At 59.8% G+C, this 55,611-nt stretch carries 60 protein-coding genes (1 of these 60 only partly in view); 37 read left to right on the top strand and 23 right to left on the bottom strand.

Annotated features, from left to right (window positions below):
* Positions 1-16: 16 nt before the first annotated feature.
* From R6W86_RS01680 to R6W86_RS01720, 9 genes are all read right to left on the bottom strand, one after another.
* Positions 17-187, bottom strand: coding sequence for a hypothetical protein (locus tag R6W86_RS01680; RefSeq protein WP_410327663.1), 171 nt, complete (start codon positions 185-187; stop codon positions 17-19).
* Positions 188-274: 87 nt separating this feature from the next.
* A complete protein-coding gene (locus tag R6W86_RS01685) occupies positions 275-661 on the bottom strand; it encodes a DUF302 domain-containing protein (protein WP_410327664.1) in 387 nt (128 codons plus the stop codon).
* 24 nt (positions 662-685) lie between these two features.
* On the bottom strand, positions 686-3,043 hold the full coding sequence (locus R6W86_RS01690) for a heavy metal translocating P-type ATPase (protein WP_410327665.1): 2,358 nt from the start codon (positions 3,041-3,043) through the stop codon (positions 686-688).
* Complete coding sequence (locus tag R6W86_RS01695) at positions 3,036-3,278, bottom strand: hypothetical protein (protein WP_410327666.1); 243 nt, start codon at positions 3,276-3,278, stop codon at positions 3,036-3,038. The genes R6W86_RS01690 and R6W86_RS01695 overlap by 8 nt, the downstream gene beginning before the upstream one ends.
* 27 nt (positions 3,279-3,305) lie before the next feature.
* Positions 3,306-4,661, bottom strand: coding sequence for an APC family permease (locus tag R6W86_RS01700; protein WP_410327667.1), 1,356 nt, complete (start codon positions 4,659-4,661; stop codon positions 3,306-3,308).
* A gap of 23 nt (positions 4,662-4,684) precedes the next feature.
* Positions 4,685-5,041, bottom strand: coding sequence for a hypothetical protein (locus R6W86_RS01705; RefSeq protein ID WP_410327668.1), 357 nt, complete (start codon positions 5,039-5,041; stop codon positions 4,685-4,687).
* Between the two features lie 175 nt (positions 5,042-5,216).
* Positions 5,217-5,888, bottom strand: coding sequence for a copper resistance protein B (locus R6W86_RS01710; RefSeq protein WP_410327730.1), 672 nt, complete (start codon positions 5,886-5,888; stop codon positions 5,217-5,219).
* A gap of 68 nt (positions 5,889-5,956) precedes the next feature.
* Positions 5,957-7,723, bottom strand: a complete 1,767-nt coding sequence (locus tag R6W86_RS01715; protein ID WP_410327669.1) for a copper resistance system multicopper oxidase — start codon at positions 7,721-7,723, stop codon at positions 5,957-5,959.
* A 77-nt stretch (positions 7,724-7,800) separates the two neighbouring features.
* Entirely contained in the window at positions 7,801-8,358 is a 558-nt protein-coding gene (locus tag R6W86_RS01720) for a cupredoxin domain-containing protein (RefSeq protein ID WP_410327670.1), read from the bottom strand.
* Positions 8,359-8,560: 202 nt separating this feature from the next.
* On the opposite strand from R6W86_RS01720, the gene R6W86_RS01725 reads away from it, so the two are divergent.
* The 5 genes from R6W86_RS01725 (at position 8,561) to R6W86_RS01745 (ending at position 12,691) form a co-directional block, all read left to right on the top strand.
* Positions 8,561-9,226, top strand: a complete 666-nt coding sequence (locus tag R6W86_RS01725; RefSeq protein WP_410327671.1) for a response regulator transcription factor — start codon at positions 8,561-8,563, stop codon at positions 9,224-9,226.
* Positions 9,213-10,550, top strand: coding sequence for a sensor histidine kinase (locus tag R6W86_RS01730; protein WP_410327672.1), 1,338 nt, complete (start codon positions 9,213-9,215; stop codon positions 10,548-10,550). The genes R6W86_RS01725 and R6W86_RS01730 overlap by 14 nt, the downstream gene beginning before the upstream one ends.
* 30 nt (positions 10,551-10,580) lie before the next feature.
* Positions 10,581-11,474, top strand: a complete 894-nt coding sequence (locus tag R6W86_RS01735; protein ID WP_410327673.1) for a cation transporter — start codon at positions 10,581-10,583, stop codon at positions 11,472-11,474.
* 11 nt (positions 11,475-11,485) lie between these two features.
* On the top strand, positions 11,486-11,944 hold the full coding sequence (gene cadR / locus R6W86_RS01740; protein ID WP_410327674.1) for a Cd(II)/Pb(II)-responsive transcriptional regulator: 459 nt from the start codon (positions 11,486-11,488) through the stop codon (positions 11,942-11,944).
* An 87-nt stretch (positions 11,945-12,031) separates the two neighbouring features.
* Positions 12,032-12,691 (top strand): cation transporter, encoded by a 660-nt coding sequence (locus R6W86_RS01745; protein ID WP_410327675.1) that lies wholly within the window; start codon positions 12,032-12,034, stop codon positions 12,689-12,691.
* Here the strand turns inward: R6W86_RS01745 and R6W86_RS01750 are convergent.
* Positions 12,688-13,605, bottom strand: a complete 918-nt coding sequence (locus tag R6W86_RS01750; protein ID WP_410327676.1) for an AEC family transporter — start codon at positions 13,603-13,605, stop codon at positions 12,688-12,690. The two genes, R6W86_RS01745 and R6W86_RS01750, sit on opposite strands and share 4 nt — an antisense overlap.
* A gap of 187 nt (positions 13,606-13,792) precedes the next feature.
* On the opposite strand from R6W86_RS01750, the gene R6W86_RS01755 reads away from it, so the two are divergent.
* From R6W86_RS01755 to R6W86_RS01780, 6 genes are all read left to right on the top strand, one after another.
* Positions 13,793-14,242 carry a c-type cytochrome gene (locus tag R6W86_RS01755; protein WP_410327677.1) on the top strand — a complete coding sequence of 150 codons (450 nt, stop codon included), beginning with the start codon at positions 13,793-13,795 and terminating at the stop codon, positions 14,240-14,242.
* 15 nt (positions 14,243-14,257) lie between these two features.
* Positions 14,258-15,673 (top strand): cbb3-type cytochrome c oxidase subunit I, encoded by a 1,416-nt coding sequence (locus tag R6W86_RS01760; protein ID WP_410327678.1) that lies wholly within the window; start codon positions 14,258-14,260, stop codon positions 15,671-15,673.
* Between the two features lie 61 nt (positions 15,674-15,734).
* The gene (locus R6W86_RS01765; RefSeq protein ID WP_410327679.1) at positions 15,735-16,685 is read left to right on the top strand and encodes a 4Fe-4S binding protein; all 951 of its coding nucleotides are present in this window, start codon (positions 15,735-15,737) and stop codon (positions 16,683-16,685) included.
* A 13-nt stretch (positions 16,686-16,698) separates the two neighbouring features.
* Positions 16,699-18,522, top strand: coding sequence for a nitric oxide reductase activation protein NorD (locus tag R6W86_RS01770; protein WP_410327680.1), 1,824 nt, complete (start codon positions 16,699-16,701; stop codon positions 18,520-18,522).
* A gap of 2 nt (positions 18,523-18,524) precedes the next feature.
* Positions 18,525-19,100 (top strand): cytochrome c oxidase subunit 3, encoded by a 576-nt coding sequence (locus tag R6W86_RS01775; protein WP_410327681.1) that lies wholly within the window; start codon positions 18,525-18,527, stop codon positions 19,098-19,100.
* 12 nt (positions 19,101-19,112) lie between these two features.
* Positions 19,113-19,352 carry a cytochrome C oxidase subunit IV family protein gene (locus R6W86_RS01780; protein ID WP_410327682.1) on the top strand — a complete coding sequence of 80 codons (240 nt, stop codon included), beginning with the start codon at positions 19,113-19,115 and terminating at the stop codon, positions 19,350-19,352.
* 143 nt (positions 19,353-19,495) lie between these two features.
* Here the strand turns inward: R6W86_RS01780 and R6W86_RS01785 are convergent, their stop codons facing one another.
* The 5 genes from R6W86_RS01785 to R6W86_RS01805 all read right to left on the bottom strand — a co-directional run bounded on the left by R6W86_RS01785 (position 19,496) and on the right by R6W86_RS01805 (position 22,966).
* On the bottom strand, positions 19,496-19,870 hold the full coding sequence (locus R6W86_RS01785) for a hypothetical protein (RefSeq protein ID WP_410327683.1): 375 nt from the start codon (positions 19,868-19,870) through the stop codon (positions 19,496-19,498).
* Positions 19,836-20,624: a CbbQ/NirQ/NorQ/GpvN family protein gene (locus tag R6W86_RS01790; protein WP_410327684.1), complete on the bottom strand. Its 789-nt coding sequence runs from the start codon at positions 20,622-20,624 to the stop codon at positions 19,836-19,838. Before R6W86_RS01790 ends, R6W86_RS01785 begins: the two co-directional genes overlap by 35 nt.
* On the bottom strand, positions 20,621-21,424 hold the full coding sequence (locus tag R6W86_RS01795) for a PhnD/SsuA/transferrin family substrate-binding protein (protein ID WP_410327685.1): 804 nt from the start codon (positions 21,422-21,424) through the stop codon (positions 20,621-20,623). The genes R6W86_RS01790 and R6W86_RS01795 overlap by 4 nt, the downstream gene beginning before the upstream one ends.
* A complete protein-coding gene (locus R6W86_RS01800) occupies positions 21,381-22,547 on the bottom strand; it encodes a cytochrome D1 domain-containing protein (protein WP_410327731.1) in 1,167 nt (388 codons plus the stop codon). Before R6W86_RS01800 ends, R6W86_RS01795 begins: the two co-directional genes overlap by 44 nt.
* Before the next feature lie 74 nt (positions 22,548-22,621).
* Positions 22,622-22,966: a c-type cytochrome gene (locus tag R6W86_RS01805; protein WP_410327686.1), complete on the bottom strand. Its 345-nt coding sequence runs from the start codon at positions 22,964-22,966 to the stop codon at positions 22,622-22,624.
* A 222-nt stretch (positions 22,967-23,188) separates the two neighbouring features.
* Between R6W86_RS01805 and R6W86_RS01810 the strand changes: the two genes are divergently transcribed.
* The 9 genes from R6W86_RS01810 (at position 23,189) to R6W86_RS01850 (ending at position 31,451) form a co-directional block, all read left to right on the top strand.
* Positions 23,189-24,916, top strand: coding sequence for a cytochrome D1 domain-containing protein (locus R6W86_RS01810; RefSeq protein WP_410327687.1), 1,728 nt, complete (start codon positions 23,189-23,191; stop codon positions 24,914-24,916).
* 27 nt (positions 24,917-24,943) lie between these two features.
* Entirely contained in the window at positions 24,944-25,408 is a 465-nt protein-coding gene (locus R6W86_RS01815; protein WP_410327688.1) for an AsnC family transcriptional regulator, read from the top strand.
* A 53-nt stretch (positions 25,409-25,461) separates the two neighbouring features.
* The gene (locus R6W86_RS01820) at positions 25,462-25,944 is read left to right on the top strand and encodes an AsnC family protein (RefSeq protein ID WP_410327732.1); all 483 of its coding nucleotides are present in this window, start codon (positions 25,462-25,464) and stop codon (positions 25,942-25,944) included.
* Complete coding sequence (locus tag R6W86_RS01825) at positions 25,928-26,419, top strand: Lrp/AsnC family transcriptional regulator (RefSeq protein WP_410327689.1); 492 nt, start codon at positions 25,928-25,930, stop codon at positions 26,417-26,419. The genes R6W86_RS01820 and R6W86_RS01825 overlap by 17 nt, the downstream gene beginning before the upstream one ends.
* Positions 26,394-26,942 carry an Lrp/AsnC family transcriptional regulator gene (locus R6W86_RS01830; protein WP_410327690.1) on the top strand — a complete coding sequence of 183 codons (549 nt, stop codon included), beginning with the start codon at positions 26,394-26,396 and terminating at the stop codon, positions 26,940-26,942. The genes R6W86_RS01825 and R6W86_RS01830 overlap by 26 nt, the downstream gene beginning before the upstream one ends.
* The gene (gene nirJ, locus R6W86_RS01835; protein WP_410327691.1) at positions 26,930-28,126 is read left to right on the top strand and encodes a heme d1 biosynthesis radical SAM protein NirJ; all 1,197 of its coding nucleotides are present in this window, start codon (positions 26,930-26,932) and stop codon (positions 28,124-28,126) included. The genes R6W86_RS01830 and nirJ overlap by 13 nt, the downstream gene beginning before the upstream one ends.
* 11 nt (positions 28,127-28,137) lie before the next feature.
* Positions 28,138-28,974, top strand: a complete 837-nt coding sequence (gene cobA, locus R6W86_RS01840; RefSeq protein WP_410327692.1) for a uroporphyrinogen-III C-methyltransferase — start codon at positions 28,138-28,140, stop codon at positions 28,972-28,974.
* An 88-nt stretch (positions 28,975-29,062) separates the two neighbouring features.
* Positions 29,063-30,529 carry a cytochrome D1 domain-containing protein gene (locus R6W86_RS01845; protein ID WP_410327733.1) on the top strand — a complete coding sequence of 489 codons (1,467 nt, stop codon included), beginning with the start codon at positions 29,063-29,065 and terminating at the stop codon, positions 30,527-30,529.
* A gap of 211 nt (positions 30,530-30,740) precedes the next feature.
* Positions 30,741-31,451, top strand: coding sequence for a Crp/Fnr family transcriptional regulator (locus R6W86_RS01850; RefSeq protein ID WP_410327693.1), 711 nt, complete (start codon positions 30,741-30,743; stop codon positions 31,449-31,451).
* 72 nt (positions 31,452-31,523) lie between these two features.
* Here R6W86_RS01850 and wrbA read toward each other — a convergent pair whose 3' ends face one another.
* Positions 31,524-32,123 carry an NAD(P)H:quinone oxidoreductase gene (wrbA, locus tag R6W86_RS01855; protein WP_410327694.1) on the bottom strand — a complete coding sequence of 200 codons (600 nt, stop codon included), beginning with the start codon at positions 32,121-32,123 and terminating at the stop codon, positions 31,524-31,526.
* A 186-nt stretch (positions 32,124-32,309) separates the two neighbouring features.
* On the opposite strand from wrbA, the gene trhA reads away from it, so the two are divergent.
* Positions 32,310-32,975, top strand: coding sequence for a PAQR family membrane homeostasis protein TrhA (trhA, locus tag R6W86_RS01860; protein WP_410327695.1), 666 nt, complete (start codon positions 32,310-32,312; stop codon positions 32,973-32,975).
* Here trhA and R6W86_RS01865 read toward each other — a convergent pair whose 3' ends face one another.
* A complete protein-coding gene (locus R6W86_RS01865) occupies positions 32,976-33,539 on the bottom strand; it encodes a Yip1 family protein (RefSeq protein ID WP_410327696.1) in 564 nt (187 codons plus the stop codon). It abuts the gene before it with no gap.
* Between the two features lie 74 nt (positions 33,540-33,613).
* Between R6W86_RS01865 and R6W86_RS01870 the strand changes: the two genes are divergently transcribed.
* Together R6W86_RS01870 and R6W86_RS01875 are read left to right on the top strand one after the other, a co-directional pair.
* A complete protein-coding gene (locus R6W86_RS01870; protein WP_410327697.1) occupies positions 33,614-34,765 on the top strand; it encodes an NnrS family protein in 1,152 nt (383 codons plus the stop codon).
* Positions 34,766-35,020: 255 nt separating this feature from the next.
* On the top strand, positions 35,021-36,613 hold the full coding sequence (locus tag R6W86_RS01875) for an antiporter (protein ID WP_410327698.1): 1,593 nt from the start codon (positions 35,021-35,023) through the stop codon (positions 36,611-36,613).
* Positions 36,614-36,703: 90 nt separating this feature from the next.
* Here the strand turns inward: R6W86_RS01875 and R6W86_RS01880 are convergent, their stop codons facing one another.
* The 3 genes from R6W86_RS01880 to R6W86_RS01890 all read right to left on the bottom strand — a co-directional run bounded on the left by R6W86_RS01880 (position 36,704) and on the right by R6W86_RS01890 (position 39,723).
* A complete protein-coding gene (locus R6W86_RS01880; RefSeq protein ID WP_410327699.1) occupies positions 36,704-37,519 on the bottom strand; it encodes a class I SAM-dependent methyltransferase in 816 nt (271 codons plus the stop codon).
* Positions 37,520-37,710: 191 nt separating this feature from the next.
* Positions 37,711-39,216, bottom strand: coding sequence for an MFS transporter (locus R6W86_RS01885; RefSeq protein ID WP_410327700.1), 1,506 nt, complete (start codon positions 39,214-39,216; stop codon positions 37,711-37,713).
* A gap of 45 nt (positions 39,217-39,261) precedes the next feature.
* The gene (locus tag R6W86_RS01890) at positions 39,262-39,723 is read right to left on the bottom strand and encodes a universal stress protein (protein ID WP_410327701.1); all 462 of its coding nucleotides are present in this window, start codon (positions 39,721-39,723) and stop codon (positions 39,262-39,264) included.
* Between the two features lie 278 nt (positions 39,724-40,001).
* On the opposite strand from R6W86_RS01890, the gene R6W86_RS01895 reads away from it, so the two are divergent.
* From R6W86_RS01895 to R6W86_RS01905, 3 genes are all read left to right on the top strand, one after another.
* Positions 40,002-41,360, top strand: a complete 1,359-nt coding sequence (locus R6W86_RS01895; protein ID WP_410327702.1) for an MFS transporter — start codon at positions 40,002-40,004, stop codon at positions 41,358-41,360.
* Between the two features lie 100 nt (positions 41,361-41,460).
* Positions 41,461-41,916 carry an EVE domain-containing protein gene (locus R6W86_RS01900; RefSeq protein ID WP_410327703.1) on the top strand — a complete coding sequence of 152 codons (456 nt, stop codon included), beginning with the start codon at positions 41,461-41,463 and terminating at the stop codon, positions 41,914-41,916.
* Between the two features lie 89 nt (positions 41,917-42,005).
* Positions 42,006-42,827 carry an ion transporter gene (locus tag R6W86_RS01905; RefSeq protein ID WP_410327704.1) on the top strand — a complete coding sequence of 274 codons (822 nt, stop codon included), beginning with the start codon at positions 42,006-42,008 and terminating at the stop codon, positions 42,825-42,827.
* On the opposite strand, the gene R6W86_RS01910 is transcribed toward R6W86_RS01905, so the two are convergent.
* Positions 42,828-43,205, bottom strand: coding sequence for a SirB2 family protein (locus R6W86_RS01910; RefSeq protein ID WP_410327705.1), 378 nt, complete (start codon positions 43,203-43,205; stop codon positions 42,828-42,830).
* A 125-nt stretch (positions 43,206-43,330) separates the two neighbouring features.
* On the opposite strand from R6W86_RS01910, the gene R6W86_RS01915 reads away from it, so the two are divergent.
* Positions 43,331-44,515: an NnrS family protein gene (locus R6W86_RS01915; protein WP_410327706.1), complete on the top strand. Its 1,185-nt coding sequence runs from the start codon at positions 43,331-43,333 to the stop codon at positions 44,513-44,515.
* Positions 44,516-44,547: 32 nt separating this feature from the next.
* Here the strand turns inward: R6W86_RS01915 and R6W86_RS01920 are convergent, their stop codons facing one another.
* Complete coding sequence (locus R6W86_RS01920; protein WP_410327707.1) at positions 44,548-45,072, bottom strand: SRPBCC family protein; 525 nt, start codon at positions 45,070-45,072, stop codon at positions 44,548-44,550.
* Positions 45,073-45,290: 218 nt separating this feature from the next.
* Between R6W86_RS01920 and fabA the strand changes: the two genes are divergently transcribed.
* Together fabA and fabB are read left to right on the top strand one after the other, a co-directional pair.
* Positions 45,291-45,800, top strand: coding sequence for a bifunctional 3-hydroxydecanoyl-ACP dehydratase/trans-2-decenoyl-ACP isomerase (fabA, locus tag R6W86_RS01925; protein ID WP_410327708.1), 510 nt, complete (start codon positions 45,291-45,293; stop codon positions 45,798-45,800).
* Positions 45,801-45,811: 11 nt separating this feature from the next.
* The gene (fabB, locus tag R6W86_RS01930) at positions 45,812-47,023 is read left to right on the top strand and encodes a beta-ketoacyl-ACP synthase I (protein ID WP_410327709.1); all 1,212 of its coding nucleotides are present in this window, start codon (positions 45,812-45,814) and stop codon (positions 47,021-47,023) included.
* Here the strand turns inward: fabB and R6W86_RS01935 are convergent.
* Positions 47,010-47,366, bottom strand: a complete 357-nt coding sequence (locus tag R6W86_RS01935) for a helix-turn-helix transcriptional regulator (protein WP_092006579.1) — start codon at positions 47,364-47,366, stop codon at positions 47,010-47,012. The two genes, fabB and R6W86_RS01935, sit on opposite strands and share 14 nt — an antisense overlap.
* A gap of 196 nt (positions 47,367-47,562) precedes the next feature.
* Between R6W86_RS01935 and yegQ the strand changes: the two genes are divergently transcribed.
* From yegQ to R6W86_RS01975, 8 genes are all read left to right on the top strand, one after another.
* Positions 47,563-48,882, top strand: coding sequence for a tRNA 5-hydroxyuridine modification protein YegQ (gene yegQ, locus R6W86_RS01940; RefSeq protein ID WP_410327710.1), 1,320 nt, complete (start codon positions 47,563-47,565; stop codon positions 48,880-48,882).
* Positions 48,883-49,357: 475 nt separating this feature from the next.
* Complete coding sequence (sufB, locus tag R6W86_RS01945; protein ID WP_410327711.1) at positions 49,358-50,806, top strand: Fe-S cluster assembly protein SufB; 1,449 nt, start codon at positions 49,358-49,360, stop codon at positions 50,804-50,806.
* A gap of 61 nt (positions 50,807-50,867) precedes the next feature.
* The gene (gene sufC, locus R6W86_RS01950; RefSeq protein WP_410327712.1) at positions 50,868-51,641 is read left to right on the top strand and encodes a Fe-S cluster assembly ATPase SufC; all 774 of its coding nucleotides are present in this window, start codon (positions 50,868-50,870) and stop codon (positions 51,639-51,641) included.
* Positions 51,642-51,653: 12 nt separating this feature from the next.
* A complete protein-coding gene (gene sufD, locus R6W86_RS01955; RefSeq protein ID WP_410327713.1) occupies positions 51,654-52,940 on the top strand; it encodes a Fe-S cluster assembly protein SufD in 1,287 nt (428 codons plus the stop codon).
* 6 nt (positions 52,941-52,946) lie between these two features.
* The gene (locus R6W86_RS01960; RefSeq protein WP_410327714.1) at positions 52,947-54,200 is read left to right on the top strand and encodes an aminotransferase class V-fold PLP-dependent enzyme; all 1,254 of its coding nucleotides are present in this window, start codon (positions 52,947-52,949) and stop codon (positions 54,198-54,200) included.
* A 13-nt stretch (positions 54,201-54,213) separates the two neighbouring features.
* Complete coding sequence (locus R6W86_RS01965) at positions 54,214-54,570, top strand: HesB/IscA family protein (RefSeq protein WP_410327715.1); 357 nt, start codon at positions 54,214-54,216, stop codon at positions 54,568-54,570.
* A gap of 95 nt (positions 54,571-54,665) precedes the next feature.
* A complete protein-coding gene (sufT, locus tag R6W86_RS01970) occupies positions 54,666-55,208 on the top strand; it encodes a putative Fe-S cluster assembly protein SufT (protein ID WP_410327716.1) in 543 nt (180 codons plus the stop codon).
* Between the two features lie 90 nt (positions 55,209-55,298).
* Positions 55,299-55,611, top strand: partial view of a SufE family protein gene (locus R6W86_RS01975; RefSeq protein WP_410327717.1) — the 5' portion only. The gene runs 152 nt beyond the window's last position; 313 of the gene's 465 nt are visible here — the first part of the coding sequence; it begins with the start codon at positions 55,299-55,301; the stop codon falls past the right edge of the window.

The following is a 55,611-nucleotide window of genomic DNA, read 5'->3' on the forward strand; positions in this document are numbered from 1 at the left end:
GTGGTTCCAAATCGAGTCAGCGCAACGCAGCTATCAAGGCTCTCAGTGGCTCCCGAAGGGCGCGGCGCTGGGGCCCCTGACCGGTGTTGCCAGCACTTGATGTGGAACCACCACACCTGCGCACTGGCGCCTTGGCCAGGGTCCCCAGCGCCACGCAGTAGGTCAGCGAATTAACCAGACGGGACACTAGCTGATGGAAACCCTCCCGGCTTTATATGCCGGGAGGGTTTGGTAGCTTCAGATCGGTAACAGATTACTCATCGTGCTGAGTTGGTCAGATCGCCTCGACAACCTCAGACAGCATGTCACGAACTTTCCCCGCAACCTGTTTGAGCTCGTCATTATCAATAGCCGTCATGGATGCCACAGGATCGATGGCACTGACCTCCACGCCGTCCGAGACTTCCCTGAGAATCACATTACACGGCAGCATGGCCCCGACGCGAGGTTCCAGGCCGATGGCTTCCCAGGCCATACCGGGATTACAGGCCCCCAGAATCCGGTAGGCGGACATATCCTTGTCGAGCTTTTTCTTCATGGTGGCTTTGACGTCGATCTCGGTCAGCACGCCGAAGCCGTGGTCGCCCAGGGCCTGGCGCGCTCTCTGGTCCACGTCCTCAAAATCCACATTTCTGATGAGACGGTTGATCGTGTATGACATGGTTATCTCCTGTGAAGCAAAAGTTTAATGGTTCGGTTCCAGCTTGACCACTCGCAGACGCAGTGCGTTGACAATCACGCTGACTGAAGACAGCGACATCGCCGCCGCTGCGAAGATCGGCGACAACAGAATTCCCGCAAACGGATATAAAACCCCGGCGGCGATCGGGACTCCGGCAGAGTTGTAGATAAAGGCAAAAAACAGGTTCTGCCGGATGTTGCGCATGGTCGCCAAAGACAACCGGCGCGCTTCCACAATACCCATCAGATCGCCTCGCAACAATGTAATACCGGCACTCTCGATGGCGACATCGGTTCCGGTCCCCATGGCCACCCCGACATCCGCTGTGGCTAGTGCTGGCGCATCGTTCACGCCGTCCCCCGCCATCACCACAATGCGGCCTTCGTCCTTCAGGCGCTGAACAATCTTGCCCTTGTCTTCCGGAAGCACTTCCGCTTCCACTTCATCGATATGCAGTATGCGGGCAACTGCTTCGGCCGATGTGCGGTTATCGCCGGTCAGCATGACCACCCGGATGCCGTCTTTCTGCAGGGCGGAAATGGCGGCTTCAGTGGTTTCTTTAACCGGATCGGCAATGGCAAGCAGGCCGGCAACTGCACCATCCACAGCCGCGAAGATCACCGTGGCCCCATCCTTGCGAAGCTGATCCGCCTCCGTTTCAAAATCAGCAGTATCGACGTTTTCGGATTCCAGTAACAGTCGGTTGCCGATCAGTACCTGCCTTCCTTCGATCTTGCCGGTTACGCCTTTGCCATTCGGAGAATCGAAGCCCTCGGCGTCCGGCAGCTCGAGACCCATTGCGGTGGCCTTCTCGAGGATGGCGTGAGCCAGCGGATGCTCACTGCCCTTCTCCAGGCCACCGGCAAATCGCATCAATTCGTCCTCGCTGAACGTCTTGGCGGGAACCAGCCGGGTTACCTGAGGTTTGCCCTCGGTCAGGGTGCCGGTCTTATCCACCACCACGGTATCCACCTTTTCCATCCGCTCCAGCGCTTCCGCATCGCGGATCAGCACACCGGATTGGGCGCCCCGCCCGACACCAACCATGATCGACATGGGCGTTGCCAGGCCCAGAGCACAAGGGCACGCGATAATCAGCACGCTTACCGCAGCGATCAGACCGAAGGCCATGGGCGGTGTTGGCCCGAAGTACGACCACGCGATAAATGCAATTATGGCGATCAGGATCACAGCCGGCACAAAGTAACCGGCCACCTTGTCTGCCAGCCCCTGAATGGGTGCCCGACTGCGCTGGGCACTCGCTACCATCTGCACTATCTGGGACAGCATGGTATCCCGACCCACTTTATCCGCCCTCATGATAAAGCTGCCCTGCTGATTAATGCTGCCGCCGATCACCTGATCACCGGATTTCTTGCTGACCGCCAGAGGCTCACCGGTCACCATGGACTCATCCACGTTCGAACTGCCCTCAAGCACCTCGCCGTCCAGCGGCACCTTATCCCCCGGACGCACCCGCAAGCGGTCGCCAACCTTGACCTGATCCAGTGACACGTCGGACTCGCCGCCGTTATCATCCAGCTTCCTCGCCGTCGCGGGGGCCAGATCAAGCAAGGCCCTGATGGCGCCGGACGTTTTTTCCCTGGCCCGCAACTCGAGCACTTGCCCAAGCAGCACCAGTACCACAATGACCGCTGCCGCCTCGAAATACACGGCCACCGAGCCATCAGCCTGCCGAAACGCATCCGGGAAAGTCTGGGGGGCCAGAGTCGCCACCAGGCTATAGATCAAAGCCACCCCGGTACCAATAGCAATGAGCGTGAACATATTCAGGTTACGGCTGACCACGGACCTCCAGCCCCGGACAAAAAACGGCCAGCCACACCAGAGAACGACTGGCGTGGCCAGTAGCAGCTGGATCCAGTTGGAGGTCTGCGCGGCCACCATATGGTCAAGGCCGGTCAGGTGTCCGCCCATTTCCAGCACCAACACCGGCAGGGTAAGTACCAGGCCGATCCAGAACCGCCGGGTCATGTCCCGGAGCTCTTCTGACGGCCCTTCATCGAGACTCACCTGCTCGGGCTCCAGAGCCATGCCACAGATGGGACAATCCCCCGGACCTTCCTGCCGGATTTCGGGGTGCATGGGGCAGGTGTATAGGGTGCCCGGAGCTACAGGCTCCTCCCGTTTCTGCTCATCACCGAGATAACGGCCCGGCTCCTCTTCGAACTTCGACAGACAACCTTCGGAGCAGAAATACCAGGTTTTTCCGCTGTACTGACTGCGATGCTCGGCCTTGTGGGGGTCTACAGACATTCCGCAAACCGGATCCTTGGCGAGGTGCTGGCCGGTTTCTCCTTCACCCTGTTCAGCATGATGAGCGTGCTGGTGCTCAGACATCCGACCCTCCTCGTTTATCCGCGGGCCATTCAGAAAATGCAAGGAAGTAAAGCAGGAACAGATTAATTACTGGAATCAGAATCAAAAGCCCCATCCAGCCCGGATACCCGGTTCGCTGGCAAATACGCCATGCCGGTATGACGACCACGATGGCGATCACCAGCATCCACAGCCAGTGTCCTGCCCACATCGTGTTATAAAACATGGTATTACCAAACGCTCCATTTCCCATCATGGCACTGCTCTCCCGGTCGATAACGTATTACTGGCGATGATGCGCGTGGGTTCCCTCATGCTCAGGTTCCCGGGTGCGCGCGAACCTTGTCAGGAAGACCTGTTCGGCAATGGCGATCACAACCATCGTTGCCACGGCCACACCGATAACGAAGGGGTCCGTGTTCAGCTTCACCCAGACAAAACCACCCAATGCCAGCATATCCAGAACAATCGCGGTCACCGGCACCCAGGCATTTGCCTTTACATCTTCCCGCAAATAGCGAAGCACACCCCAGTGGATAGCAATGTCCATGACCAGATAGAACACGATCCCCAGGGCAGCAATACGGGAAAGGTCAAAAAAGGCCGTAAGGACCAGCCCCAGAACCACAGTGTAGACCAGCGTGTGCTTCTGGATGGTTCCCGGCATGCCGAAATGGCTGTGGGGCACCAGTTTCATCTCTGTCAGCATGGCCAACATGCGCGAGACGGCGAAAATACTGGCCAGAATGCCCCCGGCCGTGGCCATCATGGCGATGGCCACCGTGAACCAGACGCCATACTCCCCCAATGCCGGACGCGCGGCAGCGGCAAGGGAGTAGTCCCGGGTCTTAATGATTTCAGACAGTGAAAGGTTGCTGGCAACGGCAAAGCCCACCAGGGTGTAGATCACCACACAGGCTGCAATGGAAATCACGATCGCGCGCCCTACGTTTCGGTGCGGATCTTTCACCTCGGAGCCACTGTTGGTGATGGTGGTGAAGCCCTTGAAGGCCAGTATCCCGAGCGCGGTGGCGCCCAGGAAATTACCAGCCGTTCCCGCTTCTCCCGGCGTCGAGAAATCCACCGAAATGCTGTCTGCGATCCAGACCCCCACCAGCCCGAAAATCAGTATCCCGCCGATCTTGAGGATACCGATGAAAGAGGCCACGCCCTGGATCATCCGGTTTCCGAGCAGGTTGATCAGAAAAGCGACCAGGATCAGTGATACGCCAAGTACCGGTACCATGCGCCCACTTTCGTCGCCACCAAACAGCTGCATGGTGTAGGAACCGAATGTTCGGGCCAGAAAACTCTGGGCGATCACCATCGAGAAATACATCAGCAAGGCGTTGAATGCCGTCGGTAAACGGTTTCCGTAGGCCTTGTGCAGATACATCCCGATACCTCCGGCGGAAGGCCAGGCATTGGAAATCTTGATATAGGAATACGCGCTAAAGGCCACGATGACCGCAGCGGCCAGGAACGCCAGCGGGAACAGCACACCGGTCATCTGTGCCATCTGGCCGGTCAGTGCGAAGATACCGGCGCCAATCATCACACCGGTCCCCAGCATCACGGTGCCTGGAAGGGTGAGACTGCCCTCCTGATAGTAGGTGGTTCTGTCCTGTTCACTGCCCATTGAGCCTCCTGTTATTTGCGTTTCTATTTGCGCTTCATAGGAGGGATTTTTGAACAACAAAACGGCTCATGGTTGGCATTGGCCCGGACATTGTCATCGGTGAACCGGTACCAGGCCAGTTTCCTGCGCGTCCACCAACCGGGTAAAAGCCGCCCCCCGTAACCGGCGATCAGCTCCAGCAATTCATCGATCGACCAATGAGTCCCGTCATAGGCCACGGACAGACGATCGCCCGGCTTGTGCTCGGCAAAGTCCACGCAGGGGTGGTGATTCAGTTCGTGAATGAAATCCTCCCACTGACTTTCACCCAGCCCCTCAACGATCAGCTTCCTGCGGAGAAGAAAGGGGCTCTGGCTGGTTACTTTGTTAGCTTTGGTCATGGCTGTCACCTCCCGACCTGTTTGCTTTACACTCCAATCACAACATCCGAAGCTGAATTGCGGCTGAAAATCCGCGGCCCCAACCGCCCTCCATTGACCCACATCAATCGGGCAGTAACAAAAAACGGGCCGGGCGGCTACCCGCGGCCCGTTCGTTGGAGTGTCAGAGACGGACTCAGAACGAAACCCTGGCTCCGATAACGGCAAACCAGTCCTCGGTGCCTCCGCCCTCGGCTTTCGCGAAGTCGGCGGTATCGCCATACTTACGCTCGTGGACGACGCCTACATAGGGTGAGAAGGAACGGTCAACCAGGTCATAGCTCAACCTGAGCCCGGTTTCTGTGGAAACCAGCCCCTTGCCAACACCAATTTCACGGTCCTCGCTGAACGCGACCGTGGCATCCAGGGCAGCGGACAGAATCAGGTGATTGGTGAAGAGCAGCTCATACTCTGCATCGAACTCGGCCGAGGTGTCGCCCTCGTCACTCACATACAGGCTGGCATCCACTTCAAACCAGTGCGGTGCCAGGCCGGCCAGCCCCAGCACGGCGTAGGTGCGGTCCGGTCCTTCCGGGGTATCGAAGCGGACACCGGCCTTGGCATCGAAGAAATCGGAAACCGGCGCCTGAAGGAGCAGCTGGTTTTCCAGCTTCTCGTAGGCCTCTTCTTCGATGGCATACTCGCCCTTGGTCAGCCAGCGGAACTTGAGATCGTCGGTGCCGTAAAAGGCATCGCCGTTCCAGACTCCCAATTCCTCGTCATCGTCGCTGTAACGGTACTCCAGTTCCTCGAATTGAACACCCCAGAGAGCCAGCGCCTCCTTTCGGCCAGAGTTATCCTGCGGCATATCGCTGCCCAATGCGGGTAACGAAGGCAAACTCAGCGCCAGCGCCAATGCAGACAGGGTCAGAGTCCTCATGCGTCACCTCCATCCTTTACAACCTCTACCCCGGCGGTGCTGCCCTGATCCGGACCGCCTTCGACCACGACCTTACGGAACATCCCGGACGCGGCATGGTAGGAGAGGTGACAATGGAAAGCCCACTGACCCGGCGCGTCCACCTCGGTCTCCATATAAACCGTCGTGCCGGGTTGAACGCTGACAGTGTGTTTCACCGGGTTCCACTCCCCGGCCCCCACATCGAGAATCGACCACATGCCATGCAGATGCATCGGGTGCGTCATCATGGTTTCATTCACAAACTTGAACCGGACCCGCTCACCGTACTGAAGCTTCAAGGGTTCCGCGTCCTCATACTTGACGCCATCAATGCTCCAGGTATAACGCTCCATGTTACCGGTCAGACGTAACTCCACCTCCCGGGTGGGTTCGCGATCCTCGTACATTGGCTTCTGGGCCCGCAGGTCGGCGTAGGACAGAAACTTGCCGCCACTTGCCGCCACGGGGACCAGACCACTGCCTTCGGCGTAGAAGGGATCGCTGGCACCACCCTCGGCCATGATCATGGCACCGTGATCCATGCCCGAGTGATCCATGCCCGCCATCGAAGTCCCAGCGTTACCGGCCATGCCAGAATGTTCGTCCATACTGCCCTGTCCCACTGAACCCTGACTCATGTTGCCATGATCCATTTCCGCCGCACCGTCGCCGGTCACCTTTTCGCCATCGCCCATACCGTGCATGCCGCCCATATCCGCCATGGTCAGCAGCGGCGCATCCCGAAGTTGGGGAATGGGCCCTTCCATGCCTTCCTCAGGCGCCAGTGTTGCCCGGGCATACCCCGACCGGCCCATGGACTCGGCAAAGATGGTAAAGGCCTCGGCGGTCTTCGGCCGAACGATGACATCGTAGGTTTCCGCCACACCGATGCGGAACTCGTCCACAGAGACCGGCTGCACGTTATTGCCATCGGCCTGCACCACGGTCATCTCCAGACCCGGAATCCGGATATCGAAGTACGCCATGGCGGACGAATTGATGAATCGAAGGCGGATGCGTTCGCCCGGCTCGAACAGCCCTGTCCAGTTCTGTCCGGGGCCCTTGCCGTTGATCAGCCCGGTAAAGCCCTGAACGTCTTCCACATCAGCCTTCATCATGCGCATGTCGCCCCAGGCCAAACGGTCCTGGAGGGTGGTCATGAAACCGTGCTTCGAGATATCGGCAAAGAAATCCCCCACGGTCTGCTGCTGACGGTTGTAGTAATCCGGCATCATTTTCAGATTGCGCATGACCCGGTTCGCATCGTGCGGGTGTTTGTCGGTGAGTTGGACCACATACTCCCGGTCGTAACGGAACGGCTCGCGACCCTCCGGTTCAATCACGATCGCACCATAGGCGCCATTGGGCTCCTGAAAGCCGGAATGACTGTGGAACCAGTAGGTGCCGCTCTGGACAATGGGAAACTCGTAGGTAAACGTCTCGCCGGCAGGAATACCGTCGAAGCTGATGCCCGGTACCCCGTCCTGCTCGAACGGGAGAATCAGTCCGTGCCAGTGAATGGACGTGGGCTCGTCCAGATTATTGGTTACATTGATCGTTACCGTTTCACCTTCCTTGAACCTGAGTACCGGCCCGGGAGACGCACCGTTGTAGCCGATGCCTTCTTTCACAAAGTCACCGGTGTCAATCATCACGCGGTCCACGGTGATGTCGTATTCACCGGCAGCCGCCATCACGGGCATAAGGAGCCCGAGGGCCCCTGCCATAAGGGCTTTTTTCATGTGTTGGTTACTCCTGAATACTGCACCGGGAGCACCGGGAAGGTGGTGCTCCCTTCTAAACTCGGCCTCGGGCGGGATCAGTCTGCACTGGCCTGGGTGTCGGCGGGCGACTCGACGTTCACGTCACCGTACATCCCGGACTGGTAGTGGCCCGGGATATTGCAGGCGAACTCCATGCTGGTCTTGCTGCTGAACGTCCACACGATTTCCTTCTTCTGGCCCGGCTCGAGCAGCACGCTGTTGGGATCGTCATGCTTCATGCTATGGCCGTTTCCCATTTCCATATTCATCATGTCCTCATTGAGCTTGCCACCCTGAATGACACCGTGCTCGACCATCATTTTCATTTCGTCCCGATGGGCTTCGTGCGTGTCGGGGGTGCCGATATTGAACTCATGCACCAGTCTGCCCTTGTTCTCGACCACGAACCGCACGGTCTCACCACGAACTACCTCAATCGCTTCCGGCTCGTAGTAGTTGTCATACATTTGCACCTCAATGGTGCGGGAGACATCGCTGGCATGTCCGGGCTCACCAATGTCACTGCCGTGACCATCACCGTGGCTGCCCGCAGCAAACGTAGTTGCGGTCAAGGGCATGGCCACAGCGGCAACAAAAAGCTTTGATGCATTCATCCCATCTTCTCCTGTGAAATACTGTGCGTTGGAACGCGGGTCGGCTCGCTCTGAAACTTGAGCAATGCCAAGAAACGATTGATACCATCTCGCACTAACCTGAATCCTTTCTGAAAATGACTAACAATTTAGAGTTCAGGCTTGATTCAGGTGAATCAGTGACACTGACGCGGCGGTCGAGACGCCGATAAGGAACAGAACCATGCGCCTACTGCTTGTTGAAGATGACCGCTTGCTGGCCGATGGCCTGGCCCGCCAGCTTGAGAAAGCGGGCTTCAGTGTGGATACCACCTCGATGGCCCGGGAGGCTGTCATACTGGGAGAGCAAGAAGACTACCGGGCGGTGGTTCTGGATCTTGGGTTGCCCGACGGGAGCGGTCTGGATGTCTTGAGAAAGTGGCGGGCGAACCAGGTCAACATACCGGTCCTGATTCTGACTGCCCGAGGCGACTGGCAGGACAAGGTGAATGGCCTGAAAGCCGGGGCGGACGATTACCTGGCCAAGCCGTTCCAGACCGAAGAGCTGATCGCCCGCCTCAACGCCATTGTCCGGCGCAGTGAAGGCCGGGTTCACTCGGTGGTGAAAGCGGGCCGGTTCGAGCTGGACGAGAACCGCCAGAGCCTGAAACTGGCCGATGGCACCGAGCATACCCTGACCGGCACCGAGTTCCGGCTGCTCCGCTGCCTGATGAGTCGTCCCCGGCATGTCTTCTCCAAGGAACAGTTGATGGAGCAACTCTACAACCTTAACGACAGTCCCAGCGAGAATGTGATTGAGGCTTACATACGGCGCCTGAGAAAACTGGTGGGGCCGGAGACCATCGCAACACGAAGGGGCCAGGGTTATCTGTTCAATGACACTGTTTAAAAAGCCGGTGTCCGTAAAGGGCACCCTGCTCGTCCTGCTGCTACCCGCCGGCATCGGCCTGATGGCCCTTGCGTGGTTGGTGCATGGGCTATTACTGGAACGGATGGCAAGGGAATTTGTTGAAAGCCGACTGAAAGACGAAGTGGCGTTCCTGGAGCACCAGATCCGGGAATCTGGCGGTCGCATCGACACACTCCAGACCGGCGACTACTTCCAGGAAGTCTTTCACCATGCCTTTGCCATCCAGTCTCCCTACCGCACCCTCATTTCCCCGGAACCCTGGACGCCTCTGCTGATGCCCCTGCTCGAGTCCGGGTCGGACGGTTCCACTCAGGTCGATAGCAGAGGGAATGCCGACAGCCCCTCCAGTATCCTGGCCTACAGGGAGTCGTTCCGGGTTGGCGACACACCCATTGTCGTGATTGTGTCCGAAGATCTTGGCGCCCTGAAACGCAGCCAGGCCGAGCTGCATGCGTGGACCGCCATCGTCTCCATTCTTCTGATCGTGCTGCTCGTAGCGTTGATCTGGCTGGGCATCACCCTGTCCATGCGGCCCGTCGTGACCCTCAAGGCTGCTCTGAAAAGGCTTCAGGATGGTGAAATCTCCCGCATTGCCGTTCAGGCTCCGGAGGAGTTCCAGCCCCTGGTGCAACAGCTCAACCAATTGCTCGATTCCCTCGACCAGCGACTGGAACGCTCCCGGGACGCTCTGGCGAATCTCTCACACAGCATCAAAACCCCCATCGCGGCAACCCGGCAGATACTGGAAGATACCAGCCGCCCACTGAACGCCCCCCTCAGACAGGAAATGGCAGCCCGACTCGGGGATATCGACAAACAGCTTGAAGCGGAAATGCGCCGGAGCCGGTTTGCCGGCCCTCAGGTGGGGAAAAGCGCCTACCCGGTCAAGCAGGCACGGGACCTTCTCTGGATGCTGGGCAGGCTGTATCCGGAAAAGTCCTTCGAATTGTCCTCCGAGTTGATGGAGGAACGGCGTTGGCCGCTGGAGGAACACGATCTGAACGAAGTGCTCGGCAATCTGCTGGATAATGCCGGCAAGTGGTCGGAGAAGACCGTCGAGCTCTCATTACTGGAGGAAGACGGCCGCATGATAATGCGGGTCGAGGATGACGGCCCCGGCGTTCACGCCGAATCCTTGCCTTCTCTCGGTGTCCGTGGGCTTCGGCTGGATGAACAGACTCCGGGCCACGGGCTTGGCCTGGCCATCGTCAGGGAAATCACCGAACGTTACGGTGGTACACTTACCTTTGACACCGGGGCCCGGGGCGGTCTTCGCGCCCTGATCGATATTCCCTGGACGTGAACCCGAAAAAGTGGATGGGCAATTCGGTTTATGAATGAAGCCAGAAGTGGTGAATGCGGTTGTAACTCAGACAATCCCGGGAGCCAAACACCCACGGCGCCCGTAACATCCGGCGAATGGGTCAGCCTGTATCGTATTCCCAAAATGGACTGTCCATCGGAAGAACGGATGATTCGCATGGCGCTGGACGGCTGTGCGCAGATCGGTGGCCTGTCATTCGATCTGGAAATCCGCCAGCTCCGGGTGCTTCATGACGGCGACGCCCAACCCGTGACCGACAGGCTGCTGCCCCTGGGCCTGGGGGCAACCCTGCAGGAGACACGCGCGGCGGATCCCGACGCCATCGAAGCCGCCACGGCAGCGGCGACGCGTGCCGGCGAAGAATCCGGCACCCTGAAGATCCTGCTGGCCATCAACGCGGTGATGTTCGTGCTGGAACTGACCATCGGCGTGATCGCCCAGTCCACCGCCCTGATTGCGGATTCCCTCGACATGTTCGCCGACGCTGCCGTCTATGGCCTGTCACTGTATGCCGTTGCCCATAGCCTCCGGATGCAGGTGCGCGCGGCCCATGTTGCCGGCGTTCTGCAATTGATCCTGGCCCTCGGGGTACTGCTGGAAGTGGGCCGGCGTTTCCTGCTGGGCAGCGAGCCGGAATCGGCGCTGATGATGGTGATGGCTCTGATTGCCCTGGTGGCCAACAGCACCTGTCTGATCCTGATCTCCAGGCACCGGCATGGTGGCGCCCACATGAAAGCCAGCTGGATATTCTCCGCCAACGACGTGATTATCAACCTTGGGGTCATCGTTGCAGGCGCACTGGTGGCCTGGACTGGCTCCAACTATCCCGACCTCGTGGTGGGCACCATTGTGGGGCTGATCGTACTTAACGGTGCCCGGCGCATTCTGGCACTCAAATCCTGAAGGGGGGAGCCTTGAGAATCGGAGCCATTGCCAAACAGGCGAGCATTCCCGTGGAGACCGTCCGATATTACGAGAAAATCGGTCTTCTGCCCGAACCGGTCCGTGACGCCAACGGCTATCGCAGCTACCGCCAGGCCCATCTGGACCGGCTGCTGTTCATCAAACGCTGTCGCAACCTCGATATGGCCCAGGACGAGATCCGCGAATTGATCCGTCTGGCGGAACAACCCGAGGCGGACTGCAGTGATGTGGATGCTCTGCTCGCCCGTCACCTGGATCATGTGCGGGAGCGCTTGAAGGAGTTGGCAAGTCTGGAGCAAACCCTGGAAAAGCTGCAGGCCGCCTGCAGTGACGGGGGCACGGTCAGCGAATGCGGCATACTCGGAGGGCTGACCTCCGAGCTCGACAAACTGGGAATGGCCAGTGACCACAACCACGTACCTGGCACCCACGGCCAGGGCCACAACTGACGACTCTCAGAAGCACCACCTCCGGGGAGTTGACCCTGTAGCAACTACAGGGTTTTTACTACAAGTAACTCACCATAGGAGGATACCATGGCCTGCAGTTGCTCGGCTCCCGAACCAAAGTCCCCCGCCCCCGGGTTCCGCAAGGCGCTCTGGATCGCCCTGTGGGTGAACATCGGCATGTTCCTGGTGGAGGGTATTGCCAGTATCCAGTCCGGTTCGGTGTCACTAATGGCTGACGCCATCGACTTCTTTGGCGACAGCGCCAACTACATCCTTTCCCTGAGCGTACTGTCCATGGGCATGCTCTGGCGTGGCCGGGCCGCCATGATCAAGGGTCTCACCATGGCCACCTTTGGCCTCGCGGTCTGGGCGCGGGCCATCTGGGTGGCGCAGAGCGGGATCACCCCGGAACCCCTGACCATGGGCGCCGTGGGTCTTCTGGCGCTGGCTGCCAATGTCAGTGTTGCCGTCATGCTATTCCGCTTCCGCGAGGGCGACTCGGACATGCGCTCGGTATGGTTGTGCAGCCGCAATGACGCCATCAGCAATATCGCGGTCATGGGCGCAGCAGTGGGGGTCTTCGGTACCGGCACGGCCTGGCCGGACCTGATCGTTGCCGCCATCATGGGCAGCCTGGCCGTAACCGCCGGCATCAGCGTGGTTCGTCATGCCCGCCAGGATATCGCCGAGGCCAGGGCCCGAGGTGTGGCACCCACGACCGACAGCTCCTCAAGCGCCGCACACTAGAATGCCAGGGAAATCATAACCGGGATGAACGCCAGGGCGAACAGGGTGGTCAGTAGCACCGTGCCCGCCGCCTGCCTTGGCGCAGTATCCAGCAAGGTGGCAATCACTACGGTGTTGGCTGCGATCGGTGTGATAGAGATCAGGAACATGGCCTGGTGCACGGCGGTATCGTAGATGCCCAGGATGTTGGCATCCAGCCACCAGAACAAAATGGCCACCAGCGGCCAGACCACGAACTTGCCGAAGAACGCGAGACCGGTGAAACGGATATTGCCGGCCAGTCCCCGGAACGAGGTAATGCTCATACCAATGATCATCATGCCCAGGATGCTGTATGCGCCGCGCAGGTTGTCGAACAGCGGTACAAAAATATCCGGAATCCGGAACCCGGACAGGTTGAGCGCCACCGCCACCAGAAAGGCATACACCGAAGGCAATTTCACCACCCGCCACAAGGCATCCTTGAGGTCATACCGGCCACGCGCCGCCAGATAGAACCCCACCGAATTCTCAAACAGCGTGGTGCCGAGCATACACACGATATACAGCCCCAGCCCCTCTTCCCCGAACAGCAGCAGAGCCACCGGCACGCCGAAATAACCGGTATTCCCGGAGCCCACACAAAGGGGAATGATGCTGGCGCTGCCGTCAGTAACCACCCGCCTCGCCAGCTTCAATTGGGCAATGCCAAGGACTGAGGATATCGCGAAGACCAGAAACGGGAGCAGGATCACTTCTGGCGACAGCGGCGCCGCCATCACCCCGGAAAACACCACCGACGGCGTGACGATGTAGAGCATGATCCCGGCGATATGTTTGCCACTGGCTTCCAGGAAGCGACCGGCAATCCACCCCAAGGCAACCGTGACATACAGCGGGATCAGCTTCAGGAATAGTGCCAGCGCAGCGGCCATCGAGGACTCCGGACAACAGGATTGAAGTTCAGCGCGCGAAGTCTATCACCTACCCCACCGGAGGTAACTCCCCGGCGCAATAGTGTGACATTCAGTAATGCTTGATAATCATCAACAGCATTTAAGATGCACCTTTATATCCTAGTGCTGTAGTCAGGTATTCCACAACGACCAAGGAGAGAGACCGATGGCCGAGCGCTTTACCAAAAGCATGGCCAGGAACATCTACCTGGGAGGCAGTGCCTTCTTCGTATTGCTGTTCCTGGCCCTGACTTTTGACACTCAATCACGGGCCATGCCCGAACGGGATAACCGGGACCAGCTCACTGAGCAGGTTGTCCGGGGCAAACATGTCTGGGAGAACAACAACTGTGTTGGTTGTCATTCCCTGATGGGCGAAGGCGCCTACTTCGCGCCGGAACTGGCCAACGTGTTCGACCGCCGGGGCGCCAGTGACTCCGAGGTCTTCAAGGCCTACATGAACGGCTGGATGAATGCCATGCCTACTAACGTGCCGGGCCGCCGGCAGATGCCGCAATTCAATCTGACCGACCAGGAAATCGAGGATCTGGCGGCGTTCCTGGAGTGGACGTCCAAGATCGACGATAACGGCTGGCCACCTAACATTGAAGGCTGAGGGAGCAGAAACGACATGAAATACGAATCCCAACGGGTCGCCATGCCCTACTTCATCTTTGCCCTGATCCTGTTCGCCGGCCAGATCGTGTTCGGCCTGGTGTTGGGTCTGCAGTACGTGGTGGGAGACTTCCTGTTCCCGGAAATCCCCTTTAACGTTGCGCGGATGGTGCATACCAACCTGCTGATCGTCTGGCTGCTGTTCGGCTTCATGGGCGCCACCTACTACCTGGTGCCAGAAGAGGCCCAGACCGAGCTGTACAGCCCATTACTGGCCTGGATCCTGTTCTGGGTATTTGCCGTCGCCGGCACCCTGACCATCCTCGGCTACCTGTTCGTGGACTACGCCACACTGGCGGATGTCACCATGAACAAGCTATTGCCAACCATGGGCCGGGAATTCCTCGAGCAACCCACCATTACCAAGATCGGTATAGCGCTCGTGGTCGTCGGCTTTCTGTTCAATATCATGATGACTGCCCTGAAGGGCCGGAAAACCGTCGTCAACATTGTGCTGATCACCGGCCTGATCGGCCTGGCGGTGCTTTGGCTGTTCTCCTTCTACAACCCCGGCAACCTGACCCTCGATAAGTACTTCTGGTGGTTCGTGGTGCACCTGTGGGTTGAGGGCGTCTGGGAACTGATCATGGGCGCCATCCTGGCCTATGTGCTGATCAAGCTGACCGGTGTTGACCGGGAAGTCATCGAGAAATGGCTGTACGTGATCATCGCCATGGCGCTGATTACCGGCATCATCGGTACCGGGCACCACTTCTTCTGGATCGGGCCACCCGAGTACTGGCTGTGGCTGGGTTCGGTGTTCTCCGCCCTGGAACCGCTGCCATTCTTCATGATGGTGCTGTTCGCCTTCAACATGATCAACCGCCGCCGGCGGAACCACCCGAACAAGGCCGCCATGCTGTGGGCCATGGGCACGGCGGTGATGGCATTCCTCGGCGCGGGCGTATGGGGCTTCCTTCATACTCTGGCCCCGGTGAACTACTACACCCACGGAAGCCAGATTACCGCTGCCCACGGCCACATGGCCTTCTATGGCGCCTACGTGATGATCGTCCTTACCATCATCTCCTACGCCATGCCGATCATGCGCGGCCGGCCCTACGGCAACAGCAACACCGCCCAGGTGCTTGAGATGTGGGGTTTCTGGCTGATGACCATCTCCATGGTGTTCATCACCCTGTTCCTGACCGGCGCCGGCATCCTGCAGATCTGGCTGCAACGGATTCCGGAAAGCGGCGAAGCACTGTCCTTCATGGCCACCCAGGACAACATCTCGCTGTTCTACTGGATGCGCCTCGTGGCCGGCTGCTTCTTCCTGGCCGGGCTGATCGTGTACTTCGGCAGCTTCTTGATCAAGGGCCAGGCATCCCCGGCTGAAGAAGTCCGTGGCCCTGCCACCGAAGACGCGTAAACCCACCCCTGAGCGGGGTTGCCGGCCGCCCGGCAGCCCCGCCAAATTCCGGATACCGACCGTGCAAGCACCAGCCGTCAATCCCAAGGACACACTGCAGAGGAACCGGCTGATTACCCGGGTCGGTTTCTTCGCACTGTTCTTGCTTGCACCGGTCCTCAACCTGTTTCGTTACGACCTGACCGAGACCCATTTCATCCTGTTCGGGTTTCCGCTCTCGTTCAACCTGAATCTGGACTGGGTCGCACACAGTTCACCGGCGGATGTTGCCGGGCAGATCCTGTTCTGGTTCATCCTTCCCATCCTCGTACTGGTACCTCTCGTACTGTGGGTTGCGTGGAAATGGGGACGGATCTACTGCGGCTGGCTGTGCCCACATTTTTCCGTAGTGGAAACCGTCAATCATCTGATGACCCGGATCACCGGCCGCCCCACGCTGTGGGAAGCCCTGAAGAAAGGCCGTCGCGGCAAAATCATCCATTGGGCGGGACTGATCCTGGTGTGCGGGCTGATCGGGTTCTCCTGGGCACTAGCGATGCTCTCGTACCTGCTGCCGCCGATCCCGCTTTATACCGATCTCGTGACCGGCAAATTGGCGTTTTACCCCTCGGTGTTCCTGGCCGTGGCCAGCACCGTATTCACCCTGGATTTCCTGTTTGCCCGGCACCTGTTCTGCAAGTATGGCTGCGCCTTCGGTGTGGTCCAGAGCATCGCCTGGATGACCAATGGCCGGGGGCGCATGGTGACCTTCGATACCGACCGCGCCGCGGCGTGCCGGGACTGTACCAAAGCCTGTGACGAAGCCTGCCCGATGCGGTTGCCCACCCGCAGCCACAAGCGCGCCAAGTTCACCTGCACCCAGTGTCTGCAGTGCGTCAGCGCCTGCCGTGAGGTGCAGAAAGACAATCCCGAGGGCAGCCTGCTGCACTGGGAGCCGGGCGAGCGCAATCGCCAGACCGTGCTGATTCCCGTGCACCAGCTGAACAGCGAACCGGCCAGACAGCGGGGATGACAAGGAGCAAGCAATGGAAGAATGGGTTGGCTACAAATGGCATGAATACATCACTCGCCAGGCCCTGGGGGAGTTTCCAGAACATGCCGTCCATCTGAAAGACGAAGCCCTCAGCCTGGGCATCCTGTTCCGGGCCCTGGGCGGTGATCCCGCTCTGAGTCTGGTAACGGCCGAGCCCCGTCATTTTCGGCTGCGCCGGCGGTTCCTGCACAAGCTCGCCGGCACCCATCGCAAGTTCGAACTGGCCTGGCGCGATGACCAGAACCTGCGACTGCCTGAGCGCGTGGCCCTGTTTCCTTCAAAAAGCCTGAACCGCGACCTCTACCTTTGGCTGGCGGCACTGGCTGCTTCACCGCAGCCGGCGGAAGATGACTGGTTCAGCGGCAACCAGGCCATGGTCCACGACCTTCTGGTGCGCTGGCCGGGGCTGGAGCGGATCTATCAGCGTCTGGTCAGCCACTCACTGCAGTGGCGCCCTCACCCGGAAGAGCTACCGCCGGGCGAAGCGGCCCGTGAAGAAGCCATTCGGCAGGCACTGATTCATCCTGGCAGCGTAAACCGGATTCCGGTTGCCGGCACCGACCCCTGGCCAGTCATTCTGTGGCTTTACCCGTCCCTGAACCAGGGACCTGCCAACGGCCAGGTGATCGGGGATGACAACACCCAATCCAGCCCCGGCGGTCTGACCAAGAAGCGCAAGCGCCGGCAGGCGGAACGAGTCGAGGGTTTCGACCGGGACCAGGGACTGATGATCTTCCGGCTGGAGAGCCTCTTCTCCTGGACCGAATTCATCCCCGTGGACCGGGCCGGCGACGACACCGAGGAGGAAGATGCCGAGGCCGTAGCCGACGACATGGACATGATTTCCGTCTCCAACGACCGTCGCGAAACCTCTTCCTCCATCAAGTTCGACCTGGACCTGCCCTCGGAAGAAAACGACGACCTGCGCCTGGGCCCCGGCATTCATCTGCCGGAGTGGGACTGGCGCAGCCAGAGTTACCGGGAGAAATTCTGCTGCCTGCAGCCCATGCTGGCACGGGATGCCCAGCCGGCAGAGCTGCCTGAACCGCTGCGGCGACCCGCCAAGCGCCTGCAACGGCAATTCAGTGCCCTGAAACCGCTCAAACAGTGGCAGAAGCGCCAGGTGGAGGGCGAGGAACTGGATCTCGATGCCTGCCTGGAGCGGGAGGTCCAGAACCGACAGCGCCAGGGCGCCATCGACCAGAAACTGTTCCGGCGCTGCCAGCAGAGCCAACGGGACCTGGCCTGCCTGGTGCTGGCCGATGTATCCCTGTCCACCGAAACCTATATCAACAACCACCAGCGCGTGATCGACGTGGCCCGGGACGGCCTGCAACTGCTCAGCGAGGCGCTGCAGGCAAGCCGTGACCCGTTCGCCCTGTTCGCCTTCTCCTCCCGGCGCCGAGACCATGTGCGTTTTCATCACCTCAAGGGCTTCGACGAGGCCTATACCGGCACCATCCGGGGCCGCATCCAGGCCCTGGAGCCGGGTTACTACACCCGCATGGGCACGGCCATCCGCCAGGCCACCCGACTACTCCAGGCCCGCCCCGAGCATCAGAAGATCCTGCTGCTGCTCACCGATGGCAAGCCCAACGATCTGGATCTGTACGAAGGCCGTTATGGCGTGGAAGACACCCGCATGGCGGTGCAGGAAGCCCATAAGGCCGGTCTGACCCCGTTCTGTGTCACCATCGACGACGAGGCCAGCGAATACCTGCCCTATGTGTTCGGCAGCAACCACTACGTGGTCATCCGGGACCCGGCCCAGCTGCCGCTGCAACTGCCCAAACTCTACCTTAACCTGACCCGATGACCATGAACGACCTGACTGCGACCAAGGCCAGACACCTGCCCGGTGATATCGCTGTGTGGATGTTCATCTTTGCCGAACTGGCGGTATTCGGCATCCTGTTCATCGGGTTCACCGTGGCCCGCAGTCTTGATCCGGCCACCTTTCATGCCGGCCGCGAAATGCTGCATCCGTGGATTGGCCTGCTCAATACCGTGGCGCTGATCACCGCCAGCTATCTGGTAGCCACCGCAGTGCACCGGCTCCGTCACAGCGAACAAGGAAGCCGGCTGCGACTCTGGCTCGCGCTGGCAGTGTCCAGCGTCTACACCATCGGCAAACTCTGGGAATACGCCGACCTGTATGGCCAGGGCTATAACCTGGGTACCGACACCTTCTTCATGTTTTATTTCTTCCTGACCTTCTTCCACTTCATGCATGTGCTGCTGGGGCAGATCATCCTGGTCGTCCTGGCAGTGAAAGTCGGCAACGGCGACTACGACGGTACCGACATGAATGGCATGGAGTCCGGTGCCTCCTACTGGCACATGGTAGATCTGGTGTGGCTGGTGCTGTTTCCGATGGTTTATGTGCTGGCGTGAGGAGAAACTGACATGCTGACGATTTACCTGGCCCTGATGGTCTGCACCGCGTTGCCAGTCATCGCCCTGCAAACGGGGCTGGGGCCCGAGCTCCTGGCCTGGCTGGTGTTCGCGCTGATTGTCGTAAAGGCGATGTTGCTGGTGGATCACTTTATGGAAATGCGAAAAGCTCCACGAGGCTGGCGCCTCGCTGCCCAAGCCTGGGCGCCGGTGGTGGTGGCGGTGATCGCCGGGTTTCATGCGGCGAGCTAGTGTCCCATCTGGGGTGTTTCCGGCGTGAAAATGGGGTCAGATGAAGGCTTTCATCAGACCCCGGAGTAAACCCGCGAGCTGGGCGGAACCTGGGGGCGGGTAGCGGAGTTATCATAGAAGTCGCAAAGCGCCATACTCTCAGGCTACAACCACCTGGCAGGAAACAACGGCCGCTTGTCAGCCATCGCCTGCGCCAACGCCACCATCCCCCACAGTACAAACCCGGTATGCAGCACGATTGCCCACACCAAGCCAAAGCTCCAGAAGTGCCCGGTATTACCAAGAGTCAGCCAGGCCACGCCCACGCCGGAACTGATCAACACCGCACCGACCACCGACATAACCAGTGCCGCCCGGGTATGGGCCCTTCGCAGCGGATGGTCACCCTCGCCATGAAGATACAACCACACCAGCACAGCAAACCCGATCACCGGAATCGCCAAAAGATTCAGCAGATACCAGATAACCGGGACGACCGCGCCGCTAGCCGCTTTCTCCCGGCCGCCCGAATACCGCATACACCACCTCCATGAGTGCTGCCACCGTGGCTTCATCATCCGACAACGGCTCGATCATGCCAGCCCGCACCGCGTCCAGCGGTGGCAGGCCTGCCTTGATCATCATCGCCGAGTGTATCAACAGGCGCGTAGACGCCGCTTCTTCCAGATCGTGATCCTTCAGGTTCCTCAATGCCGACGCCAGACTCACCAACTGCTTGGAAAGATCCCGGTCGCAACCGGCTTCCTCGGCGACAATGGTCTGCTCTGTCTCCTCGGAGGGATACTCGAACCGCAGCGACACGAAGCGCTGCCGGGTGCTCGGCTTCATGCCCTTAAGCAGGCTCTGATACCCCGGGTTATAGGACACCACCAGCATGAATCCGGGCGCCGCCTGCAGCAGTTCACCGGTGCGTTCGATGGGTAGTTCCCTGCGGTCGTCGGCCAGCGGGTGGAGTACCACCGTGGTGTCCTTCCGGGCTTCCACCACCTCGTCCAGGTAGCAGATCCCCCCTTCCCGGACCGCCCGTGTGAGCGGGCCATCCTGCCAGTAGGTGCCATCGGGACCAATCAGATGCCGCCCCACCAGGTCTGCCGCCGTCAGGTCATCGTGACAAGCTACGGTGTACACCGGCCGATCCAGCCGCTCCGCCATATAGCGGACAAAGCGGGTTTTTCCGCAGCCGGTGGGGCCCTTGATCAATACAGGCAGGCCGTTGTCGGCCGCGGCCTGGAAAAGTTCGATCTCATTGCCAACCGGTTGATAAAACGTCATTGGGAACCTTCCTCTGAATCCAGGCGCTCAGGCCTGCTAAAACCATGAACCCATTCGGGAAAAACCGCGAAGATCTGGCGATCACCACTTCGGGTGAGCCCCGCCAGAGCATCTTCGCAAAGCAGGGCCGACATGTTCCAGCCCGCTCCCCGATACCATCCGCCCGCGGAAACGGGCCTGCCGGTCCAGGTAACAACCAGACCATTTTTCTCCAGCATCGGCTCGACAAAGCCCGCCTCCGATACCGCTGCATGGGTGTTATTGTGCAGTAACAGGCCCAGCGCCGAGCTGTAGTCGCCGGCTTCATAAAGCTGCTGCCGTGTCGGCTTCACGCCAACTTTCGCCAGGGCCGCCAGGGCCAACCGGGAACCAAGCGGATCCCGACCTGCCACTGTCGCCAGGTCTCGCCCGTCCAGCTCGGCGGTTGAACCTACCCCCGCCGTTCGCCGGGTCACCCAGACAGGCGTGGGCCGATTACCGTTCCGGTTGGTTGCCATCAGCACCGGCTCTTTGTCGGACCCGCTCTCACCGAGCCGGAACTCAAGCACGACATCCTGTTCAGACTCACCAAAACGCACGTCCGCCGAACAGCCGGCCTGCGCCAGAAAACTGGTCAGACGGTGGCGCGCAACGGCGGTCACCTCCGTGACAGACTCGATGCTGATTGCCAACGGCGACGGATTTCCCGCTGCACCAGAGCCTCCCGACACTGCCATGCCAAACACCAGTGCCAGGACAACCCGGCCCCGATGATGGTTACAGGCCAAGCGCATGGGCCCGGCTGGTAAAGAAGATGCCACTGGGCTTTTCCGCATCAAGCGTTGCCACCGGCTCCAGTGTCCGGGTGCTGTACACCGTCACCCGATTGCTGTCCCGGGCAGACACCCAGACCTCCTCGCCTCTGGGGGTGAATTCCATATGCAGTACCGCCTTGCCCGGTGCCAGCGTCCGGATAATCTTCCGGCTCTGGCTGTCGATCACCTGGATAACATCATTCTTCGGGTGCGCAAAGCTGACCCAGATCTGCCGGTTGTCGGGACTGGCCATCACAAACACCGGCTGACCCTGCACGGGAATCCGGTCCAAAAGTGACCAGTCATCCATCTTCGCCACAAGCACCTGGTGGTGCCCGACCGCCGGGAAAAACGCCCGACCATCGGCGATGGCCCAGCCCTCCAGGTGGGGCATCTTGTACACCGGCAGTTTCTGCTCGCCCTTGCCATAATCCGGCAGGATCTCGGTTACCCCCTGCTCCGGATTCCACAGATCCAGCATGGACAGTCCGTCCTCGCCGAACAGACCGGCAATGTAGTGGCGACCGTCCGGGGTAATCAGTGCATCGTAAGGGGCTTTGCCGGCATCGAACTTGCGAACCACGGGCTCGGAATCGGCCATGTCCAGGGTCCAGATTTCGCCCGCATCAAACAGGCTGAACACAAACCGGTTCCCCGGTGCATCCACCAGCCCCACGGTCTTGGATTGTACCGTCTTGCCCTCGGCGTCGGCGTAGCTGGCCGGAATATCCATCACCAGCTCCAGGGTCTCGCTGTCAAAAACCTTCACACCTCCGGGCTCGTAGTTGGAGACCGCCACGAACCGACCATCCTGCGAGATGGCGCCACCAATGCTGTTGCCGGACTGGATTACGCGGTTGACGACGGCACGGGTCAGCAAATCTACCTTGGTCAGCCCGCCATCCCGGCCGAACACATAGCCATAGCGACCATCCCGAGAGTACACCACCGAGGCGTGGGAGAGATCCCCGAGCCCCTCAATCCGCCCGAGCCTATTGTGCTGACTGGTATTGACGACCAGTACCGAGCCGGTCGCCCGCTCGATAATCAACCCCAGATCGCCAGTGCCCATCAGTTGCTGGGCGGGCGAGGCCGGCGTAAACAACTGGCATCCCGAGAGCGTTGCCATCAGTAGCACCAGCAGCAGACGCTGGAAAATGTGTCCGGGATGATGATCCATTGCTTGGTGAACCTCCACGTGGGTTATTGAGGTGAAACCAGGGTGCCTGCCTTCAGTTGCCGGCTGATCCAGTCAATCTCTTCAGGCGTCAGAAGTGGCTTCCAGGGGGGCATGGCAGTGTCCGGCACACCCTCGCGGATGATCGCCGCAATGGCTTCCGCCGGCAGTCGCTCCAGGTTCTCCGGGCGCAGTGGCGGCCCCAGCCCTCCCTTCAGGGTCATGCCATGACAGGAGCCGCAGTCCTGCAGTACCAGGTTGGTCAGGTCCGACTCGGTACGACCGCTACTCCCGGCCGCGAAGGCGGGTAACAACAGAAAGGTAAACAGCCGGACCCCCAGCGCTCCCGCCCAGCCTGTGTTTCTGCCCATTTACCCGCTCCCATTGTCACACATAGGTCAGGCCCATCGTCCCAACGGCTTACAACCTCATCCTTGATATTGATTAAAAGCGCACGCAAAGGCCAGGAATCATTGGGCATACCACCTGTTGGGTAGAGGGCTGACAAATGACATATGTCTGACTTAAATCAATGTTCATGAGGCCGAAGAGGCGAAACCTAAAGGGACTCTTAAATTCGAGGAGAAAGTCTGATGAGAGTATCGCGCATAATCTTTAAACCCCTGGCTCTGGCGGTGACCGTTGCGTCGTTTGGCGCCCTTGCTGCCACTGATGCCACGAAACATCCCGATGATTCAGCATCCACAGCCTATGAAGGCACGGCCAGTAGCGTAGAGCCCGGCTCGGCCAAGGTTGTCCGCTCCCCCGGAGCACCCGACCTGACCGATACCGATTTCGAAAAAGCCAAGGAAATCTATTTCCAGCGTTGCGCCGGTTGTCACGGCGTACTGCGCAAAGGGGCAACCGGCAAGCCCCTGACGCCGGACATCACGCAGGAGCGGGGCATCGATTATCTGAAGGCCTTTATCACCTACGGCTCCCCTGCGGGCATGCCGAACTGGGGCACTTCCGGTGATCTCACCCCGGAAGAAGTCGAGCTGATGGCCAAGTACATCATGCATGAGCCCCCCCAACCTCCCGAGTTCAGTCTGGCTGACATGAAGGAGACATGGGAAGTAATCGTTCCACCGGAGGATCGCCCGACCAAGCAGATGAACGATCTGGATCTGGAGAATATCTTCAGTGTCACCCTGCGTGACGCCGGCAAGATTGCACTGATTGATGGTGACTCCAAGGAAGTCGTTAACATCATCGACACCGGCTACGCGGTGCACATCTCCCGAATGTCTGCCTCTGGCCGTTACGTGATGGTTATCGGCCGCGATGCCCTGATCAACATGATCGACCTGTGGATGGAAGAGCCGCAAACCGTTGCCAAGATCAAGGTTGGCATGGAAGCACGTTCTGTCGAAACCTCCAAGTACAAAGGCTGGGAAGACAAGTACGCCATTGCCGGCACCTACTGGCCGCCACAGTTCGTAATCATGGATGGCGACACCCTTGAGCCGAAGAAAATCGTTGGCACCCGAGGCATGACCGTGGGAGACCAGGAATACCATCCCGAGCCGCGGGTTGCAGCCATTGTCGCTTCCCATGCGCATCCGGAGTTCATCATCAACGTCAAGGAAACCGGCAAGGTCATGCTGGCCAACTATGAAGATCTGGACAATATGACCATCACCTCCATTGATGCAGCCAAATTCCTGCACGATGGTGGCTGGGACGCCAGCATGCGCTACTTCATGTCTGCGGCCAACAACTCCAACCAGATTGCGGTTGTTGATGCCCAGGACCGTAACCTCGAAGCGCTGGTCGACGTAGGCCAGATCCCGCACCCGGGTCGTGGTGCCAACTTCGTGGATCCCGAGCATGGCCCTGTCTGGGCGACCTCTCACCTGGGTGACCATACCATCCAGATGATCGGTACCGATCCGGAAGGTCATCCGGACAAAGCCTGGAAAGTGGTTCGCACGGTTAATGGTCAGGGTGGTGGCTCACTGTTCGTGAAGACCCATCCGAAATCCGACAACCTTTGGGTAGACACCTCACTGAACCCGAACGAAGCGGTGAGCCAGAGTGTAGCCGTATTCGACATCAATGACTTTGATGCCGGCTACGAAGTGCTGCCGCTTGCTGAATGGGCAGACTTGGGCGAAGGCCCCAAGCGCGTGGTTCAACCGGAATACAACAAGGCAGGCGACGAAGTCTGGTTCTCTATCTGGAACACTCAGGACAAGAAATCCGCCATTGTTGTGGTTGACGACAAGACACGTAAGCTAAAGAAGGTGATTAAGGGCGACTACCTGGTCACCCCGACCGGTAAGTTCAACACTTACAACACCCAGCACGACGTGTACTGACCCGTTTCCGGCCCGGAGGACAGACCAATGAGACTGGATAGTACTGACAAGCAACTGATCAACCTGTACCAGCGGAATCTCCCGGTGTGCGAGCGTCCCTACCTGGAGATGTCACGGCAACTGGGTATCTCCGAGGGTGAGGTTATCAACCGCTTGCAGACCCTCCAGTCCGATCAGGTCATCAGCCGGGTCGGACCGGTATTCGAACACCGGCGGGCAGGCGCCAGCCTGCTTGCCGCGGTGGCAGCGCCAGATGAGCAGATGGACCTGGTGGCTGCCCGCATCAATCGTGCCCCCGGGGTCAATCACAACTACGCCCGGGAACACACCTACAACCTCTGGTTCGTCATGACCGCACCGGATGAAGACACTCTGGATGAGCGGCTCGACGAGCTGGAACACCAGCTGCGCCTGCCCATGCTGAGGTTGCCCATGGTCGAGGGCTACCACATCGATCTGGGTTTCGACATCGACTGGAAGGCGTTGCCGTGAACACGTTCATTGATTACCTGGCGGTGGTACCGGAAGTGGCCGGCCAGGGGCCGATCAGCGCCTGGGGACTGTTACGGCTCCGACAGCGGCTGGAACATGGGCTGCCCCTGACCGCCCGACCCTGGCAGACCCTCGCCGAGCAGACCGGCCTGACGGAACAGGAAGTCATGACCGCAGTAGACCAGTGGCAGGCCCAGGGCCTGATCAAACGACTCGGCCTGGTAGTGAAACACCGAACCCTGGGCTACACCGCCAACGCCATGGTGGTCTGGAACGTGCCGGATCGTTGGGTGACATCGGTTGGCCGGGCCATTGCCGGGGTTCCTTTCGTGACCCTTTGCTATCAGCGGCCTCGACGGCTACCGGACTGGCCCTACAACCTGTTCTGCATGATTCATGGCGTCAATCGCAACCAGGTGTTGGACCAGATCGACTGTCTCATCGCCGACAAACACCTTCAGGACTTTCCCCATGCGGTGCTGTTCAGCACCAAAGCTTACCGTCAACGGGGAGGCCGTTATGTCAGTCCCGATTGAGCGCCCGCTACGAGAGGCACGGCAGCCGGAGTTCACCGATCAGGAGAAAGCAGTGATCAACCGGCTCCAGCACGGCCTGCCCCTGGTTGCTAATCCGTACATGACCGTGGCCGAAGAACTCGGAATCAGCGAACAGGCTCTGCTCGACACCCTTGAAAGACTGCTGGAAGAGCGTGTCTTTACCCGTTTCGGCCCGATGTTCAATGCCGGTGAAATGGGCGGCGGCCTGACGCTCGCGGCGATGCGCGTTGCCGAACCGGACTTCGACCGGGTCGCCAGTCAGGTCAACGCATTGGATGAAGTGGCTCACAACTATCGCCGGGATCATGAACTGAACATGTGGTTCGTTCTGGCAACCGAGACCGGGGAAGGCATCGCCGAGGTAATCGAACAGATCGAGGCGCGCACCGGCTACCCAGTCTACAACATGCCCAAGGAGGAGGAGTTCCATGTCCGTCTCCACTTTCCCGTCTGAACGGGACACTGGCACCAATTACCAGCTTTGCGCCAAGGACCGGCAACTTATCCTGGCCACCCAGGCGGGCCTGCCGTTGACTTCTGACCCCTGGGCCACGCTGGGCGAGCGACTGGGCATCCCGGCGGACGAAGTCCTGGCCCGTTTCCATCGCATGCAGGAAGCCGGCGTGTTACGGAGGGTGGCCGCGGTGCCCGATCACTACAAACTCGGTTACCGCTTTAACGGCATGACCGTTTGGGATATTGACGACAAGGCCGTCTCGACGATGGGTCAACGCGTCGGTGAACTGCCCTTTGTCAGCCACTGCTACCGCCGCCCCAGGCACCAGCCCTGGTGGACTTATAACCTGTTTGCCATGGTCCACGGTACCAGCCAACAGGAAGTGGAAGACAAGGCGAGGCAGATCAAAGACCTGCTGGGAACCACCTGTTCCGGCCACAGCATCCTGTACAGCTCGGCGATTCTCAAGAAAACCGGCTTACGACTGAAAAAGCAGGGAGATCCCTCATGTTCCGAATGACCCGCTACATCAAGAGCCTGATGCATCCGACGCCGGTGCGTCCAGTTCCGAAGCCCTCCGGCCCGGTGGTAATCTGGAACCTGATCCGCCGCTGCAATCTCACCTGCAAACACTGTTATTCGATCTCGGCGGATATCGACTTCAAGGGCGAGCTGAGCACTGAGGAAGTCTATGCCACCATGGACGACCTCAAAGCCTTCGGTGTGCCGGTACTGATCCTCTCCGGCGGGGAACCGCTGATGCGCCCGGACATCTTCGAGATCTCCCATCGGGCCAAGTCCATGGGCTTTTATGTGGGCCTGTCCACCAACGGCACCCTGATCACCGAAGGCAACATCGGAAAGATTGCCGAGGTGGGCTACGACTACGTCGGCATCAGCATCGATGGCCTGGAGGAGACCCACGACGCCTTCCGCCAGAAAAAAGGCGCCTTCCGCGAATCCATGCACGCCGTTGCCCTGTGCAAGCAGGCCGGTATCAAGGTGGGCCTCCGCTTCACCCTGACCCAGGACAACTACCCGGAACTGCCGGCCATGCTTGACATGCTGGACGAGCATCACATCGACAAGTTCTACCTGTCGCACCTGAACTATTCCGGCCGGGGCGGCCGCAACCGCAAGCGCGATGCCTGGTATGACATGACCCGGGAAGCTATGACCCTGCTGTTCAATCACTGCCATGACGAGCTGAAGCGCGGCATCGAACGGGAATACGTGACCGGCAACAACGACGCGGACGGCCCCTTCCTGATTGAATGGGCCAAGGAGCATTACCCGGACCAGGTACCGGCCCTGGAGCAGCGCCTGACCAACTGGGGCGGCAATTCCTCCGGCGTCAACATTTCCAATATCGACAACCTGGGCATCGTGCACCCGGACACCTTCTGGTGGGATTACAACCTGGGTAGTGTCCGGCAAACCCCGTTCTCGAAAATCTGGTCCGAAGCCCGGGATCCCCTGATGCAGGGTTTCCGCCAACACCCAAGACCCGTCAAGGGCCGCTGCGCCGGTTGCAAATACCTCGGTATCTGCAACGGCAACACCCGGGTGCGGGCCTACAACATTTCCAGGGACTTCTGGGAAGAAGATCCCGGCTGTTACCTGACTAACGAGGAAATCGGTGTGGTGGATGCGCCCCGACGTGTGGCCGCCCCGGTGACAGAGATTCCGGTACACAATCTGTGAGGAGTGGCGCCATGACCCCCAATCCAAGGAAGAAATGCCTGGTGGAATTCCAGCTCGCGGAGCAGCCGCTACGCCCCGGTGAAGTCGCCATTGTCGGCGCCGGCCCCGGCGATCCTGGCCTGCTGACGCTGCGGGCCCTGATGCTGATTCAGCAGGCGGACGCTATCGTCTATGACCGTCTGGTGTCGCCCCAGATCATGGAATTGGTCAACCCCGGTGCCGAGCGCATCCACGTAGGCAAGGCCAGTGGTTGCCATTACGTGCCCCAGGAGGAAACCAACGAACTGCTGGTCAAACTTGCCACACAGAAACGCCGAGTGGTCAGGCTCAAGGGCGGCGACCCGTACATCTTCGGCCGTGGCGGCGAAGAGGCAGAGGTGCTGGTGGACAACGACATCGATTTCCTGGTTGTGCCCGGCATCACCTCCGCCGCCGGTTGCGCCTCCTACTGCGGCATTCCTCTCACCCACCGGGACTATGCCCAAAGCGTGACGTTCGTTACCGGCCACCGCAAAGCCGACCATTCCCTGGAGCTGAACTGGGCCGTACTCGCGGCTCCGGGCCAGACCCGTGTGTTCTACATGGGTCTGCACAACGCCCCCACTATTGTCCGGGAACTGACCGCCCATGGCCTCGCGGCCGACTGCCCGGTGGCCTTGGTGGAGCGCGGGACGACTCCCCTGCAACACATGACGGTGACCTCCCTTGAGGATCTGGAAGACACCATCCACCGGGAAGATTTCCAACCCCCGACGCTGATCATTGTCGGTGACGTGGTCAAACTGGCCGAGAAGCTGGCCCGGCCGGCCCAGGCGGGCTGGGACAGCGCCCTGACGCGCCCGGCCTGATCAGCATCCGACAACCCGGAACATGGAGCCATCCCCGGTGACGCAACACAGACTTCCGACCAGCCAAATCCTGAAATCCGCCCTGTTAATGGGCGCCAGCCTGCTTGCCGCGCCGGCCCTGCAGGCGGATACCGGCGCGCAAACTGAAGCTCTTTACCAGCAACACTGCGCCAGCTGCCATGGCTCCGACCGGCTCGGCGGTATGGGCCCGGCCCTGTTACCGGAAAACCTCTCCCGCCTGCGCCAGGCCGAAGCCGAGAGCGTCATCGCCGCCGGCCGCCCTGCCACACAAATGCCGGCCTTTGGCGATACCCTGAGCCAGGATTCGGTCACGGCGCTGGCCAGCTTTATTTACCAGCCGCCGGAAGTCACGCCGGTCTGGGGCAAACAGGAAATCCTTGCCAGCCACTTGTTGCCCTATCCTCAAGGCAGCCTGCCAGATGAGCCGGTATACGATGCGGACATGATGAACCTGTTCCTGGTGGTGGAAATCGGCGATCACCACGTCACCATCCTCGACGGCGACAAGATGGAACCCATCCACCGCTTCCCGAGCCGCTACGCCCTGCATGGCGGGCCCAAATACAGCCCGGATGGCCGCTACGTCTACTTCGGTTCCCGGGACGGCTGGATCACCAAGTACGATCTCTACAACCTGGAAGTGGTTGCGGAAGTCCGTGCCGGTATCAACATGCGCAACATCGCGGTTTCCGCCGATGGCAACCACGTCATGGCCGCCAACTACCTGCCCCACACCCTGGTTCTGTTCGACGCCACGAATCTCGAACTCATGGAGATTATTCCGGTGGAAAACGACGCCGGCGACAGCTCCCGGGTCAGCGCCGTCTATGCTGCTCCACCCCGGGACAGCTTCATTGCAGCGCTCAAGGACATACCCGAAGCCTGGGAAATCAGCGTGAAAGATGGCAGGGCCGAGGTTCGCCGGATGCAAACCGATACCTGGCTGGACGATTTCTTCTTCGACCCCGGCTACGAACACCTCATCGGCGCCGCCCGCGACGGCAAGCACGGTTATGTGATCAACCTCGACACCGGTAACACCATCGCCAAGCTTCCGCTTCCCGGCATGCCCCACCTGGGTTCCGGCATTACCTGGGAATACCAGGGCCGCCGGGTGATGGCCACACCCCACTTCCGCACCGGCGCCGTGTCCATCATCGACATGGATAACTGGGAAGTGATCAAAACCCTGGAAACCGAGGGCCCCGGATTCTTCATGCGCAGTCATGAAAACTCCCCGTACGCCTGGGTGGATGTGTTCTTCGGCCCCAACAGGGACAAGGTCCACGTCATTGACAAGCAGAGCCTGGAGATCGTCAAAACGCTTCAGCCGGCCCCGGGCAAGGTCGCTGCCCACGTGGAATTCGACCGCTACGGCAAAAAGCTGCTGCTGAGCGTCTGGGACAAGGACGGCGCCGTCATCGTCTACGATGCCAACACCCTGAAGGAGGAGAAACGTATTCCGATGAACAAGCCTTCCGGCAAGTACAACGTCTGGAACAAGATCAACTACGAGGAGGGGACCAGCCACTGAGGTCCCGCGGGAACGAACATGGGGGCAGATGAAAGCTTTCATCTGACCCCGACTTGGCGATGCCTACTCAGAGTTTGGGGCCCCACGCCCGGTCCTCCCCCGACCTTTCAGCCCTAATCGACTCAGTGAAAAAGCCTTAATGATTTAAGTCATTTCAAAAGATGTTTTTCTGATACCATAATTTACCCATAGTCCAATCGGGGTCAGAACCATGAACAGCATCTTCAGGCCAGACGTCTCCTCCGCCCCCTGCATGCTGGGCGAGAACAACCCGGACATTATCCAACAAGACAGCGCACCTGCCGAAGTCGCTCTGCTTAACGGCCTCAGCCGCGTGTTCGGTATACGCCTGGGCAACGACCAACGTAGTCCGGAAGCCCGTTTTCTCGGCGATCTGACCCGCCTGTTCCATCAACGCCGGATAGATGGCGAGATGAACCTGGAGAAACATGATTGCCCGTGGGCGAATGTCTATCTCATCCAGTACGGCATTCTCAGGCTGTTCCGGGAAGCGCCCAACAGCAAAATCTCCGTACACCACTTCTTCTCCGAGGGCGACCTGGTGTGGCCAGTGTTTGGCCGCAGCCGGACGGTACGCAATACCCTGTGCCTGACTTCCAGTACGCCCGCTACCCTATGGGTCGCGGACTTTGCCGCGTTCCGGTCTGCCATCCAGTCCCATGGTGACGGGCTGTGGCCCCGCTTTGCCCTGGCACTGACCGAGGAACTGGCGGAACTCACCAGCATGCGGGAGTTCCGGAAACACACTATGCCGGCGCGCGAGCGCTACAAGCTGTTGCTGGAGGAGTATCCGGAGCTGGTGCGACGGGTGCCGGACAACCAGTTGGCGTCCTGGCTGGGGGTGGTGCCAGCAACTTTCTCACGACTGAAAACCGGTGCCACTGAACGGTCAGCTCGCTGATTCCGCCAAAAAAAGGGCAGCCAGGAATCCTGACTGCCCAAAACCGCTCAACGCTTTGCAGAGCAATGTCGATTAACCGTAAAGCTTCACCGCCAGCTCGGCTACGTGCTTGCCCTGGAAGCGGGCAATGGTGATTTCCTTTTCGCTCGGCTGACGTGAACCGTCACCGCCGGCGATGGTGGTCGCGCCATAGGGGGTGCCACCGCTGGTCTCGGAGATATCGAAGAACTCCGGAATGCCGTACCCCAGGGGCACGATGACCATGCCGTGGTGGGCCAGGGTGGTCCAGAAAGAGGTAATGGTCTGTTCCTGGCCGCCGCCAGTCCCGGTGGATGCAAACACACTCGCCACCTTGCCGTGCAGTTTGCCTTCGGCCCACAGGCCGCCGGTCTGGTCCAGGAAGTTGCGCATCTGGCCGGACATGTTGCCAAAGCGGGTCGGCGTGCCGAAGATGATGGCGTCGTAGTTGGCCAGTTCCTGCGGGTCGGCGACAGGTGCGTCCTGGTCCGCCTTGCCGCCGGCATTCAGGAATGCCTGCTCCGGCATGGTTTCCGGCACTCTCTTGATCACTACCTCTGCGCCTTCAACACGGCGGACACCCTCAGCCACTGTTTCGGCCATGGTTTCGATGTGGCCGTACATGGAATGATAAAGAACAAGAACTTTCGCCATCGGTAACCTCCCGTTATGCAAGTATGTACGGAAGGTTACCGCCAGCTGGATGACCATGAAACCGGAAGTTTTCAGATGCCTTATTCAGTTTTTCTGAACGTGGTCACAGGATGTTCATCCCGAACCATTGCGTACAGGTGTACGCTGAAGTACCTTGGACCAATGACTCATCCAGACTCCCCTCCAATGACCCACACACAACAGACCAGTGACTCCATTCACCATCGCATAGAGGAGTGGCTGAACAGTGCCACCCATGGGATTGGCGCCCTGCTCAGCGTTATCGGCACTGTGGCATTGATTGCCGGCGCAAGCCAGTCGGGCGATGCCTGGAAGATCGTCAGCTTCAGCATCTTCGGGGCGTCCCTGATGCTTCTGTACCTGGCCTCGGCGCTCTATCACGGCACCAGGCGGCCGGAGCTGAAGCGGGCCTTCAAGACCCTGGATCACTGCGCCATTTTCCTGCTGATCGCCGGTACCTACACACCGTTCCTGCTGGTGAATATGCGGGGTACCGTGGGCTGGACCCTGTTTGCGGTGATCTGGTCGCTGGCACTGACCGGGGTGATTCTCAAGATCATCTTCAAGAACCGCTTCAAGCTGGCACGGGTGGGAATCTACATTGCGATGGGCTGGCTGATCACCTTCGCCTCATCGGACCTGGTGGCCAGCCTCAGTGAAACCGCACTCAACCTGACCATCGCCGGCGGCGTTGTGTACACCGCCGGCGTGGCCTTCTACCTGGCGGACCGCATTCCCTATATGCACGCGGTCTGGCACCTGTTCGTCATCGGCGGCAGCGCCTGCCACTTCAGCGCCATCTACTACGGTGTTCTGCCTTACGCCGCCTGATCAGAATGCCCAGACCATCGCCATCAGGACCCCCCAGGCCAGCAGGGACGCGGCCATAATGGTGTAGGTGGCCGACATCATCTCGATGTCGTTGTCCTTACGCTCACAGATTGAACGCAACCCCTGATACACCAGCGCACAAGACAGAAACAGCCCGGCAAACACCGCTACCACGCTTACCGCCAGCGCCGGAACCAGCAACGCCAACGATGACAGCCACAGGGGCAGAGGCGCCATGGCAGCCAGGAGATAGGAATCCTGGTAACTGACTTCCAGCTTGTGACTATCAAGCACGGCGTGAATCAGCCATCCCATGACAAAGAACGTGAGCAGCTCTGCCAGGAACAGGATCGTGGTGATGAAACGCCATTCCTTGCCACCGAAGCCCTGGATAAAGCTGTCCCCGTATTGGGTGCCGGCGTAATAAAGCAATACCGGCGGCAGGAAGGACATGGGTACCACTACAACCCAGGCCAGGAAGGGAATGGAGAGGTTCAGGCGCCGCAGTTCCGACCAGGCGCCATTGCCAGAGAATGGCAGACGGGCGAGTTGTGTAATATTCATGATGCACCTTTACAGATCGGCCTCCGATACTTTTAACTGTTAGCCTTGCACCACCTATCGGTCAAGGACAACAGATGACCTCGGACAAGTCGGCCCGCCCCCGCAAAAACATTCATGCGTTCTGGCTGTTCTTTCCGGCCGCCGCCATTCTTGCCGCTATTGCCGTGCCCCTGTCCATTTACGGGGTGTTGTCGGACACCGGCTGGCCGCCAGGGCTGCTGGCGGCCGGACACGGTCATGAACTGGTCTTCGGTTTTGCCCTGGCGCTGATTGCCGGCTATACCCTCGGCCCACAGCCCCGCCGGATACTGGCCCCCCTGTTCATCCTGTGGTTACTGGCACGAATCACTTGGTTGCTGGCGCCGGACAGTTGGCCCGCTCAGTTGTTGAGCCCCGCCTTTGCGTTGCTGCTGGCCCGTTACGTGGTGCCCCGGTTCAACGCCGCCAAAAAATGGCGCAACAAGATAGCCGGCCCTCTGATCCTGGTGCTCTGCCTGATGGTTCCGGGCTTCTGGCTTACGGGGCTGGTCGGGCTGGAAAACCTGATTCCGGGCCGTACTCGACTCCTGCAATCCGCGGTTCTGGGCCTGCTGCTGTTAATGACCTTTATGGGTGGCCGGATCATTGCGCCGGCGGTCGCCGGCACCCTGGAAAAGAAAGGCTTCTCCCTTGAGGCCAGGGTCCAGCCGAGAATCGAGGGAGCGCTGATTGTGCTACTGATCGTGGCCATGGGCCTGACCATGAGTTCAGCCACCGACCGATTGGCCGGTGCAGTGCTCTTGTGCGCAGCTCTGCTGATTACTGTCAGGATTCTCCGGTGGCGCCTTTGGCTCTGCCCGGAGCGGCCGGATCTGCTGGTGTTCGCGGCCGGCTATCTCTGGCTTGCCGCTGGCGCTGTAGTCGCCGGCACCCATCTGCTCGCCGGTATCACCGTAACACCGGCCCTGCACCTGATTACGGTCGGAGCCCTGGGAACGCTCTCCGCCAGCGTCATGTTGCGACTGGCCTGGCAGCGGGCCTCGCGCTGCCCGCCACCGGGCTGGCAACCCGTCAGTCTGGCTGCCATGCTCGGCCTGTCTGCGATTTTCCGCTACCTCGCCGGCCCCACGCCCTTCTCCAGCCCCGGCTGGCTGTGGTTGTCCGCCGGGCTCTGGTGCGTAGCCTATCTTGGGGTCGGCACGCAGCTTTTGATCCTCTACCGGCTCGCTCACAACCGCCGGAAATGATTGGCTACCTCTACTGCGCCAGCACCGCCACAGGCTACCACTTTGGAAATATCACTATTGCAACCTGTTGTTTTTAAAGATCTATATGCGCCCATCAAGAGAGATAAACGGTGTTGCGATTCGGCATCACAATTTGACCATTCATTTCCTTGATTCATATCAAGAATTGTTCCGCCACTTGATTTGCACAATGACACCAAACCCAAATAGCCACGGGGTTCCGTGGTGCCAGGGCAGTAAATCAAGGAGTAGAAAATGGCCAAAACCAATGCAGACATCGAACACTGGGATGTCGAAAGTGAGGAGTTCTGGGAGCGGGAGGGCAAGCGCGTTGCCACCCGCAACCTGTGGATCTCTATCCCCAGCCTGTTGATGGGATTCGCCATCTGGCTGATGTGGGGCATGATCACCGCCCAGATGAAGAACCTGGGCTTCCCGTTCACGGTGGACCAGTTGTTCACCCTGACCGCGATTGCCGGTCTCTCCGGCGCCACCCTGCGGATTCCGGCCTCGTTCATGATCAAGATTGCCGGTGGCCGTAACACGGTTTTCCTGACCACTGCACTGCTGATGCTCCCGGCGCTCGGCACTGGCATCGCCCTGATGAATCCGGACACACCATTCATCGTGTTCCAGGCACTCGCGCTGCTCTCGGGCATCGGCGGCGGTAACTTCGCCTGTTCCATGAGCAACATCAGTGCCTTCTACCCCAAGAGCAAACAGGGTTATGGCCTGGGCATGAACGCCGGGCTCGGCAACTTCGGCGTTACCACCATGCAGGTCCTGATCCCGCTGGTGATGACGGTGGGTATCTTCGGCGCCCTCGCCGGCGATCCGATGCAACTACAAAGCCCCAGCGGCACCCTGATCGGCCGCATTGACGCCGGTACCGACACCTGGATCCAGAACGCCGGCTTCATCTGGCTGGTCTTCCTGATCCCGCTGGCGTTCGCCGGCTGGTTCGGCATGAACAACCTGAAGGTAGTCACCCCGAACCCGGGCAACCCGATGTCCGCCTTCGGCAAGATCCTCGGCCTCTATGGCGTCGGTCTGCTCACCTCCATCATCGGCGTCTGGGCTCTGGACATCCTGAACATGTGGCTTGCCCTGCCGCTGACCATCATCCTGACCGTAGTCCTGCTGCGCCTCATTCCCGGCGACATCCAGCCCAACATCAAGAAGCAGTTCGCCATTTTCAGCAACAAGCACACCTGGTCCATGACCGTGCTGTACATCCTGACCTTCGGCTCCTTCATCGGTTTCTCCGCGGCGCTGCCGCTGTCCATCAGCGTCATCTTCGGCAACATGATGGAAGTGGGAGCCGACGGCACCATGACCCGGGTGGTCAACCCGGATGCGCCGAGCGCTCTCACCTGGGCCTGGATGGGACCGTTCGTGGGCGCGCTGATCCGCCCGGTGGGTGGCTGGATTTCCGACAAAATGGGCGGCTCCATCGTGACCCAGATTATCTCCGTGGTCATGGTGGTCGCTTCCGTGGCAACCGGTTACGTGATGATGCTGGCCTACAACTCCACCGATCCGAACAGCTACTTCGCCCTGTTCCTGATCCTGTTCATCATTATGTTTGCCGCCAGCGGTATCGGTAACGGCTCCACCTTCCGCAGCATCGGCTTCATCTTCGACCAGCAGCAGAAAGGACCGGTCCTGGGCTGGACCTCAGCCATCGCCGCCTACGGTGCCTTCATTGCCCCACGGGTCATGGGCCAGGAGATCCAGGCAGGCACCCCGGAAGTGGCCATGTACGGCTTCGCAGTGTTCTACGCGGTGTGCCTGGTGGTGAACTGGTGGTTCTACCTGCGCAAGAACGCCTACATCAAGAACCCATAAACCACGACAGCCCCTCCCGGCAACCGGCTTCCACAGTGGAAGCCGGTTGCTTTTTGTTTTCTGCCAGATCGGGTTCTTCGCAGGGCTCCATCAAGCCTTCAGTGCTGTGGCAATGTGAACCGGGATCGCAAACTCCACGGCACCATCCGGTCCGGAAAACCGCGCCAACGCCCGCTCGGCCTCCCGGATCACCCTTTCGATGGCTTGATCGTCCAGCCGGATACCGGCGAAGGGAAACCAGCCCCGGACATCAGAGAGAATCATCGTTGTCACATCCGGGAAGTGGGCCTTTCCGTTACCCCCGGTAAGCACAACATCATCAATGCCAGCCTCGGCAAAGCAGGATGCCAGAGCCTCGGGATCCCCCAGCGCAAACGGGCTGCGCAGGGCTTGGCCGACGTTCTCGCCAACCACACGGGCGTATATATCAGCCACCGCGGCATAGGCGGGCAGTTTGTCCAGGGAGCCAAAAACAGCCACCGCAAGCCGTCCTCCCGGCACCACAACCCTCATCATCTCCCGCAGTGCCATCTCCGGGTCCGGGAACAACATCAGGCCAAACTGGCTCACGACCGCGTCAAACTGCCCGTCACCGTAGGGCAGCGCCCCGGCTGCCCCCTGCTTCCAGTCAACGGTCTGTGGCCCCCGCGCTCTTGCGACCGTCAACATTGCGGGGTTGATGTCAAGCGCCGACACGGCACCCTGCTCGCCCACCCGTTGAGCCAGAGTCCGGGTCAGCACTCCGGTACCACAGGCAACATCGAGCACCCGCTGCCCTTCCCGGACGCCGGCAGCATCTGCCACCGTGTCGGTCCACTGGTCGAACAGCGCCGGCACGAGCATCTGTTCATAGGCTTGCGCAACTCGTTCGAACGGTTGGCTCGCCTCACCAAGCTCCTTCTCCATGGTCATCTCCCTCCCTGTTCATGTTGGGTTTACCCCGACTTGCCGGAGAGCGCGACTCTCCTGCAGTATGGATTTGACCGGTTTTCCAGGCAGATTACGCCCCACTTTTCCCGTTCCGGACCCGCCCCGGCGGCAGACGTAAAAAAGCCCGCCGGGATTGCTCCGGGCGGGCCTGTTGCTCAGGGGCAGGTTCAGCTGGTAGTGGCTGCCGCCTGCCGAAGACGCTCCTCTTCCTCAATCTGACGGTCCACGGAAGAAACGTGGTACTCATCAGAGAAACCGCTTTCCGGCTCCTTCAGCCACATCACACACAGCACCCAGCTGATGAAGGCACCGGCGGCGATGATGTAGAAGAACTGGGTCGGGGTGACGAAGGTGAAGATGGTGAGGTAGACCACCGCGCCAACGTTACCGTAGGCCCCCGCCATACCGGAGATCTGACCGGTAAGCCGGCGCTTTATGGAGGGAATGATGCCGAACGTGGCGCCCTCGGCACCCTGCACGAAGAAAGACGTGAACACGGTAATACCCACAGCGATGATCAGTGGCCAGCTGGAGTTCATCAGGCCCATCATGGCGAAGCCGACTGCGATACCGAACATGTAGCTGAGCATCACGAAGCGGCGGTTACCCATGCGATCCGAAACCAGGCCCCCCATGGGACGGGCCACCAGGTTTACGAAGGCAAAGGAAGCGGCAATCAGGCCTGCCGCGGTGGCGCTCAGGCTCCATGTTTCCTCGAAGAACATAGGCAACATGGAGACTACGGCCAGCTCAGCGCCGAAGTTGGCGAAGTAGGTGCTGTTCAGGGCCGCGACGCTGTTGAACGGATACTTGTCGTCCTCCGGCACACCCTTTTTCAGGATAGGCACATTGACCCGCAGGATCTGGATGATCTGGTAACAGACGATGGCAAAGATCACCGCGTAGCAGATGACGGCACCGGTGGTGCTGAGGTAGCCCATATTCTGGATACGCCAGACCAGGATGGCCAGCACGCCCACCAGGGGAATGGTCCAGAGAATCAACTTGACCATGTCACCCCAGGTGCTCACCTCCAGGGCTACCGCCTTGCGGGGCTTGCGGTGCACGGTACCGGTCGGGCCGTCGGTAATGGCAAACCAGTAGTAGACGCCATAGGCCGCCATGACAATGGCGCTCTGGGCAATGGCCCAGCGCCAGCCGTCTTCGCCACCATACATGTGCAGGGCGATGGTCGGCAGGGAGATGGCGGCCGCGGCGGAACCGAAGTTGCCCCAGCCGGCGTAGAAACCTTCGGCAAAGCCGATGTCCTTGGGCTTGAACCACATGGCGGTCATGTGAATACCCACCACGAAGCTGGCGCCAATGGAGCTGAGCACCAGGCGGCTGACCAGCAGCTGGGTCATGGTGTTACCGAAAGCGAAGACCAGTGCAGGTATGGACATCAGTACCATCAGTACCGAAAACACCCGGCGGGGACCGAACCGGTCCAGGGCCATGCCCACCACGATCCGGGCCGGAATGGTCAGCGCCACGTTGCAGATAGCAAACAGACGGAGGTCGTCGGTGGTCAGCCAGTCCACGCTCTTGAGCATGCTGGAGGCCAGCGGCGCCATGTTAAACCACACGTAGAAGGTAATAAAGAATGCAATCCAGGTCAGGTGCAGCGCCTTGATCTCGGCGTTCCTGAAGCGGAAGACGTCTGCGACTTTCATTTCAGCCTCCTCAGGCTATCAATCAGAATTTCGGAAGTGGCCGTCTCAACGGCTGGGCAGAATCAGGAGCGGACACTGGATCCGACGGGCGAGGAACGAGCTCACACTGCCGAAGGTCATGTAATCCAGTTCATCCACAAAATAGGTGAGCGAACGGGCGATGAAACCACCGTCCGGTTCATGGCTGTGGCGGGCAATCACCAGCATGTCCGGGTGGATCTTTTTCTCGGCGGCGTACAGCAGCATCTTGCGGGGATCACCCTCGAGCAGCATGGTCTCGGCGGTCACTTCCTCTTTACCGCAAACTTCCATGGCCTCGCTCAGATAATCTTTCAGTTCGGTGACTTCCTGCTGGAACAGGTCCTCGTTACCCGAGGTTATGTCCCGAGGATTTTCCGCTACTGCCACCAGGGTAAGCTGCAGCTTCAGGTCTCGAAACATGGTGATGGTCTGCGCCAGCGCCAGCCTGGCATTCCGCGAACCATCGTAGGCAATCATGATCTTCATGGGCTTCTCCGAAGGCAGGTTTCCGCCCCTTCGAAAGGGGCGTCAATTGATATCTGTCAGCCATTAGCCCACTTTCCATTCCCGCCATAATTGACGTAAATCAACACCTATGGCGCGTACCCCACGAGAGAAATCAAGGACCTATCACCTCCCGGGAAAAATCCTGCACTTTCCTACCACCACTGCATCCAACTGGAGGTACCTCCAATGCCCCGCATGAAAAAACCCTGTATTTGTTATGGTTAAAGCATCATTGAATTCAGGAATGGAGGGCAGCAATGACCACTACTGCGACGCGACCTCAGCAGTATCGCGCGCTGGGCCTATCGACCTTCGCGTTCACCCTGTGCTTTGCGGTATGGACCATCTTTTCCATCATCGGGATCCGGATTGCCGAGGACCTGGGGCTATCGGATACCCAGCTCGGGCTGCTGATGGCCACCCCGATCCTCACCGGCTCCATCAGCCGGTTATTCCTGGGTATCTGGACGGACCGCTACGGCGGGCGCTGGGTGTTCGGCATCCTGATGCTCACCACTGCCGCCTGCGTGTACCTGCTCACCTTCGCCACCACCTACCCCATGCTGCTGGTTGGCGCCCTGGGGGTTGGCCTGGCCGGTGGTTCGTTCATTGTCGGGGTGGCCTACACCGCCGCCTGGTTCGAGAAGGAGCGCCAGGGCACGGCGCTGGGAATCTTCGGTGCGGGTAATGTGGGGTCGGCGGTGACCAATTTCGGCGCCCCGTTCCTGCTGGTGGCCTTTGGTTGGGAGCAGACCGCCCAGATCTACGCGACGGTGCTGGCCATCATGGGCGTGGTGTTCATTGTCCTGGCCAAAGAAGATCCGCTTGCCGCAGAGCGCGGTGGCGAGACGGCCAAATCCTTCATGGAACAGATGGAGCCGCTCAAGGAGTTGCGAGTCTGGCGCTTTGCTCTGTACTACTTTTTCGTATTCGGCGCCTTTGTGGCCCTGGCCCTGTGGCTGCCGCACTACCTGATCGGCGTGTACGGCCTCGATATCAAGACCGCCGGTATGATCGCCGCGCTCTATACCATCCCCGCTTCCCTGTTCCGGATTCTAGGCGGCTGGCTATCTGACCGTTTTGGTGCCCGGCGCGTGATGTACTGGACCTTCATCGCCTCGGTCGTCTGTACCTTCCTCCTCAGCTACCCGCCCACCGATTACGTTGTGCAAGGTATCAAAGGGGATATCCGGTTCACCCTGGACATGAGCCTGCCGATGTTTATGGTGCTGATCTTCACCCTGGGCTTCTTCATGTCCCTGGGCAAGGCGGCCGTGTACAAGCACATTCCGGTGTACTACCCGATGCACGTTGGCGCCGTCGGTGGCGTTGTCGGCATGATCGGCGGGCTGGGCGGTTTCATCCTGCCACTGACCTTCGGAGCCCTGAACGATATCACCGGTATCTGGCAGAGCTGCTTTATGCTGATGTTCGTCATCGTGGCTGCCGCACTGGTCTGGATGCACTACGCCATCCGCATCGCGGAACGGGAAGAGTGGGCTGCCCATGAGGAACGGACCGACCTGCCGGAACTGGCCACGCCGCACCTGTTCTACCCGCTGAATCGCCCGCACCATCAACCACCCGTCGGCAAGACACCGCCGAAACGGGACTGACACGGGTTCTCTCCGGCAAGCCTCGCTTGCAACACTGCGCCCCCGGCCTCCGGGGGCTTTTTTGCTGGTATACTGGGCCCGCTAACCAAGTGAGGACATCATGGCAAAGTGGCTGGTCAAGACAGAGCCTTCCGAATGCGGCATCGAGGATTTTGCCCGGGCACCCGAACAATCCATCCCCTGGGACGGTGTGCGCAACTACCAGGCCAGAAACTTCCTGAGGGAGATGAACAAAGGGGATGAGGTCTTCATCTACCACTCCAGCTGCAAACACATCGGTGTTGCCGGGACTGTGGAGGTGGTCAGAAGCGCCTATCCGGACCCCACCCAGTTCGACGAATCCTCTGGCTATCACGATCCGAAGAGCGCTCCGGACAAGCCTCGCTGGGATGCGGTGGACCTGAAGTTTGTCCGCACACTGCCCCGGCTGATACCGCTGGACGAACTCAAGACCCTCCCGGGCCTCGAGAACCTGCCCCTGGTGCGCAAAGGCAACCGGTTATCGGTGATGCCGGTGAGCGAGTCAGAATGGCAGATCATCCTCGGCCAGGCCTGAGCCAATCAAGACATCAGGGTAAATATCCTACCCCCAACCCCCGACAGCCATTAGAATTGGCGCCGGTTTTCTTTACGCGGAGCTCCAGCATGTCCCCGGAACTGAGTCCTGTTGCCGGTTTCAACACCCTGCGCCGGATCGAATCCAGCAAGATCTTTCAGGGCGCTGTCATTGCCATCATCATCCTGTCAGCCCTGACCATTGGCGCCAAGACCTACGATCTGCCACCGTTGGTGGAGCAGAGCCTGACGGTCATGGACAACGCCATCACCGTGTTCTTCCTGATCGAGATACTGTTCCGGTTAGCCGCCTGTCCGGTCAAACGGCGGTTCCTGCTGGACGGCTGGAACCTGTTTGACACCATCGTGGTGATCGGCAGCCTGATCCCGCTGGACAACTCCGAGGCCGTGCTGCTGGGTCGACTGCTCCGGGTATTCCGGGTCCTGCGCCTGGTCTCCGTGGTGCCGGAGCTCCGGTTCCTGATCAATTCCCTGCTCAAGGCCATCCCCCGCATGGGCTACATCGCCCTTCTGATGTTCATCATCTTCTACATCTACGCGGCCATGGGCGCGCTGTTCTTTGCGGATGTGGACAAGGAGCTGTGGGGCGATGTCGCCATCGCCATGCTCACCCTGTTCCGGGTCGCGACGTTCGAGGACTGGACCGATGTGATGTATGCCACCATGGAGCAGTACCCGCTCAGCTGGCTGTACTACCTCACCTTCATCTTCCTGACCGCCTTCGTGTTCCTGAACATGATGATCGGCGCCATTCTGGAAGTAATGGGCGAGGAACAGAACGCCAAGCAGGCCCAGAAAGCCCACGATGAAAGGGACGAGATCGCCCGGCAGCTCCAGGCGGTGCAGGAACAGCTGCAGGAACTGACCCGGACGATCTCGGAACGGCGCTGATCAGCCGAATACCGGCTTGGTCACGGCCAGATGGAAAATGGCCCCGATCTGGATGAATGCCAGAACAGCGGCGAAGACCCGGACCGGGGTGCCGAGGGTGGTTTTCAGGGCAAACAGACCAGCGACGATGTAGCCAACCAGCAGGAAGATCTTGGCCGTCAGCCAGCCGTGGACAAAGGGCATCCAGGGTGTCACAAACAGCAGACTGATGGCTGCCACCAGCAGGATGGTGTCGTTGGCATGGGGAATCCAGCGCAGCGGCGTGTGCCGCCATTCCGGTCGACCGACGGCGTCCATCAGCAATCTCAGGGCAAACAACACCACCGTGATGTACGCTGTTGTTATGTGCAGGTGTTTCAAAATCACGTAGGCACTCATAAGACTTCCATTCTGAATCAATGTTATAGCGGCATTGTACGCAAAGATACCCGGTTGGGGGTATGGCCATTTCCGGCAGGAACGAATAACATATAATATATATACATGTATTATGGAGGCCCGCCATGCAGGCAATCCCGAACTCGGCGACCACGGATGCGGCCAGCGTCCGCCAGCTGTTCAGCTATCCGTTTCGCATCTTCTTCCTGTCCATGACCGTATTGGCCCTGCTGGTGGTGCCGGTGTGGGTGATGCAGGTAACCGGCGTGCTGAATCTGCCGCTCGCCATGCCCGGCCTGTTTTGGCACCAGCACGAAATGCTGTTCGGGTTCCTGAGCGCGGCCGTCGCCGGCTTTTTGCTGACCGCGGTTTGCGTCTGGACCGGGACCAACCGAACCCATGGGGCCAGACTTGTAGCGCTCTGGGGCGTCTGGCTGGCAGGCCGACTGTTGCTGGCCTTCGGTGGCGGTCTGCCGGACTGGCTGGTCCACACCGTCAACCTGGCGTTCCTGCCCCTGGTCATGATTGATGCCGGTTGGCGCGTCTGGCATGCACGGCAGAAGCGGCAACTGATGATCCTGGTGATACTGGGCCTGCTCTGGCTAATGCAGACCGGGTTTGTACTGCGACTGGACATGACCTACAGCTATGGCGCCCTGATCATGGCCATGGCGTTGATCAGCATCATTGGCGGACGCATCACGCCGGCCTTTTCCAGTGGCTGGTTGCGCCAGCGCGGCCTCGATGCCTCAGGCATCCGTATGGTGCCTGCCCTGGACATGGCCACCCTGTTCTCCATGATCCTGCTGATGGCTTCTTTGGTCACCGGCTGGCAAACCGTAAGCGGAGTGCTCGCCATCGTCGCCGCAACCCTGATGCTGGTCCGGCTGGCCGGCTGGAAGGGCTGGCTGTTCCGCAAGGAACCGCTGTTGTGGATCCTGCATCTGTCCATTCTCTGGGTTCCGGTAGCGCTGGCACTTCTGGCCGGCACCCTGCTGGCCGGATGGCCATCCAATGCCTGGAGCCACGCCGCCGGCACCGGGGCTGTCAGCTGCCTGATCCTTGGCGTGATCGCCCGGGTTTCACTGGGCCACACCGGCCGGCCACTGGTATTGCCTCGAGGCATGGTGCTGGCCTTCATTGCCATTCACCTGGCAGCGCTGATCAGGGTGCTCACGGCCCTGGACATCATTCCCTGGCACCCGGGCATCGGCAGCAGCACCGTATTGTGGTTCCTGGCGTTCGGGCTGTTCCTGGTCCGCTACACCGGAGTATTGGCTTCACCGAGGCCGGACGGAAAGGAAGGGTAAGTCAGGAAGGGAGTTGGTCAGCTGGCTGCCGCTCAGGCAGCCAGCTTTTCTTTTGCCAGCTCGGAGAAGACCGCACGGGCCTGCCGGAACCGGTCAGCGGGAAAGTGGATGCTGATACCCTCAAGGGCGGCCATCAGCATTTCCAAATGGGCATCCCAGCCGGCGCAGGCAATGGGCACCAGCTCATCGTTGGGCAGAGACAGGGTCAGGCGGAGCCGGGTTGCCTCGCCGGATTCCCCGAGCGGGTCGAGCTCCCAGGCCAACGGTCGCTCCGGGTCATCACCGGCACTCCACGAGTAGGCCAGCAAACGCGGCGGCTCGCAAGCCCGGATGTGGCAGTCGATGGGTGTTCCGCTGTTGCCAAAATCCAGCTGCACCCTGCCACCGGGACGCTGCTCGATGACGCCCGGCGCCAGCCAGCGGGCCAGGTGCACGGAATCGGTCAACATTTCCCAAACCCGTGCCAGCGAATGCTCGATCTTCCGCTCCAGTTGAATCTCGACCCGATCACCCTGCAGTGCCAGATCGCCCTCAATTGTCAGTTCTTCGCCACTCATAGACACCTCCGGGAAATACCGTTTCGGGACGGTTCCAGATTCAGGTTCGGGTCAGGCTAGCAAAGGCCGGGAACGGGATCTTTGATGACTGTCAATTGACCCTTTCCGGGGGCTCCGGAACCCCGAATTCAGACAATCATCCACTAAAGGTCAATAGCACCGGCCCGATTAGGCGCTAAAGTATGAGTAAATCATTTTGTAACTGAGACACTGGCATTATGAACCCGGATCATTTTGACAAAGAAGACCTGATCAAGTGTGGCCATGGCGAGCTGTTCCCCGGCAACATGCGCCTGCCCATTGACCAGATGCTGATGTTCGACCGCATCACTCACATCGCAGATGACGATGGCCTGTATGGCAAGGGGAGCATCGTGGCCGAACTGGACATCAACCCGGACCTCTGGTTCTTCAAGGTTCACTTTGTTGATGATCCCGTCATGCCCGGCTGCCTGGGCCTCGATGCCATGTGGCAACTGGTCGGATTCTTCCTGGCCTGGGGTGGCGGCGAAGGCAAGGGGCGTGCGCTCGGTTCCGGTGAGGTGAAATTTACCGGCCAGGTGCTGCCCACTGCCAAGAAGGTAACCTACCGTCTGGATCTCAAGCGCGTGATCCGGCGCAAGCTGACCATGGCGATTGCCGATGGCCGGATGGAAGTGGATGGCCGGGAAATCTACACCGCCAAGGACCTCCGGGTTGGCATGTTCACCTCGACCGATGATTTTTAGGAGTTAACAGGATGCGTCGCGTTGTTATCACCGGCATGGGGATTGTCTCCAGCCTGGGAACCAACCAGAAAGAAGTAGCCCAGTCCCTCCGCGACTCAAAGCCGGGGATTGGCTTCAGCCAGCAAGCAAAGGACAACGGCCTGCGCAGTCACGTATGCGGCCAGATCGACCTGAACCTGCCCGAGCTGATCGATCGCAAGCTCTGGCGCTTTATGTGCCCGGCTTCCGGATACACCTACCTGGCCATGCGCGAAGCCATCGAGCAGGCCGGCCTCACTGACGAGCACATCAAGGCCGACACCACCGGCGTGATCTTCGGTCAGGGCGGCGCGTCCACCGTGGAACTGCTGGACTCCATCGACACCCATCGTGAAAAAGGCATCCGCCGGGTCGGTCCTTACCGGGTACCACGCACCATGGGTAGCGCCATCAATGCCTCCATCGCTACCGGCTTCGGCATCCGCGGCATCAACTACGGCATCACTTCCGCCTGTGCCACCAGCGCCCACGCCATCGGCCACGCCGCCGACCTGATCGCACTTGGCCGCCAAGACATCATGTTTGCCGGCGGCGGCGAGGACATCCACTGGACCCTGAGCCTTCTGTTCGATGCCATGGGCGCCCTGTCCACCAAGTACAACGACACCCCGGAACTGGCCTCCCGTACCTATGACGCCGACCGCGATGGTTTCGTTATCTCCGGCGGTGGCGGTGTCTTGGCTCTGGAAGCGCTCGAACATGCCGAAGCCCGGGGCGCCAATATCCTGGCGGAACTGGTTGGATTCGGAGCCACCTCCGACGGCGCAGACATGGTCGCCCCCAGTGGTGAAGGCGCCGTACGCTGCATGAAGCAGGCCATGAAGAACCTGGAGGGCGAAATCAGCTACGTAAACACCCACGGCACCAGCACGCCGGCCGGGGACATCACCGAGCTGAAAGCCCTCAAGGAAACCTTCGGCGACAAGATCCCGCCACTGAGCTCAACCAAGCCGCTGTGCGGCCACGCCCTGGGCGCCGCCGGCGTCCACGAAGCCATCTACAGCCTGATCATGCTTCGGGAAGGCTTCATCGCCCCGTCCGCCAACATCCAGAACCTGGATGAAGGTGCCGAAGGCTATCCGATTGTCCGTGAACGCAGGGATAATCAGAACCTGGACTTGGTAATGAGCAACAGCTTCGGCTTTGGTGGTACCAACGCCACCCTGGTCTTCAAGAGAGTCTGAGGGAACGGTATTCAGCCGGGGAAGTACCCATCCAGCGCTTGAAAGCCCGGCTGAATGCACTCAATTCCGAGAACCCAAGCTGCTCGGCAATTTCCACCAGCGGCTTGGTTTTATCCTGCATATAGGTAAGTGCCTGCTTCCGGCGAACTTCCTCCAGCAAGCTGGCAAAGGTCAACCCTTCGCGTTTCAGCTTCTTGTGCAGGGTGTAACGGCTCATGTGCAACTGGGAAGCCACAACCTCTACCCCGACCTTGCCGCGGGCAAGCTGAACGGTGATCAGTGAACTCACACGGGCACTCAACGACGCCCGCGCAACCTCCGGCCTCAGAGGCTCTGATGCCATGAACGATTCCTCCTGTATTCTATCTGGCCTTATCTGGCAAGACATTTAGCGTACACATGTTAGCCGAAAACAATCAATAAGACCTTTGAGCGAGATCAAAGCCAACTCTCACGCTTTCCGGCAAACTGCGCGCCTTCGTAATGTCACCATGGCGGGACTGTACCCGCCCCGCACCGAGAACACCCGGAGTTTTACTATGACCACCCCGGAACTGCTTGCCCCGGCGGGCACCCCAGATCACCTGGAAACCGCCTTTGCCTATGGCGCCGACGCGGTCTACGCGGGCCAGCCACGCTACTCCCTGAGAGTAAGAAACAACAGTTTCAAGGACGCTGCAGCCCTGGGCGCCGGCATCAACCGCGCCCACGAACTGGGAAAACAGTTCTACCTGGTCTCCAACATCGCGCCCCACAACGACAAGGTACGCAGTTACCTCAAGGACCTGGAGCCGGTGATCGAACGGGGCCCGGACGCCCTGATCATGTCCGACCCCGGCCTGATCATGCTGGTCCGGGAGAAATGGCCGGACCAGCCCATCCATCTCTCTGTCCAGGCCAATGCGGTGAACTGGGCCACCGTCGAATTCTGGCGCCGCCAGGGCATCAGCCGAGTCATCCTGTCCCGGGAACTGGCCCTGAACGAAATCCGCGAAATCCGCGAGCGGGTTCCCGACATGGAACTGGAGGTCTTCGTTCACGGCGCCCTGTGCATGGCCTACTCCGGCCGCTGCCTGCTGTCCGGCTACATGAACCACCGGGACGCCAACCAGGGCGCCTGCACCAACGCCTGCCGCTGGAATTACAAAGAAGTTCAACACAGCCACGACCAGACCGGTGACCTGATCGCCACCTCCGCCGGCAGCGATGTGCAGGAAATCGAACCCCGGGAAATTCTCCTGGAAGAGCCCAACCGCCCCGGCGGCTTCATACCCGCCTACGAAGATGAACACGGCACCTACATCATGAATTCCAAGGATCTGCGCGCCGTCCAGCACGTGGCGGAACTGGTCAAAATGGGCGTCCACTCCCTGAAAATCGAAGGCCGCACCAAAAGCACCTACTACGTCGCCCGCACCACCCAGGTCTACCGCCGCGCCATCGACGACGCCGTCGCCGGCACAGGCTTCGACATGGGCCTGATGAACGAACTCGAGGCCCTCTCCAACCGCGGCTACACTGAAGGCTTCCTCCGCCGCCACCTGCCCCAGGAATACCAGACCTACGAACAGGGCTCCTCCTTCCTCGGCACCCAGCAGGTGGTAGGCACCATTGCTGATGCGGATGACCGTTGGCTGACCATCGACGTCAAAAACAAGTTCGCCCCCGGCGACCAGCTGGAACTGATTACCCCGGCGGGTAACCTTCGGTTCAGTGCGGAAAGCATGGAAAACAGGAACGGCGAGGCGATGGACTATGCACCGGGCAGTGGTCATGTCGTGAAAATTCCCAAGCCGGACCACCTGCCGGAGCCCCTTGACCACACCTACCTGACCCGGATCTTACCCGCCGGCGAATAGCAATTAGTCTGAAGCAGAGGGCAGATCTTGCCTCCCCAGACTGTGTGTTGCCAGGGATGGCAACACCAAGCCCCCATGGATGGGTTCACGGCGTGTCTGGGGAGGCAAGGTCTGCCCTCTGCCCCTTCAATTTCATGCAGTCCTGCTAAAGGTCAGACTATCACTCCAATTGTCAGCGCCCTTAGTGCCCCAAAGGCCGATTAAGGTATAATCCCTACACGCTCGATTTAATACCTGACTAATTTACTCTGGTATTGTATAATCGCTCGCCAGAAAGAACGGATTCCGCCCAATTCAACGACCCGGGCACCAGAAATTCGTCATCCAAAAACCGATTGCAGGGCGTACTCACGGAGTGAGCGACCACTGGAACACCCAACTAGACTGAGTATATCCGCCCGCCAGCCCAACCAAACGGCTGCCGGTGACACCAGGGGCCAAGAGCCCGAGATGAGAGAATTACGGAGCGACGATCATGGCGACCACCGACAAAGAGGTGAACGAGCTGATCAAACGGGAATACGAACACGGCTTTGTGACCGAAATCGAAGCCGACACGTTCGAACCCGGACTGAACGAAGACGTCATTGCCCGGCTTTCCGCCATCAAGAAAGAGCCGGAGTGGATGCTGGAATGGCGCCTGAAAGCCTATCGTCGCTGGCTCGAAATGGAAGAGCCGGACTGGGCTCACGTCGGTTACCCGAAAATCGACTACAACTCGATTTCCTACTATTCCGCGCCCAAGCGCAAGGAAGACATGCCCCAGAGCCTGGACGAAATCGATCCGGAGCTGCTGAAAACCTATGAAAAGCTGGGCATCCCCCTGCACGAGCGCGAAAAGCTGGCCGGCGTAGCGGTCGACGCGGTATTCGACTCTGTTTCCGTCGCCACCACCTTCAAAGAGCCGCTGGCGAAAGCAGGCGTCATCTTCTGCTCGATTTCCGAAGCCGTCCGGGACTACCCCGAACTGGTGCGGAAATACCTGGGTACCGTCGTACCCCACGGTGACAACTTCTTTGCCGGCCTGAATTCCGCGGTCTTCTCCGACGGCACCTTCGTGTATGTACCGAAGGGCGTACGCTGCCCGATGGAGCTGTCGACCTACTTCCGCATCAACGCCGCCAACACCGGCCAGTTCGAGCGCACCCTGATCATTGCCGACGAAGGCAGCTACGTAAGCTACCTGGAAGGCTGCACCGCGCCCATGCGGGACGAGAACCAGCTGCACGCCGCCGTGGTGGAACTGATAGCCCTTGACGATGCCCAGATCAAGTACTCCACCGTCCAGAACTGGTACCCGGGCGACGAGAACGGCAAGGGCGGGATCTACAACTTCGTCACCAAGCGTGGCGCCTGTATCGGCAAGAACTCCAAGATCTCCTGGACCCAGGTGGAGACCGGTTCCGCCATCACCTGGAAGTATCCGAGCTGCGTCCTCAGGGGCGAAAACAGCGTGGGCGAGTTCTACTCCGTAGCGCTGACCCACAATTACCAGCAGGCCGATACCGGTACCAAGATGATCCACCTGGGCAAGAACACCCGGAGCACCATCATCTCCAAGGGTATTTCTGCCGGCAAGAGCTCCAACGCCTACCGGGGCCTGGTGAAATTCGGCCCGGGCGCGGAAGGTGCGCGTAACTTTACCCAGTGTGACTCGCTGCTGATCGGCGACCGCTGTGGTGCCCACACTTTCCCGTACATCGAGAGCAAGAACAAATCCGCCATCGTCGAGCACGAGGCCACCACGTCCAAGGTCAGTGACGAGCAGATGTTCCTTTGCCGCCAGCGTGGTATTGACCCGGAACAGGCCGTCTCAATGATCGTGAACGGCTTCTGCAAGGAAGTGTTCAAGGAGCTGCCGATGGAATTCGCCGTGGAAGCCGGCAAGCTGCTGGAAGTGAGCCTCGAAGGCTCCGTGGGGTGATCCGGCCCGGCTTCACTGGAAACGCATTCATACAGATTCAGAGATAGAGAGAAGCGAACAAATGCTTATTATCAAAAACCTGCACGCATCCGTTGAGGGCAAAGAGATCCTCAAGGGCATCAACCTGGAGATCAAGGCCGGGGAAGTTCACGCGATCATGGGCCCGAATGGTTCGGGCAAGAGTACCCTGTCCCAGGTGCTGGCAGGCAACGAAGCATTTGAAATCACCGAGGGTGAAGTCACCCTGAACGGCGAGAACCTGCTGGACCTCGAAACTGAAGAACGCGCCCGCGAAGGCATCTTCCTCGCGTTCCAGTACCCGGTGGAGATCCCCGGCGTCAGCAACCTGCAGTTCCTGCGCACCGCCGTCAACGCCATGCGTATGCATCGCGGCGAGGAAGAGATGAACGCCGCCGAGTTCATGAAACTGGCGAAGGAAGTCTCCAAGCAGGTGGACCTGGATCCGGCCTTCCTCAAGCGGGGTGTCAACGAAGGTTTCTCCGGTGGTGAGAAGAAGCGTAACGAGATCATGCAGGCGCTGCTGCTGCAGCCGAAGCTGGCCATCCTGGACGAGACCGACTCCGGCCTCGACATCGACGCCCTGAAGGTGGTGTCCGATGGCGTCAACGCCCTGCGCTCCGAAGACCGCGCTATCCTCATGGTCACCCACTACCAGCGCCTGCTGAACCACATCGTGCCGGATTATGTCCATGTTCTGGCCGGTGGCAAAATCATCAAGTCCGGCGGCCGTGAACTGGCCCTGGAACTGGAAGAGAAAGGCTATGGCTGGCTGGGCATCAAGGATGAAGAAACTGCCGACAGTGCTGCCAACTAAGGAGGCCGCGGAATGAAACCAGCACCGACTCTTTCAGCGGCGTTCCTTGAATCCGCCGGCCAGTCCCTGCCCAAGGCGCTACTCGAGCTGCGCAGGCAGCGCGGTACCGCCCTGGTGGACATGCCGCTGCCGACGCGGAAAACCGAGAACTGGAAGTACTCCAGCAAGTACCTCAAGCTGACTGATGACATGGCCAGCAGCCTGCCCTCACAGGGTGAAGCGCTCAGTGGCCAGGACGTACCGGGCTACCGGATCGTGTTCCTGAACGGCGTTATCCAGCCGGAAGCCAGCGAGTTCCCGCAGGTTGACGGCATCCGGGTTGCCAGCTTCCGCGACCTGGATGACCAGGAAGCCACTGAACTGGCAGATCAACTGGACAACACCCTGGACGACAAGGCCGTGCAGCTGGCTCGCCTGAATGCCGCGCGTTTTGAGGACGGGCTGCTGATTCGCCTGAAGCCGGACGCCGTGCTCGACCAGCCTCTGTTTGTGATCCACGAAGTCACGGCTGACGCCAGCGGCTCCGCCTTCCCGCGCATTTTCGTCGACGCGGGCCGCCACAGCCAGGCGACCCTGGTGGAGGAGTACCGCTCCAGTGGTTCCGAACCGGTCATGGTCAACACCGTCACCGAGTTCAAGCTGGCCGACGGCGCCAACATCACTAACGTTCGCCTGACCATGGAAGGCGAGAACGTTCAGCACATTGGCGCTACCGGTGTCCGCCAGCAGCGCAACGCCCGTTTCGAGAGCCACACAGTCGGCTTCGGTGGCCCGCTGCGCCGCCATGACCTGCAGGTTCGCCTGGAAGGTGAAGGCGGCGAGTGCAAGCTCAACGGCGTGGTGGTCACCCAGGGCAAACAGCACTTTGACAACCACACCACCATTGAGCACGTGGCCGCCCACTGCATCAGCGAGGAGACCTACCGCAACATTGCGGCGGATCAGTCCCACGCAGTGTTCAACGGCCGGATTCATATCCACCAGGACGCCCAGAAGTCCAATGCGGATATGAACAACAAGAACCTGCTCCTGTCCAACGGTGCAGAGATCGACACCAAGCCGGAGCTGGAAATCTACGCCGACGATGTGAAGTGTGCCCACGGTGCCACCATCGGCCAGCTGGACAAGATCTCCCTGTTCTACCTGGTGTCCCGCGGCATCGGCCGGCGCGAGGCCAATGTGCTGCTGACCATGGCCTTCATCAACGAGCTGGTTGATCAGATTCCGCTAGAGACCGTGCGTGAGACCGCCAAATCCCGGCTGAACCAGTTCTTTGACCAGACCTTCCAGGAGGTGTGACCGGTAATGACTGACCTGTCCGTGGCAAACAGCGCCAGCGCCGCCGCGTTCGACGTGGAAGCGGTGCGCCGTGATTTCCCGATCCTGTCCCAGCAGGTGAACGGCAAGCCCCTTGTGTACCTGGACAACGGCGCCTCGGCCCAGAAGCCGGTCGCCGTGCTTGATGCCATGGACCGCTATTACCGGGAAATGCACTCCAACGTGCACCGCGGCGCCCACACCCTGGGTGACCGTGCCACCGCAGCGTTCGAAGGCGCGCGGGAGACCGTGCGCAACTTCGTGAATGCAGCCAGCACCCGGGAGATCATCTGGACCCGTGGTACCACCGAAGCTATCAACCTGGTGGCCAACGGCCTGGCTCCCCGCCTGAAAGAAGGTGACGAGATCCTGGTCAGCCACATGGAGCACCACGCCAACATCGTGCCCTGGCAGATGATCGCCGAACGTACCGGCGCGAAAGTGATGCCTATCCAGGTCACGCCCGAGGGTGAATTGGACCTGGACTCATTCAACAGCCTGCTGAACGACCGCACCCGGATCCTGGCCATCACCCATGTTTCCAACGTACTGGGTACGGTTAACCCGGTGGCACCGCTGATCGAGCAGGCCAAGAAGCGCGGCATCCTGACCCTGATTGATGGCGCCCAGGCGGTACCGCATTTCCGCCCGGATGTGCAGGCGCTGGGCTGCGATTTCTACGTGTTTTCGTCGCACAAGCTGTTTGGCCCCACCGGTATCGGTGTACTTTACGGCAAGGCCCAGTTGCTGGAGGAAATGCCGCCGTACCAGGGTGGCGGCGAGATGATCGAGCGGGTATCGTTCGAGCGCACCACCTGGAACGTGCTGCCCTACAAATTCGAGGCGGGCACGCCGGCGATTGCCGAGGCAGTTGGCCTTGGCGCAGCGATCGATTACCTCGAGAGCCTGGGCCGTGGCGCTATGGAAGCGACCGAGAAGGCACTGCTTGAGCGCGCGAACCAGCTAGTCGAGACAGTACCGGGCATGGAGATCATCGGTACCGCCGCCAACAAGGTGCCGGTCATGTCCTTTAAAATCGCCGGCCTGCACCCCAGTGATATCGGTACGCTGCTGGATCAGCAGGGCATCGCCATCCGCACCGGCCATCACTGTGCCATGCCACTGATGGAGTTCTACGGAGTACCCGGCACAGCCCGGGCCTCCTTTGCGTTCTACAATACGCTGGACGAGGTGGACAAACTGTTCACCGGCCTGCAGAAAATCCAGCGCCTGTTTGCCTGATGGAGGTGGAATCATGACAGCTGAAGTCTTCACCCCAAGTGACGTAACCGTGACCATGACCCCGAGTGCGGTCAGGCACGTACGCAAGCAACTCGACAAGAAGCCGGATGCCAAAGGCATTCGCCTGGCCATCAAGAAGAGTGGCTGCTCCGGCTTCAAGTACGAGACCCAGTGGGTGGACGAAGTCGCAACCGATGACCGCGTATTCCACATCAACGGCGTGGACGTGTTTGTGAAAGAGGAACACCTGCCAATGGTGAATGGCATCGAGATCGATTTTGTCACCGAGGGCGTGAATTCACTCTTCAAGTTCCGCAACCCGAATGCCACGGCAGAATGCGGGTGCGGGGAGAGTTTTACCGTCGCCTGAGTGGTGAGAACGGGGTCAGCGGTGAAGACGGGGTCAGATGAATGCTTTCATCTGACCCCCACTTAAACAAACCAAAGCACATTACGAGACCAGGCATGCAAGAACGGGAAGTGGTCCTGACCAAACGCGAGGTGGAAGCACGCCTCGTTCCTGCCGGAACCGAGATCATGATTCCGGCGGACACCTTTGTGACCATCACTCAGTCCCTTGGCGGCACCTTCACGGTGGCGGTCAACGGCAACCTGGCCCGGATTGAAGGCCACGACGCCGATGCCCTGGGCAAGCAACCGCTGGAAAGCAGCTTCGAGACCCCGGAAGACGGCACCGTCAACGAGAATCAGGTCTGGGAAGCACTGCGCAACTGCTACGACCCGGAGATCCCCGTAAACGTGGTGGATCTCGGGCTGATCTACGAGTGCAAGATCGAAAACGACACCGAGGAAGGCAATCACGTCTACATCAAGATGACGCTCACCGCCGCCGGCTGCGGCATGGGCCCCGTCATTTGTGACGACGTCAAACGCAAGGTCGAGCACGTTCCCAACGTGGAAAAGGTAACCGTTGAACTCACCTTCGATCCGCCCTGGAACAACGACATGCTTACCGACGAGGCAAAGCTGGAACTGGGGATGCTGTGAAGCCCGGGCTCAAACCGCTAACATGGGGTCAGATGAACGCTTCCATCTGACCCCGTTTTCACATTTAGCTTTCAAAACAGCAGCAATCACATGACCGCCACCAGAGAAGACTTCCTCAACAACCCCCTCGGAACCAGGACCACCCTGGAGGACGTCCTGGACGCCTTCGAATTCCTGGATGACTGGGAAGAGCGCTACGCCTATATCATCGACCTGGGCAAGCAGCTGCCGTCATTCCCGGATGACGCCCGTACCGAGGAAAACTATGTGCACGGCTGCCAGAGCCAGGTGTGGCTGATTCACCATTACGATGAAGCCAGCGGCAAGCTGTACCTGCTGATCGATTCCGACGCCATGATCGTTCGCGGCCTCGCGGCGATCATCCTGGTGGCTCTGAACGGCA

The sequence above is a fragment of the Marinobacter sp. genome (assembly GCF_046484525.1).
In the GTDB taxonomy this organism is placed as follows: domain Bacteria; phylum Pseudomonadota; class Gammaproteobacteria; order Pseudomonadales; family Oleiphilaceae; genus Marinobacter.

Excerpts from the sequence above, each read along its gene's own strand:
- R6W86_RS01685 (WP_410327664.1), bottom strand. The coding sequence starts at position 661 with ATGTCATACACGATCAACCGTCTCATCAGAAATGTGGATTTTGAGGAC.
- R6W86_RS01690 (WP_410327665.1), bottom strand. The coding sequence starts at position 3,043 with ATGTCTGAGCACCAGCACGCTCATCATGCTGAACAGGGTGAAGGAGAA.
- R6W86_RS01695 (WP_410327666.1), bottom strand. The coding sequence starts at position 3,278 with ATGATGGGAAATGGAGCGTTTGGTAATACCATGTTTTATAACACGATG.
- R6W86_RS01700 (WP_410327667.1), bottom strand. The coding sequence starts at position 4,661 with ATGGGCAGTGAACAGGACAGAACCACCTACTATCAGGAGGGCAGTCTC.
- R6W86_RS01705 (WP_410327668.1), bottom strand. The coding sequence starts at position 5,041 with ATGACCAAAGCTAACAAAGTAACCAGCCAGAGCCCCTTTCTTCTCCGC.
- R6W86_RS01710 (WP_410327730.1), bottom strand. The coding sequence starts at position 5,888 with ATGCCGCAGGATAACTCTGGCCGAAAGGAGGCGCTGGCTCTCTGGGGT.
- R6W86_RS01715 (WP_410327669.1), bottom strand. The coding sequence starts at position 7,723 with ATGAAAAAAGCCCTTATGGCAGGGGCCCTCGGGCTCCTTATGCCCGTG.
- R6W86_RS01720 (WP_410327670.1), bottom strand. The coding sequence starts at position 8,358 with ATGAATGCATCAAAGCTTTTTGTTGCCGCTGTGGCCATGCCCTTGACC.
- R6W86_RS01725 (WP_410327671.1), top strand. The coding sequence starts at position 8,561 with ATGCGCCTACTGCTTGTTGAAGATGACCGCTTGCTGGCCGATGGCCTG.
- R6W86_RS01730 (WP_410327672.1), top strand. The coding sequence starts at position 9,213 with ATGACACTGTTTAAAAAGCCGGTGTCCGTAAAGGGCACCCTGCTCGTC.
- R6W86_RS01735 (WP_410327673.1), top strand. The coding sequence starts at position 10,581 with ATGAATGAAGCCAGAAGTGGTGAATGCGGTTGTAACTCAGACAATCCC.
- R6W86_RS01745 (WP_410327675.1), top strand. The coding sequence starts at position 12,032 with ATGGCCTGCAGTTGCTCGGCTCCCGAACCAAAGTCCCCCGCCCCCGGG.
- R6W86_RS01750 (WP_410327676.1), bottom strand. The coding sequence starts at position 13,605 with ATGGCCGCTGCGCTGGCACTATTCCTGAAGCTGATCCCGCTGTATGTC.
- R6W86_RS01755 (WP_410327677.1), top strand. The coding sequence starts at position 13,793 with ATGGCCGAGCGCTTTACCAAAAGCATGGCCAGGAACATCTACCTGGGA.
- R6W86_RS01760 (WP_410327678.1), top strand. The coding sequence starts at position 14,258 with ATGAAATACGAATCCCAACGGGTCGCCATGCCCTACTTCATCTTTGCC.
- R6W86_RS01770 (WP_410327680.1), top strand. The coding sequence starts at position 16,699 with ATGGAAGAATGGGTTGGCTACAAATGGCATGAATACATCACTCGCCAG.
- R6W86_RS01775 (WP_410327681.1), top strand. The coding sequence starts at position 18,525 with ATGAACGACCTGACTGCGACCAAGGCCAGACACCTGCCCGGTGATATC.
- R6W86_RS01780 (WP_410327682.1), top strand. The coding sequence starts at position 19,113 with ATGCTGACGATTTACCTGGCCCTGATGGTCTGCACCGCGTTGCCAGTC.
- R6W86_RS01785 (WP_410327683.1), bottom strand. The coding sequence starts at position 19,870 with ATGCGGTATTCGGGCGGCCGGGAGAAAGCGGCTAGCGGCGCGGTCGTC.
- R6W86_RS01790 (WP_410327684.1), bottom strand. The coding sequence starts at position 20,624 with ATGACGTTTTATCAACCGGTTGGCAATGAGATCGAACTTTTCCAGGCC.
- R6W86_RS01800 (WP_410327731.1), bottom strand. The coding sequence starts at position 22,547 with ATGGCAACGCTCTCGGGATGCCAGTTGTTTACGCCGGCCTCGCCCGCC.
- R6W86_RS01805 (WP_410327686.1), bottom strand. The coding sequence starts at position 22,966 with ATGGGCAGAAACACAGGCTGGGCGGGAGCGCTGGGGGTCCGGCTGTTT.
- R6W86_RS01810 (WP_410327687.1), top strand. The coding sequence starts at position 23,189 with ATGAGAGTATCGCGCATAATCTTTAAACCCCTGGCTCTGGCGGTGACC.
- R6W86_RS01815 (WP_410327688.1), top strand. The coding sequence starts at position 24,944 with ATGAGACTGGATAGTACTGACAAGCAACTGATCAACCTGTACCAGCGG.
- R6W86_RS01825 (WP_410327689.1), top strand. The coding sequence starts at position 25,928 with ATGTCAGTCCCGATTGAGCGCCCGCTACGAGAGGCACGGCAGCCGGAG.
- R6W86_RS01830 (WP_410327690.1), top strand. The coding sequence starts at position 26,394 with ATGTCCGTCTCCACTTTCCCGTCTGAACGGGACACTGGCACCAATTAC.
- nirJ (WP_410327691.1), top strand. The coding sequence starts at position 26,930 with ATGTTCCGAATGACCCGCTACATCAAGAGCCTGATGCATCCGACGCCG.
- cobA (WP_410327692.1), top strand. The coding sequence starts at position 28,138 with ATGACCCCCAATCCAAGGAAGAAATGCCTGGTGGAATTCCAGCTCGCG.
- R6W86_RS01845 (WP_410327733.1), top strand. The coding sequence starts at position 29,063 with ATGGGCGCCAGCCTGCTTGCCGCGCCGGCCCTGCAGGCGGATACCGGC.
- R6W86_RS01850 (WP_410327693.1), top strand. The coding sequence starts at position 30,741 with ATGAACAGCATCTTCAGGCCAGACGTCTCCTCCGCCCCCTGCATGCTG.
- wrbA (WP_410327694.1), bottom strand. The coding sequence starts at position 32,123 with ATGGCGAAAGTTCTTGTTCTTTATCATTCCATGTACGGCCACATCGAA.
- trhA (WP_410327695.1), top strand. The coding sequence starts at position 32,310 with ATGACCCACACACAACAGACCAGTGACTCCATTCACCATCGCATAGAG.
- R6W86_RS01865 (WP_410327696.1), bottom strand. The coding sequence starts at position 33,539 with ATGAATATTACACAACTCGCCCGTCTGCCATTCTCTGGCAATGGCGCC.
- R6W86_RS01870 (WP_410327697.1), top strand. The coding sequence starts at position 33,614 with ATGACCTCGGACAAGTCGGCCCGCCCCCGCAAAAACATTCATGCGTTC.
- R6W86_RS01875 (WP_410327698.1), top strand. The coding sequence starts at position 35,021 with ATGGCCAAAACCAATGCAGACATCGAACACTGGGATGTCGAAAGTGAG.
- R6W86_RS01880 (WP_410327699.1), bottom strand. The coding sequence starts at position 37,519 with ATGGAGAAGGAGCTTGGTGAGGCGAGCCAACCGTTCGAACGAGTTGCG.
- R6W86_RS01885 (WP_410327700.1), bottom strand. The coding sequence starts at position 39,216 with ATGAAAGTCGCAGACGTCTTCCGCTTCAGGAACGCCGAGATCAAGGCG.
- R6W86_RS01890 (WP_410327701.1), bottom strand. The coding sequence starts at position 39,723 with ATGAAGATCATGATTGCCTACGATGGTTCGCGGAATGCCAGGCTGGCG.
- R6W86_RS01895 (WP_410327702.1), top strand. The coding sequence starts at position 40,002 with ATGACCACTACTGCGACGCGACCTCAGCAGTATCGCGCGCTGGGCCTA.
- R6W86_RS01900 (WP_410327703.1), top strand. The coding sequence starts at position 41,461 with ATGGCAAAGTGGCTGGTCAAGACAGAGCCTTCCGAATGCGGCATCGAG.
- R6W86_RS01905 (WP_410327704.1), top strand. The coding sequence starts at position 42,006 with ATGTCCCCGGAACTGAGTCCTGTTGCCGGTTTCAACACCCTGCGCCGG.
- R6W86_RS01910 (WP_410327705.1), bottom strand. The coding sequence starts at position 43,205 with ATGAGTGCCTACGTGATTTTGAAACACCTGCACATAACAACAGCGTAC.
- R6W86_RS01915 (WP_410327706.1), top strand. The coding sequence starts at position 43,331 with ATGCAGGCAATCCCGAACTCGGCGACCACGGATGCGGCCAGCGTCCGC.
- R6W86_RS01920 (WP_410327707.1), bottom strand. The coding sequence starts at position 45,072 with ATGAGTGGCGAAGAACTGACAATTGAGGGCGATCTGGCACTGCAGGGT.
- fabA (WP_410327708.1), top strand. The coding sequence starts at position 45,291 with ATGAACCCGGATCATTTTGACAAAGAAGACCTGATCAAGTGTGGCCAT.
- fabB (WP_410327709.1), top strand. The coding sequence starts at position 45,812 with ATGCGTCGCGTTGTTATCACCGGCATGGGGATTGTCTCCAGCCTGGGA.
- R6W86_RS01935 (WP_092006579.1), bottom strand. The coding sequence starts at position 47,366 with ATGGCATCAGAGCCTCTGAGGCCGGAGGTTGCGCGGGCGTCGTTGAGT.
- yegQ (WP_410327710.1), top strand. The coding sequence starts at position 47,563 with ATGACCACCCCGGAACTGCTTGCCCCGGCGGGCACCCCAGATCACCTG.
- sufB (WP_410327711.1), top strand. The coding sequence starts at position 49,358 with ATGGCGACCACCGACAAAGAGGTGAACGAGCTGATCAAACGGGAATAC.
- sufC (WP_410327712.1), top strand. The coding sequence starts at position 50,868 with ATGCTTATTATCAAAAACCTGCACGCATCCGTTGAGGGCAAAGAGATC.
- sufD (WP_410327713.1), top strand. The coding sequence starts at position 51,654 with ATGAAACCAGCACCGACTCTTTCAGCGGCGTTCCTTGAATCCGCCGGC.
- R6W86_RS01960 (WP_410327714.1), top strand. The coding sequence starts at position 52,947 with ATGACTGACCTGTCCGTGGCAAACAGCGCCAGCGCCGCCGCGTTCGAC.
- R6W86_RS01965 (WP_410327715.1), top strand. The coding sequence starts at position 54,214 with ATGACAGCTGAAGTCTTCACCCCAAGTGACGTAACCGTGACCATGACC.
- sufT (WP_410327716.1), top strand. The coding sequence starts at position 54,666 with ATGCAAGAACGGGAAGTGGTCCTGACCAAACGCGAGGTGGAAGCACGC.